Source organism: Sorangium aterium (genome assembly GCF_028368935.1).
In the GTDB taxonomy this organism is placed as follows: domain Bacteria; phylum Myxococcota_A; class Polyangia; order Polyangiales; family Polyangiaceae; genus Sorangium; species Sorangium atrum.
The window spans coordinates 980,416-1,036,399 of the sequence record NZ_JAQNDK010000001.1; the positions used below are offsets into that span (position 1 = coordinate 980,416).

Genomic DNA, 55,984 nt, shown 5'->3' on the forward strand with positions numbered 1-55,984 from the left:
GCCGCGCGGGCCGAGCTCGCGCGCGAGCGACTGCGCGAGGGCGCGCAGGCCGGCTTTGCCGACGGCGAGGGCCGCGAAGCGGGCTCCGCCGCGGAGCGAGGCGGTGGCGCCCGTGAAGAGGATCGTCCCTCGGCCGCGCTGGAGCATGCCGGGCAGCGCCGCCTGCGCGCTCAGGAAGCCGCCGAGGCAGTTGATCTTCCAGTCGTCCTCGAGCTCTCGCGGCGTGAGCTCCAGCGCGCCGGCCACGCGGAACACGCTGGCGTTGTAGATCAGCACCTCGACCGGCCCGAGCGACTCCTCCACGCGCGCGAAGGCCGCCGCGACGGAGGCCGCGTCGGTGGCGTCCCCCGGGACGCTCAAGGCGCGCCCTCCGGCGCCCTCGATCTCCCGCTGCACCGCCTCACACGCGGCGGCCGTCCGGGCCATGAGGCCGACGGAGAACCCCTCGCGCGCGAAGCGCCTCGACACCGCGGCCCCGAGTCCTGGGCCGACGCCGACGACGACCGTTGCCTTGTTCGAGCTCATGAACGCACACCTCCCGCCGGCCCTCGCGCCGGCGAACCGCGGCAGCGTAGCCCGTCCTGGCCCGCGCGAACGACACGAGCCGACCGAGCCCGTCCCCGGCTCGTTCTGCGGTCAGCCCCCCGGAGAGCTGCGGGGCCCCGGCGCATCCCTCCACTGCCGCACGAAGAACGGCCACGCGTCGTGGAGGTACAGGCCGAAGGGGATCCACCAGACGAGATCGTTCGTCAAGCAGAGCACGGCGGACCGAGGCGGCCACTGCCCGGTGGCGAGCAGCGCCGCGAGGCCGATCGGCCCGAGCACCTTGCCGAGCAGACCGACGCCCGCAAGGAGGAAGCCGCGCTCGGGCGCGCGAGCGACCTCCGCGTAAAGGAGGGCGTACACCCCGACGACCATCCCCAGACAGGCGAAGATCGGCGGGTGATTGAGGGGTTCCATCCCCGCGAAGCGGAAGAGCCATTGCGGGTCAACGGCGGCGTAGAGCCCCCAGCAAGCGTTGTAGAGGGCAGCCAGCGCGAAGACGGCGCGGTGCAGGCGGCGGCGGGGGATCATCGCGGGGCGACCTCGGCGGACGCCCGGCGCTCATACACCGCGCGGGCGCCGGGGACGAGCCGGATCTCGCCCGCGCCGAGCGCGCCGGGACGACGCGCTCGGACCTCTCAGATGCCGCCGCCGTCCTCGAAGACGTCGCTCCGCACCTGGGCCTGGCTGATACGGCTGTTCGCCGGGACGCTGCGCGTGAGCCACACGTTGCCGCCGATGCTCGATCCTCGGCCGATGGTGATGCGCCCGAGGATCGTCGCGCCGGCATACACCACCACGTGGTCCTCGACGATGGGGTGGCGGTCGATCCCCTTGATGGGGTTCCCGCTCGCGTCGCGCGGGAAGCTCTTCGCGCCGAGGGTGACGCCCTGGTACAGGCGCACGCGCTCGCCGATACGGGACGTCTCCCCGATGACGACGCCCGTCCCGTGATCGATGAAGAAGCTCGCCCCGATCTCGGCGCCGGGGTGGATGTCGATGCCGGTGTCGGCGTGCGCGATCTCCGCGAGGATCCGCGGGATGAGCGGCACGCCGAGCGTGTAGAGCAGGTGCGCGATCCGGTGGTGCATGATCGCGGTGATGCCCGGATAGCAGAACACCGCCTCGTCGATGCTCGTCGCCGCCGGATCCCCCTCGAACGCCGCGCGCACGTCGGTCTCGAGCAGCTCCTGCACCGCGGGGAGGCCCGCGGCGAAGTCGCGCACGATCTCGGCCGCGCGGCCCTCGCGGCGCGCGGCCTCGCGGGCGTCGAGCTCCCTCGGGAAGCCAAGGCCCCTCCGGACCTGCTCGTGGAGCGCGAGCAGCGCCGCGTCGAGCGTGTGCCCGACGAAGTAGTCCGTCCCCTCCTCGGTGAGATCGGCGGGCCCGAAGTGCGCCGGGAAGAACACCGCGCGCAGATCGCGCGCGATGCCGACGAGCACCTCGCGCGACGGCAGCGCCTGCCGCCCGAGCTTCTGGCGCGCGCCGTCGATCCCCCGGCCGGCGGCGCGCAGCTCCGCGACCACCGAGCCGAGCGCCCAGGACGCGCCGGACACGGCGGGCGCGGCGGGCGCGCGGAAAACCCCGTGATCGGCCTCGCTCATGTCGCGAGCCCCTTCTCGTCGAAGAGCCCCTCGAAGAGGGCCGTGCTCAGGTAGCGCTCACCCGAGTCGGGGAGGATGACCACGATCGTCTTGCCCTCATTCTCCTTGCGCTTCGCGATCCGCGCCGCGACCGCCACCGCCGCGCCGGACGAGATCCCCGAGAGGATGCCCTCCTCGCGCGTCAGCCGCCGCGCGTAGGCGATCGCCTCCTCGTTGGTCACCTGCTCGATCTGATCGACGATCGACAGATCGAGCACGTCGGGCACGAAGCCCGCGCCGATCCCCTGGATCTTGTGCGGCCCCGGCTTGAGCGGCTCCCCGGCGCGCGTCTGCGTGAGCACCGGGCTGTGCGTGGGCTCGACCGCGACGGACGTGATCGCCTTGCCCTTCTGGTGCTTGATGAAGCGCGAAACGCCGGTGATCGTGCCCCCGGTCCCGACGCCGGACACGAGGATGTCGACCTTCCCGGCCGTGTCGTCCCAGATCTCCGGGCCCGTCGTCCGCTCGTGGATCGCGGCGTTCGCCGGGTTCTTGAACTGCTGCAGGAGCACGTACCGGCTCGGGTTCGACGCGACGATCTCCTCCGCCTTCGCGATGGCGCCGCTCATCCCCCGGGGCCCCTCGGTGAGCACCAGCTTCGCGCCATAACCCACGAGGAGCTTGCGGCGCTCGATGCTCATCGTCTCGGGCATGGTCAGCGTGAGCGGATAGCCGCGCGCCGCCGCGACGAAGGCCAGCGCGATGCCCGTGTTGCCGCTCGTCGGCTCGACGATCTCCTTGCCCGGACCGAGGAGCCCCCGCTTCTCGGCGTCCCACACGAGCGCCGCGCCGAGGCGGCACTTCACGGAATACGCCGGATTGCGCCCCTCGATCTTCGCGAGCACGAGCGCGCCCGCGCCCTCGACGACGCGACGGAGGCGCACGAGCGGCGTGCGGCCGATGGATTCTGCGTTGTCTTCGAACCAGCCGCGTGTGACGTTCGACATGGGCCCTCTGGGGTGCGACGGCATGCCTCCGCGTCCTCGAGGTCGGAGGACGTCGAGCGGGAAGCGAACGCCGCGCTTGATTACCAGCGGATGTTCATCTAACATAACGGACAAAAGCCGCCAAGCACTTTGTGCCCCGCCGCCGCGGTCTCCGCTCAGTGATCGTGGCGCGTCGTGACGCGCCGTGACGCGTCGATGGCACGGGACCGGCGCTCCATCACCTCACTCCTTATCTCTTCATGTCTGACGGTGTCGCAACGACGCCGTAACGTCGCCGCAACGCCCTTGCGCCTTGACTTCGAACGATGTCCGCCGGTGTCAGCCTCCACCACGGCACGCGCGGTTGCGCTCCACCATCGTGGAAGGAAAATCCGCTTTATAGGAGTCCGACATGGTGGAAATTACATCTGCTTTACAGGAGGAAAGCGTCCAGGGCGTCACCAGCGCCATTGCGGCAGCCTGGGAAGAAGTTGTAGTACTGGCTCAGCTTTGGCGAAGACACCCTCCCAACTCGTCAAAGTTCGAGGAAAAGCCCTGCCATGACGAACCACGAAAGCCATTTGCTTGGCGAGCGCGCCGCAAGGCAACACGCCAACACGAGCAAGACTCCGCCCCAGTGGGCCGGTGCCACCCCGCGTTGGCTCGTGCAGCTGCTCCCCTGGACGCCCGTCGAAGCAGGCGTGTACCGCCTCAACCGGGTCACCGATACCGATTTCGCGGTCGATTGCAGCCCGGAGGACGCCGCCGAGCTGCCCACGGCGCGCATCCACTATGAAGAGCAGCCGCGCGAGTTCGTGCTCAACACGGTGACCACGACGATCCAGGTGCACACCCGGATCTCCGACCTGTTCCGCAGCCCCATGGATCAGGTGAAGGAGCAGCTCACCGTCCTCGTCGAGAAGCTCAAGGAGAAGCAAGAGGACGAGCTGATCAACAACGGCAATTACGGCCTGCTCAACAGCGTGCATGAGAGCATGCGGGTCAAGCCGCGCGGCGCTGGCCCCACGCCGGACGATCTCGACGAGCTGATCGCGCGCGTGTGGAAGGAGCCCGCCTTTTTCCTGGCGCACCCGCGCGCCATCGCGGCGTTCGGTCGCGAATGCACGAAGCGCGGCGTTCCGCCGCCCACCGTGACCCTGTTTGGCTCGCCGTTCCTCACGTGGCGCGGCCTGCCGCTCATCCCCACCGACAAGCTGCACCTCGCGGGCAACAAGACCGATATCCTGCTGGTCCGCACCGGCGAGAAGAAGCGCGGTGTCGTGGGCCTGTTCCAGCCGGGGATCCAGGGCGAGGTGAGCCCGAGCCTGTCGATTCGCTTCATGGGCATCAACCAGCTCGGGGCTGCCTCGTACCTCGCGTCCCTCTACTGCTCGGCGGCGGTTCTGACCGAAGATGCGCTCGGCGTGCTCGAGGGCGTTCAGGTGGACAGCTACTATGAGTACAAGTGAGATCCAGACAGCGGATCTCCAGGGTGCTCTGCCGCAGGTGACTCGCGTCGTGGGGAGCTCTGGGATCGCGCCGTTGAACGTGCCGCTCTCGGCGCCGGGCGTCGCGCCCGCGTCGGCACCGGAGATCCCTGGCTTCGACCCCGCCTCCCTGGCCGCGGTGATCGCGCAGCTCGCCAACGAGATGCTCGGCGCGCCGTTCAAGCAGGGGGCGGCGGCGGCGCCAGCGGCTCCGCCGGCGCCGACGGCGGCGCCGCTGCCCGGCGCGGCGCCGTCGCAGTCACCCGTCCCGCACCTGGCGGCGGCTGGCGCGACGCCGTCACCTGTTCCGGGGCCGTCCGCGGCGGCGGCCCCCGTATATCCCGGGTCGGCCCCCGCCTATTCCAGCTCGGTCCCCGCCTACTCCGGCTCGGCCCCCGCCTACTCCGGCTCGGCGCTGCCGGCTGCCGGCTCGGTCCTCGCTGCTTCCGGCGCCGCGCCCGCCTCCCCCGGCGAGGTGTCGCTGCCCGGTGTCTCGCCGTCGCTGTCGCCCGCCCCGCCCGTGCAGGCGCCTGGCGCGACGCCGTCGGGCGTCTCTCCGTCGCTGTCGCCCGCCCCGCCCGTGCAGGCGTCTGGCGCGACGCCGTCGGCTGCCGCTGGACCCTCCGCGGCGGCGGCCCCGGTCTATCCCGGGTCAGCCCCCGCCGCTCCCGGCGCGGCGCCGCCCGCTCCCGGCTCGGTCCCCGCTTATTCCGGCGCGACGCCCGCCTTCCCCGGCGAGGTGTCGCTGCCGGACTCGGCGGTGCGCGCCGGGTTCGTCCGCGTCCCGCTCGTGGGCTCCGATCCGCTGAGCCTGGGAGCGGCCGACGAGGTGCTCCGCATCCCGGTGCTGGGCGATCTCGCGGGCCGCGACGCCGACGCCTACTTCGTGCCCGGCGCGCCCGCGCTGGGCATCGAGTCGCCCGTCGGCCCTCCCCAGGTCGAAGCCCACGAGATCCGCGCCGTGGATCCCGCGCTGGTCCGCGACCTCAGCCGCTCCGCCGGCATCCTGGACCCCCACGCGATCCGCCGCGACTTCCCCATCCTCGACGAGCGGGTCCACAACAAGCGGCTCGTCTGGCTCGACAACGCGGCGACGACCCAGAAGCCCCGGGCCGTCATCGATCGGCTCTCGTACTTCTACGAGCACGAGAACTCGAACATCCACCGCGCGGCGCACGCGCTCGCGGCCCGCGCGACGGACGCGTACGAGGCGGCGCGCGAGGCGACGCGCCGCTTCATCAACGCCCCGTCCACGCGCGAGATCGTGTTCGTGCGCGGCACCACCGAGGGGATCAACCTGATCGCCCAGAGCTGGGGCCGGAGGAACGTGGGCCCGGGCGACGAGATCGTCATCACGTGGCTCGAGCACCACGCCAACATCGTGCCGTGGCAGCAGCTCTGCTCCGAGAAGGGCGCCAGGCTCCGTGTCGCTCCCGTGGACGACAGGGGCCAGGTGATCCTCGAGGAGTACGAGAAGCTGCTCGGCCCGCGGACGCGCATCGTCTCGATCACGCAGGTGTCGAACGCGCTCGGCACCATCACGCCCGCGCGCGAGATGGTGGCGATGGCGCACCGGCACGGCGCGCGCGTGATCGTGGACGGCGCGCAAGCGGTGTCCCACATGCGCGCGGACGTGCAGCTCCTCGACTGCGACTTCTACGTGTTCTCGGGACACAAGGTGTTCGGTCCCACGGGCATCGGCGCTGTCTTCGGCAAGAGCGAGGTGCTCGACGCGATGCCGCCCTGGCAGGGAGGCGGCAACATGATCGCGGACGTCACCTTCGAGCGGACGATCTACCACCCGCCGCCCGCGCGCTTCGAGGCCGGCACCGGCAACATAGCGGACGCGGTCGGCCTCGGCGCCGCGCTCGACTACGTGACGCGGATCGGGATCGAGAACATCGGCCGCTACGAGCACGAGCTGCTCCACTACGCGACGCACGCCCTCGCGAGCGTCCCCGGGCTGCGGCTCATCGGCACCGCGGCCGACAAGGCGGGCGTGCTCTCCTTCGTCCTCGATGGGCAGCGCACCGAGGACGTGGGCGGGGCGCTCGACCGGGAGGGCATCGCGGTGCGCTCGGGCCACCACTGCGCCCAGCCCATCCTGCGCCGCTTCGGCCTGGAGAGCACCGTGCGCGCGTCGCTCGCCCCCTACAACACCTGCGAGGACATCGACGCGCTGGTTGACGCGTTGCATCGGATCCAGATCGGCAGGTCTCGCTGACGTGACGCCCGGCGGCTGTCCGCTGAGACGGACACCGCCGGGCTCCCTGCCGACCGATTTCGCCGCCCAACCCTCCGGTTGGATCTCCAAATTAGGCTGAACCCCCGGGATTTCGAAGGATTTCGTCTCGACGGCGAACTTGTGTCCCCCGGGTTGCCACTGTCGTACGCGTCCGTTATAATGGACGCATGATCCAGACGATATCGCCCAGGGACGCGGACGAGCTGATCAAGAGCGGGGAGGTTGACGTTGTGGATGTGCGTGAGCCACGCGAGTGGTCGGTCGGACACGTGCCGCACGCGCGGCTGGTGCCCCTCGATCAACTGAGAGCGGATCCGCAGCGGGCCCTGCCGCGCGATCGGGTGGTGTTCGTGTGCGCGAAGGGCGCCCGCAGCCTGACGGCGGCGAAGCTCGCCGAGCGGCTCGGGTTCAACCAGCTCTACAACCTGGATGGCGGGACGAGCGGTTGGGTCAAGGCGGGGCTTCCGCTCGAGCACAGCTGAGCTGCTCGATAGAGAACATCCAGGAGTCGCGCGAGGCGCTTGTGTGGTGCCGCCGATCGCGGCGCGCGCCTCGGTTTGCGCCGCGCTGCGGTTGGCGCGCGGCGCCGCCGTCACAAGGTGTGCGGCATGGACCTGCGCGCGCTCCGCACCTTCCTCCTCATTCCCCTGTTCGGCGCTGCATGCGCCCGCGGCGCCCCGCCTCCCGCGGCCGGGCCGGCTCCCCTGCCCTCGCCGGCGCCATCGGCGGCCGCGAGCACGGCGCCCGCCGCGCGCTCGACACCTGCAGCGGCCCGGCGGCTCCCGGCCTGGGTCGAGCGCAGCAACGAGCACGCGAAGGTCCTCCTCGACGTGCTCGTCCGGTTCTCGCCGGAGCGCGCCGGCTACCTCGGGGTCGAGCGCGCCGACCGGGAGATCTCGGATCTCTCGCCCGGGGTCGAGGCGCAGAAGCGCGCGGCCTACCGCGCGGCCATCGTGGAGCTCCAGAAACGACGAGAGACCGAGAAGGACCCGGCGGTCGCCGAGGATCTGCAGATCCTGCTGGACGCCGCGGACCGGGCCGTTCGCAGCTCGGAGCTCGAGGAGAAGCACAGCGTCACCTACGTGAACGTCACGGGGCTCGTGTTCGAGGGCATCTCGAACCTGCTGGACGACCGGGTGCCGCCGGCGCGGCGGGCCGCGGCCCGCACGCGCCTCCGGCGCTATGCCGGCATGGAGGCGGGCTACGTGCCGATCGCCGAGCAGGCCATGTCCAGGCTCCTCCAGGACCTCGAGAAGCCCGGATTGCTCGCCCCGCCCAGGATGGAGATCGAGCGGCACCTCGCCACGAACGCCCGCGTCCGCGAGGGCATCGGCGAGCTCTTCAGGAAATACGGCATCAGCGGCCATGACGAGCCGCTCGCGGCGCTGGATCGCCAGCTCGAGGCGTACGACGCGGCGCTGCGCGACGACGTGCTCCCCCGGGCGCGGACCGACTTCGCGCTGCCGCGGCCGCTCTATGCGTTCGCGCTCGAGTCGCACGGCGTCGATCTGCCGCCCGCCGAGCTCACGCCCCTGGCCCACGCCGCCTTCGAGGATCTGACGGCGCAGATGCAGGAGCTCTCGGTGTCGGTCGCCAGGGCGCGCAAGCTGCCAGGCTCGGACTACCGCGACGTGCTCCGCGCCCTGAAGAAAGAGCAGCTGGTGGGCGAGGCCATCTTGCCGCACTACGAGGCGCGGCTCGCCCAGATAGAGGACATCATCAGGAAAGAGCGCCTCGTCACGCTGCCCGAGCGGCCTGCGCGCATCCGGCTGGGCACCGCCGCCGAGAGCGCGGAGTCGCCAGCGCCCCACATGCGGCCGCCGCGGCTGATCGGCAACCAGGGGGAAGAGGGGGAGTTCGTGTTGCCGCTCAGCCTCCCGGGCCCCCCCGGCGCCGGGGACGAGCTGCAGAAGGTCGACGACTTCACCCATGCAGCGGCGTCGTGGACGCTCACCGCCCACGAGGCGCGCCCCGGACACGAGCTCCAGTTCGCGTCGCTCGTCGAGCGCGGCGTCTCGATCGCCCGGGCGGTCTTCGCGATGAACAGCGCCAACGTCGAGGGGTGGGGGGTGTACTCCGAGGCCCTCGTGTTCCCGTTCATGCCGCCCGACGGCCAGCTCGTCTCGCTGCAATACCGCCTGCTGCGGGCCGCGCGCGCCTTCCTGGACCCGGAGCTCCAGGCCGGCAAGATCACGCCTGCGGCCGCGCGCGCCTTCCTGGAGCAGGAAGTGGTGCTGTCGGCGCCGTTCGCTCAGTCCGAGGTGGAGCGCTACACGTTCCGCGCGCCGGGACAGGCGACGTCGTATTTCTACGGGTTTACCCGGCTGATGGAGCTCAGGGCAGAGGTCGAGTCCATGATGGGTCCTCGCTTCGATGCGCAGCGATTTCACGATTTCGTGCTCGCCCAGGGGATCCTGCCGCCGAAGCTGCTGCGCAAGGCCGTGTTCGAGCGATTCGTCGAGGCTCAGCCGGAGCGCTGAGCGAGGAGAGCGAGCGAAGGCGGCCTCGATCCAGCGCGGTGTCCCCTTGCGGCACGCCTCGCCGGCTCCACCTGTCGTGTCGGGCAACGGAGCGCCGGAGGATGTGACGCATGGGAACGAGCGAGGAGAAGGCGACGGAGCGACAGCCGGAAGCACCTGAAGGCCCCGAGACCGGACCCGAGGCGACGAGGGCGAAGATGCGCAAGGAGCGGAGCCCGCAGACGCCGCTCGATCGCGGCGGGGCGCTCTCGCAGCGCGAGGCGTGGGAGCCGGTGGACGAGGCGTCGGACGAGTCGTTCCCGGCGAGCGACCCGCCGGCCTGGACGCCGATCCACCCGGGCTGAGCCTGGATCCCGCTGTGCTGTAGCTCATTGCGGCTGAGCCAGCGCCCGCCCCTGAGCTGGCACGGGCGGAGCTCGGCCTGGCTCATCGCCAGATCACCGGGCCCATGGCCGGCTGCGGCCCGTCACGGCTCGGGAACGCCCTCTTCGAGCCACGTCCGCGCGCTCTCGGCGGTGAGCTTGAAGTCCGGGGGCACCCTCGACCGCCTCACGGTCTCTCCTGCCGCGTCTCGCCCCGTGAGGATGGCGTGCGGATCGTCCTCGTCGGGCACGATGTCGAGGTCCACCCGCATCCGGGCGCCGCCCTCGACCACCGTCGTCACGCTCCGGTGCAGCTGCGCCCGGCGTTGCTGGGCGTGCCGCGAAAGGACCTCGTTCGCCGTCTTCACCAGGGTGGCGAAGGCGCTCGCGTCGAGGGGCTTCGGGTTCTTCTTGTCACGCCCCATCGTCCACGGCCCCACAAGGGCAGGCTCGCTCTGGCCGTCGCACGTCATCTCGACCGCCCACCCGTCGTCGTCCTCGTTCTTGATGACCCGCGCCGTCCACCCGTTCCCCTTCCACAGCTTGGGGTCCTGATCTTCAGGGCGGATCGAGCGCGTCTGCCCGACCTCATCGTCCGTCGCGTCCGTCGCGTCGTGCGTCGTGTCCATGGGCGCCTCGGTGTACTCGCTGCGCGCCCGGCGCGTCCACCCCGCCGCGCACGCCTCGGGCATTTCCTGTCAGCACCTGGGCGCCCTGGACCTCCTCCGCGGCGACCATCGAGTCCCCTCCGGCAGGCCCAGAGGCGGCGCTCCCCCCGCGCCGCCGTCGCTCGACGCGCCTCGCCAGGCGCGCCCGTCACAGCGTCTTCAGGTACTCGACCAGATCCCAGCGCTCCTGCTCGGTCAGCGCGGGCCCGATGACGCCGTTTCCGCGCGGCCCGTCGCGGTATTCGTGCCCGGCGTTCGAGTTGCCGGGGATCTCCGTCACGAGCTCGAACCCTCCCCGAAAGGGCTTCACCTGGAGGCCGACGTGCTTCGGGTCGAACTCCGTGCTGCCGAGATAAAACCTCTTCGAACGCTGGTCCGCCGGCAGGAGCAGCTCGTACAGGCTCGGGACGGAGCCATTGTGCAGGTACGGCGCCGTCGCCCAGATCCCGTTGAGCTCGCGCGCCTTGTACGCGCGCGGCGCGCGCCACCGGTTCGGGCGATACCCGTCCCACGCGAGCCGCTGCTCCGCCGACAGGCCGTACTCGTCGTACTTCAACTCGCGGATCGCCGACGTTCCGAGCTCCAGCGCCTGCGCCATCCCCATCTTCCCGAACCCGAGCGCCCCGAGATCCGCCGTGCGCTCGTTGAAATTCACGGCGTGGGTCGGATCGGTGCCGATCAGATCGAGCGGGGACATCGTCGCTACCCGGAAGCGCTTGCCGTGCTCGTCCGGGGGAGTCAGCCCCGGGTCGTGGCAGCTCGCGCAGTGCGCGCGGTAAAGACGCTCGCCGCGCGCCGCCCGCTCGCGGTCGATGCTGCCGAGCAGGTGCTCCGGCCAGCGCGGCGAGCGGAGCTTCTCGACCTGCTGCTCGATCAGGTGCAGGTTGTCCACCCGGATGCTCGACTGGAGGTGCATCCCCGCCCCTTGTGGCGCGGGGTCGAGCCGCGTGTGCGTGCCCACCCCCAGGGCCTCCCCGATGTTGCGCCCCATCGGCTGCGAGATGGAGCCGTTCCACTGGACCCAGTCGTAGCTCGGCGCATCCCAGAGGTGGGGATAGTCGACGGGCGCGTCGACCGCGCGGAGGTTCTCCGGATTGAGCAGACCGAACAGCAGGTTGCCGGCGCGCCCGAGCGCGTCCAGCCTGCCAAACCCTGCAACGGCGGCATGGGGCCCCGCCGCGCCCCCGGTGAACGCTTGCAGCCGGGCCACCTCCAGCATCTTCTCCATCTGTGCTCGCAAGGCGCGCGTGGAGTCCTCACCGTAACGGTCCTTGAGGACCGCCCTGGCGAAGCGATCCAGCTTCTCCGGCGTCTTCAGCGTACGGTCGAGCGCGCCGAAGAGCGCGTCGGTGAAGGCGACAACGTCGATCGCCGCAGGGCCGCCGTCGATCCGGATCCTCGCGCCACGATAGGAGATCTGGCGGGTGTGGCAGGTCCCGCACGTGAACCCGACGTACACCTCGCCCGTCGCGGGATCGACGTCCCTGGCGAACCCCACCGGGAGGCGCTCCGGGTTGTTCTTCGCGTCCCGATCTTCGATGAAACGATAGCGCGCCACATAGTCGCTCGCGGCGAACCGCTCGGCGCCGTCTTCCCGCTCGAGCGCAAGGAACCACCCGAGCGGGACTAACCTGGCGCCCTGGGAGGCACGGTAGAAGATCCGGCGCTCCGCTTCGCCCCATCCCTGGTCGAGGTACACGACATCGCCCGCGCCCCGGCCGCCCTTCGCGTGCGCGCAGCCGACCGCCGCGACCGCCGCGAGCGCGATCGCCCCCATCTGGATCCACATGACCGTCCCCCCTTCGACAAGCCCCGGCGGCGACGCCCGCGGTCGCCAACACCGCATATCAGAATATGTCGATAGCTCGTTTTCCCTGCTCGGCTCTGTCGAGCACGATGCGGATCCATCCGCGCGCCGCCGCGGTCCATCCATCCAGAACAGCGCGCAGCGGCGCGACGCCGTCGCAGGGAGCCTACGACCGTACAAAGCCGAGTCAAGCCGCGGGCAGCGAAGGGGGCGACTCCGGTGCTTCGGTGTTTTGGACGTGCGTTGAAAGAGCGGCTTCCCAGGAACTCTGGGGCTCGATGACCTGACGTCAGATCCCGAAAGACCACCGCCCGCGCAGCGCCGCTCCCGGACGCCGCTCGTAGACGCCGCGGGCCGCGACGGGGAGCGCGAGCGCGGGCTGGCTGACGGCCGCCGAGCTGCGACACTCCGCGCATGGTCCTCCACCGGCGCCCGTTCCTGGCCCTCTGCGCCGCAGCGCTCGCCCCGCGCGCCGCCCTCGCCGACCGCGCCGGCGCCGCGCCGCCCTCGCCGCCCCCCGCCGCTTCCCCGCCCGCCTTCGACGTCCGCGACCTCCAGGTCCCCGGCGAGCGCGCCCTCGGCCGGCGGTTCACGCTGCTCGTCCCGAAGCACCTCGCCCCGGGCGAGCGCGTGCCGCTGCTCGTGCTCCTCCACGGCCTCGGCGAGACCGGCGACGAGCGCCTCGGCGCCTTCGCGTGGCTCTCGCGGTACGGCCTCGGGTCGGCCTACGAGCGGCTGCGCCGCCCGCCGCTCGAGCGCACCTCGCGCCGCATGGACTGGACCGACGCGCGGCTCGCCGAGGTGAACGCCGCGCTCGCGGCGCGGCCGTTCCGCGGCCTGGCCATCGCGTGCCCCTTCACGCCCAACGTCCACAAGGCCCCGAACCCCTCCGCGGCGCTCGACGGCTACGCGCGCTGGCTCGCCGAGGTGGTCCTCCCCCGCGCCCGCGCCGAGGCGCCGGCGCTCGACGACGCGGCCCGCACCTCGCTCGACGGCTGCTCCCTCGGCGGCTACGTCGGCGTCGAGGTGTTCCTCCGCAGGCCCGAGCTCTTCGGCGCCCTCGGCGGCGTGCAGTCCGCCATCAGCGCCCACCGCGCCGCTTCCTATGCCGACCGGCTCGCCAGGGCCGTCGCCGCGGCCGGGCCGCGCGATCTCCACCTGCTCACCAGCGAGGGAGATCCGTTCCGCGACGCGAACACCGCCCTCGCCTCGCAGCTCGCGAAGCGGTCCATCCCCCACACCCTCCGCGTCCTGCCGGGCCCGCACGACCAGCCCTGGCTCCGCGAGTCCGGCACCATCGAGATGCTCCTCTTCCACGACCGGCGCCCGCGCTGAGCCGGCGCCGCGCGCCCTCGCAACGCCCGCGAGGCGGACGAAGCGGTTCGGCCGGCCTCCGGGCGCTTCTTCACGGTCGTCATCGGCGCAGCCGGCGCGTATAGGTTGGGCCCGGCCCATCCCCATGAAGACCAACGCCGCGCGCATCCTCGACAGCCTCGGCATCCCGTACGAGCTGCGCACCTACGAGGTCGACCCGAGCGACCTGACCGCGGGCACCGTGGCCAGGAAAATCGGCCTGCCGCCGGAGCAGGTGTGGAAGACGCTGGTGGCGCGCGGCGATCGCCACGGCGTCTGCTTCGCGGTGGTGCCCGGCAACGCCCAGCTCGATCTCAAGGCGATGGCCAGGCTCACCGGCGACCGGAAGGTCGACACGGTGCCGCTGAAGGAGGTCCAGCCGCTCACCGGTTACGTGCGCGGCGGGGTCACGGCGCTCGGCGCGAAGAAGGCCTATCCCGTCTATGCGGACGAGACGCTCGAGCTCTTCGAGGTCGTCTCCATCTCGGCCGGCGTGCGCGGCACACAGATCCTCGTCGCTCCCGGCGATTATCTGCGCGCGACCAGGGCGAAGGTCGGCGCCATCGCGTCGCCAGGCGGCGACGCGGACTGAACGCGTCGCCAGGCGGCGACGCGGACTGAACGCGTCGCCAGGCGGCGACGCGGACTGAACGCGTCGCCGGGCGGCGACGCGGATTGGACGCTCGCGCCGCCGGATCCGCGGTATGCTGGCAGAGCTCGCCTCCGGTCCGGCGCCGGGCGGCGACGAGGGATATGACCAGAGCGGCCTGCGACGTGCGCGACCCGAGCGAGCTGAGCACCTCCGAGCTGCGGCAGCGGTGCCGGGGCTGCAAGCCGTGGGAGCTCGGGCTCGGCGCGGTCCAGCTGGCCGCCTCGGCGGCGGCCGGAGGCGCGGTGCTCGCGGCGGCCGGCGCCTGCATTCCGGGGCTGGTCCAGTGCATCAGCGTGGGCCCGGCGCTCGCGGCGGGGCTCGCGGTCTGGGAGTCGATCGGGGTGGCCAGGGGGTGGCTGCCGGGCGCGGCGTACCGCGATGAGCTCGCGTTCCGCGCGTGGCACGCGGGGCTCTCGCCGTGGGTCGGGCCGGCAGCGCAGCGTCGCTGGGCCAGGCGCGCGCTGGCGCGCCGGCCCGCGGCCCCCGACTGGCTGCTCGTCCTCGAGGGCATCGCGCCGGCCGGCGGAGGGCGCCGCTGGGTCAAGGTCGAGCTCTCGCTGTCCCCCTCCTCGGACGGCCCGTTCCGCTCGCAGGCCAGCGCGCACGCGCTGCTGCGCGCGGACGGCGACGGCGCAGGAGCGCCGCACGAGAGGCGCCTCACGCCCGAGGAGCTCGACGACCTGAGGCGGGCCGTCGCAGAGCTCCCGGAGGGGCTCTCGCTGGACACCCCCGCTTCGCCCCAGGACCCCGCGGTGTTCAGCGGCCGCTGCGAGCTGCTCATCGCCAGGAGAACGCCGTTCGCCGTGGTCCAGCTGACGAGCGCGTTTCCGTCGCTCGAGGCGGGCCCTCACGCGCCCTCGCTGTCGCTGCTGCACCGCCTGGTCCAGCTCGCCTGGCGCGACGAGTCAGGTCCGAGCCGGCGCGGCCACTGACGGGCGCGCCTCGCGCGTCAGGCGCCGGCCGCCCAGCACGAGCAGGACGCCGGACGTGAGGAAGGCCAGGTCCCAGCCGAGCTGCCCCGGACCTGGACGGACATGGTGGATCTGCAGGAGGTGATGGTCGATCACCCCCTCGACCAGGTTGAACAGCCCCCAGCCCATGGCGGCGGCGCCCGGGAGCATCCGTCCGGGGAGCTCGGCTCCACCCGCGCGCAGCGCGCTCCAGAGCTTGATGACACCTGCCACGGTGAGGCTCAATGCGACAACGCCGAACAGGCCGTCGGCGAAGATGTTCCGCCTCACATCGTCGATGGTCGCGCCTGGATGGCAGCTGAAGCAGATCAGATGATGCCACTGCAGGATCTGATGGAACAGGATGCCGTCGATCAGGCCTCCTGCGCCCATACCGAAGATCACCCCCGCCGTCTTCACGGCGCGTGATGTCCTCGTGGCGGCGGTGATCTCGAACGGGCGGGCTGTGCTCATGAAATCCTCCTGAGCGCGCCCCCATGCGAGCGGCAAACCACAGCCGTCGGGCGGCGCAGGACGGATCGCTCGGGCCGGCGGAGCGACCGGTTCGCCACGCCGGAGCGCGGCGCTTTGGCCGGCCGCGAACCGACGGCGCCCCGACTCGATGGACTGGCCAGCTCGGACCTGGCACGGAGTTGGCACATGCCGAGGAGAGGAGCCCACGTATCCGCAGAAATCGCTGAAAGGTGCCAGATGGACAATCGAATGAACCCGGAACACGCCGCCGGAACGGCCGAGCCGGAACACCAGGGTCCCAGGCCGGTCCCCTACACGTACCATGACGGCCGAGAGGATTACCTCCACGTCGGCCGCCAGGAGGGCGCGGAGCTGGATCAGCCCGAGGCGCTGGTCCCGGCTGCCGAAGGGGTGACTTCACCTGTCCAGGCGACGTCCCTGCCGCCCGAAGCCGCGTCGATGGCCGCCGCGCCGATCGCCTCGCCGCCCGAGGCGACGGCGCTGCCGCCCGAGGCGACGGCGCTGCCGCCCGCGGCGATGCCCCGGTCTCCCTGGGCGACGCCTCGCGCAGCGGCGCAGCGCCCTCAGCAGGCGAGCCGGACGAGCGAGATCGTCACGCGTGGGCTGCGGACCGGCGCCGTGCTGACGGCAGCGACGATGTGCACGATGATGGCAGCGTCCACCCTCAAGCGCGGATCGCCCTGGGCCGCCATGAACGCCATGGCAGCGGCGGTCGGCCTCGGGGGTCGCCGCCCGAAGCGCCAGTTCGACCCGGTCGCCACGCCCGCAGGGATCGCGGCGCTCGCCGGCGGCCTGCTCGTGTGGGGCATCGGCTACGAGAAGGCGCTCGACGCGGCGGGGCAGCGCGGCGGCGCGCTCACGGGCGCGCTGTCGGCGCTCGGCGGCTTCCTGCTCGACGACCTGGTCTTGCCCGGCCGGCTGATGAAGGGCTTCCGAGACACGATGGGCGTGGCCGGCACCGTCGGCAAATACGTCGCCCTCGGCGTGGCGAGCGCCGTCGCCCCGCGGTGAGCGCGCGGGGCGGCGCTATCGCCGCTGGCGCGGCGAGACACCTCGCGCCGGCGCGAGCGCCGCCGTGGCACAGCGCCCCGCTATCCCTGCCCGGCGGCCTTCCGGTCCTTCGCGCTCGGCTCCTCGTGCTGGGGCAGCGCGCCTCTCGGCTGCGCCGGTTCGGTCGCGCCGCTCTCTGGCGGCGGCTCGTCCTCGGACGGGGCCGCCGCGCCTGCGCCCGTGGCCTCGGCGCTGGTCTCCCGCAGCTCGAGCGAGCCCGCGGGACCGCCGCGGCCCGATTCATCGTACGGCCCGCCGCCGAGCGAGCCCGGCGCGCGGAGCTCGGCGTCCTTGGGGTGCGGCCCGTCGAGCCGGAAGATCCCCTTCGATTGATCGACCTCGTCGATACGCCCGTTCTCCTGCGCCTGCGCCCCGGACCGCTGCTTGGCCTTTTGCCCCATGATCCCCTCCCTCGCCCGGCGCGCAGTGCGTCCACCGCACACACGCCCGCCTCGACCCGCCGCGTGCATGCGAGGTGCCGGAGCGCGCCGGCCCCGCCCGCTCACGCCGGCCGCGCCGCGCCCTGCTCTTCCGACGCGGCTTCCACCGCGACCGGCTGGGTGAGCTGCTCCGGCGGCGTCCCGGCGGCCATCTGCTGGGCGATGATGAGCTCGCGCGCCTGCTGCCGCAGCTTGGGGAGCCTCGCGGCGAACACCGCCGCCGCGACGACGCAGCACGCGCCGCCCGAGGCGACGGTCGCTGGCGCGCCGATCTTGCCCGCGAGCCAGCCGGCGAGCAGCGCGCCGAGCGGGGCCATCCCCATGAACATCATCGCGTAGACCGCCATGACGCGCCCGCGGAGCGCGTCCGGCACCATCGCCTGCACGAGCGTGTTCGACCCCGCCATCTGCACCATCATCGAGAAGCCGACGGGCACGAGCAGGAGCGTCGAGAGCCAGAACGACCGCGAGAGCGCGAACAGCCCGAGCGCCACCCCGAACCCCGCGCAGGCAGCGGCGACCCAGCGGCCGAGGCCCCGGAGCCGCCTCCGGCTGGCGAGGACGAGCGCGCCGAGCAGCGCCCCGATGCCCGACGCGCCCATCAGGATGCCGAGCCCCTGCGCCCCACCGCGCAGGATCCGATCGGCGAAGATCGGCATCAGCACCGCGTACGGCATCGCTGTGACGCTCACGACCCCGAGCAGGAGCAGGAGCGCGCGGATGGCCCTCGTGCGCGCGACGAACCGGAAGCCCTCGACCGTGTGGGAGAACGCGGAGCCTCGTCCCGCGGCGGCCGGGCGGGGCGGGACGCGCATCGCCAGGAGGCTCGCGAGCACGGCGAGGAAGCTCACCCCGTTCGCGACGAAGCACCACGCCTCGCCGATCGCGCCGACCAGGATGCCCGCCACCGCCGGGCCGATGATCCGCGCGCCGTTGAACATTGAGGAGTTGAGCGCGATGGCGTTGGCGAGGTCCTCCCGGCCGACCATCTCGACGACGAACGCCTGCCGCGTCGGGATGTCGAACGCGTTCACGACGCCGAGGAGCACGCTGAACCCGAGGATGTGCGGGACCTGGATGTGCCCGCTCAGCGTGAGCGCGCCGAGCCCGAAGGCGAGCGCCATCGCGGCGGACTGCGTGGCGAGCAGGATGCGGTGGCGGCTCCGCCGGTCGGCCACGGTGCCGCCGATCGGGGCGAGCAGGAAGACGGGGATCTGCGTCGCGAACCCGACGGTGCCGAGTAGCAGCGACGAGCCCGTCAGCCGGTACACGAGCCACGACTGGGCGACCGACTGCATCCAGGTGCCGACCAGCGAGACGAGCTGGCCGGCGAAGAAGAGCTGGTAGTTCCGGTGGCGCAGCGCGCGCAAGAGCGACGCGCCGGAGCCCGCCGGGCGCTCACCACGACCCGCCGCGGGGAGCGGCTCCGCTTCAGGCTGACCCATGGTCGCAGTATGGGGACGCCGGAGGCTCGGGAACCTGGGATCCGAAGGATCCGAGCGCAGCGGGGTCAGCCGCGCGGCCTCCGGCCGGGCTCCGCCGCGGCGCGCGGCTCAGCCCCCGCCCGCGTAGTTGGCGGGCCACGCCGCCGAGAGGAGGCCGCCGTCGACGGCGACCTCCTGGCCGGTGATGAACGAGGCCTTGTCGCTGAAGAGGAAGGCGACGAGCGCGGCTACCTCGTGGGGCCCGCCGACGCGGTTCATGGCGTGGAGCGACGCGGCGAAGGCGCGGCCCTGGGGATCGTCGAGGCGCCAGCCGGCCGTCGCCATCTCCGACTCGACGACGCCGGGGCTCACCGCGTTGATGCGGATACCCTTCTGCGCGTACTCGACCGCGGCGGTGCGCGTGAGCGCGACGAGGCCGGCCTTGGAGGCGGCGTAGATCGAGAGCCCGGGGAAGAAGCGCGACGTGGCCACCGACGCACAGTTGACGATCGAGCCCCCGCCGCTCGCGAGCATGGCTTTGATCTGGTACTTCATGCACCAGAAGACGCCGCGGAGGTTCGTGTCCATGACCAGGTCGTAGTCGGCGTTGGACAGGTCGGCGAGCGGCACCAAGAAGCCGGCTCCGGCGTTGTTGAAGCTGCAGTCGAGGCGACCATAGGTGGAGACCGCGGCCTTCACGAGCGCCTCGACGTCGCCCTCGACCCGCATGTCGGCGGTGACCCAGGTGATCTCCCCGCCGCGATCCTTGACGGCCGCGACGAGCTCGCGCCCCTGCGCCTCGCGCCGCGCGCTCGCGACGACCTTGGCGCCCTCGGCGGCCAGCGCGACCGCCGTCGCTCTGCCGATGCCCGAGCTCGCGCCCGTGACGATGACGACCTTGTCTTTCAGAGCTCCCATGCTTCACATCCCTCCCGAAGGTGGCCGGCGCCTCCATGACAGGCGCCGGTGCTCGTGAAACGCCGAGTAAGGAACAACCGTCTTCGACCGTCTGGAACGCAAACGGAGCGCGCAGAGCGGGCCCAAGACGATGCCAAGGGCGAGTACGAAAGGGAAGGGATTCCGGCGCTCTCCGCGCGGTAACGCGACGCGCACGAGACGCGCAACAGGGCTCCTTGTGCCGAGGTGTCGCGCGTGCGTCGCCCTGGTTGCGCCGGGCTGCGTGGATGTGGGTCGCGTCACCCTCGACCGAGGCGGCGTCGGCGCGCAGCGCGCGCGGCCGGGGCGGAGTTGGGCTATAGGCCGGCGTCCATGAACCGACCGTACCTCATCGCCGGGGCGCTCCTCCTGGCCGGCCAGCTCTTCGCGCTCGGCTGCAGCGCCCCCAAGCCGGAGCCCGAGATCGCGTCCTCGGCCTCGCAGAGCGGCTATGCGGGGCGCTACCCGGCCGAGCTGCAGGCGACGGCCACGTCGTTCGGCGAGCGCGAGGACCTCTCGAAGCGCGCCACGGAGCAGTTCGCGTCCTATCCCGACCAGCTCAAGAAGCCGGACTGGAAGCAGGTCCTCGACGTCATCGAGCAAGCGGACGCGGCGGGCCGGAGCTACGACTACGTGGAGCGCGTGCGCGCCGTCGACGGCGCTGTGGCGTTCTTCAACGACAACAAGGAGGACCTCACCCGCAAGGTGAGCGGCGCCGCGCAGTACGTCGTCAAGCAGAAGGGGTGCGACGTCGACGTCACCGGCGCCACGGCGCACGCGCTCGAGGAGGGCGTCGAGCGCCAGCTCGAGAAGTACGTCCGCGAGCGCAGCGAGGCGCACCGCCGCATCGAGCGCTACCGCGCCTCGCTCGGCAAGGAGAACGCCGCGACGCTCGAGAAGCAGGCCGACGCCGTGAGCTTCGTGAGCTACGTCGTCCACATCGACATGGTCGAGCACAAGCTCCGGCTCCGCCGGATGCTCGAGGAGATCGAGACCATCAAGAAGTCGATCGACGAGGCGGTCGAGGCGGAGCGAGCATTCCAGTCCTCGGGCAAACGCACGGACGAGGAGAAGAAGGCGTCGGAGGCGCGCATCGAGGAGCTCGGGCGCAGCAAGGCGATGCTCGACTCGGCCGCGACCCAGGCGAAGCAGATCGACGAGACGATGGAGGAGCGCATCGCCGCGGCCCAGAAGACCTACCGCGAGGCGATGGACCGCCTGATCGCCACCCTCCGCAAGAACGCCGGCCTGCCGGCCGAGCCGCGCGACGGCTGATCCTCCCGTCCCCGTAGGCGTCAACCAAGCTTCGCGCCGCGTTCTCCTACATCCGAACGTTTACGTGGTCGTGGTCGTGGTCGTGGTCGTGGTCGTCAACGATAGGCCGTGAACGACCACGACCACGACCACGACCACGACCACGATGACGACTACGTAAACGTTTACGTTGGTGACTGATGGTGAGGAGGAGGCCTTGTGGCCGAACGAGCTTGCTTCACGCCGAGGGCCCTCCCCACCTCGCCGCCATCTCCAGCGTCCGCTGGTTCTCCGGTATCGTGAGGAACCGCTCCCTCCACACCGGATCGCTGATCTTCCCCGCCCTCTCCATCAACCGCTCCCTCGCCGCCGCGATCGCCGCCGCGCAGTCCGCCTCCATCCCGTTCGCCGCCAGCGCCTCCGCGTAGACGTTCCTCACCGCGGACTCCCCCTCCTCGATCGCCCCGATCGCGTTCAGCATCGAGAACGCCTCCCCCGCCGCCGACAGCGCCTCGTCGAACCTCCCCAGCCCGAGCAGCGCCCTCGCCCTCGCCGCGACCGCCGCCGCGCGCAGCGGCGGCGCGCTCTGCAGGATCTCCGCCGCCGCCCTCGCCTCCTGCTCCGCCCCCTCGAAGTCCCGCGCCAGCAGCGCGATCCGCGCGAGGTACGTCCGCGCGCTCCCCTCCGTGCGCGGATCCCCGAGCCGCTGCGACAGCGCGATCGCCTCGCGCTCGGTCCGCTCCGCCTCCTCGATCCGCCCCCGGTAGCCGAGGACGTGCCCCAGGTTGCTGAGCGTCGCCACCGCGAGATCGTGCAGCCCCATCCGCTCCGCGCCCGAGAGCGCGCTGCGCAGCACCTCCTCCGCGCCCGCGAAATCCCCGAGCTCCGCGTGCATGTACCCGACGTTCATGCGGAACGCGCAGGCGTTGCCGCGGTCGCCCGCGCGCTCGAACGCCGCGAGCGCCGCGGACAGCCCCGCGAGGCACGCGCTGGGATCGCCGTTCCCGAGCGCCCGGGCCGACCGCGCCGCGTGCAGCCGCGCCACCACCTCGACCTCCCGCTCCGCGAGGTCCGTCCCGTCGCCCTCGATCGCCTCGATCAGCGCGTCCGCGAACGCGTAGCGCCCCCCGAACACGAGCAGCAGCGCGCCCTCGCCGAGGCACATGTGCTTCGCCACGAGCGCGCCCTCCGCGTCCGCCGCGGCGGCCTGCGCCGCGCTCATCCAGCGCTCCACCCGCTCGAAGCCGCCCAGCTTGCCCGCGGCCATGGCGACCTGCTTGATCGCCGAGAACCACGCCGCGGAGCCGGCGGGCAGCCGGTCCACGGCCTCGGTCCCGCGCTGCTCCGCGAGCGCGAGCTCCCCGCGCCAGACGTGCGCCTCGGCCTCCACGAGGCGCAGCGCGCCGAGCGCCTGCGCGTTCGGGCCGCACGCGACGCCGCGCTCGGCGCGCTCGATCGCGGCGGCGAGGTCCTGCGCCCGCAGCGCCTGCTCCGCCGCGCGGCAGTACGCGGCGGCGGCGCGCGAGAGCTCGCCGCCGCGCTCGAAGTGCTCGCCGAGCGCCATCGCGTCGACCGCGCCCGCGCCCGCGCGCGACAGCCACTCGCCGGCGAGCCGGTGCCCGAGCCGCCGATCGCCCTCCGTCAGCATCCCGTAGGCCGCCTCCCGCACGATCGCGTGCTGGAAGCTGTACTCCACCTCGCCGGGCAAGCTGCCCTCGCCGCGCCGGGAGATCACCTCGCGCTGCTCCAGCTCGACCAGCTTCGGCGCGACCTGCGCCCCGCCCACGAGCGCCGACACCCCGCCCTGCCAGAACGTCTGCCCGAAGACGCTCGCCGCCCGCAGCGCGCGCCGCGCCTCGATGTCGAGCGCCTCGATGCGCGCCTGCACCATCGCCACCACCGTCTCGGGCAGGTCGGCGCCCTTGCCGTCGGCCACCGCGCGGAGCTGCTCCTCCAGGTAGAACGCGTTGCCGTCGGCGCGGTCGACGATCATCGCGAGGAGCTCCGGCGCGACGTCCTCGCCGAGCACCTGGCGCACCAGCCGCTCGCTCGCGCGCCGCGGCAGCCCCGACAGCTGCACCTCGTGGACGCCGCGCCCCGCCCAGAGCTTCGGGAAGAGCTCCCGCACCTCCGGCCGGCCCAGCGCGAGCACCATCAGCCGCTGATCGCCGAGGTTGCGGAGCGCCGAGTCGACGAGCAGCACGCTCGGGAGATCGCCCCAGTGCAGGTCCTCCAGCACGAGGAGCACGGGCCTCGCCGAGCACTCCGCCCTGAGGAGCTCCTCCCAGGCGACGCGGATCTGGTCGCTCATCAGCACGGGGCTGCGCCGCGCCGCCATCAGCTGCACGCTGTCGCCGTCGGGGAACGGCACGCCGATGAGCTCCCCGAGGAACGCCGCGGTGCGCGCCGATTCGGCGTGGCCGTACCGCGCGACGCGCGCGCGGAGCTTGCGCTGCCGCGCCTCGATGGGCTCGCCCTCGAAGAGGCCGATCGCGCGCCGCAGCGCCGGGGCGAGCAGCGCGAAGGCCGAGCCGGCGCTCATCGGGTCGCCGCGCCCGATCCACACCTCCAGGTCCTCGCCGCGGTCGCGGAGCCGCCGGATCAGCTCGGAGCGCAGGCGGGATTTGCCTGCGCCCGCGGGCGCGGTCACGAGCACGGCGCTCGGCGTCGACTCCTCGACGCAGTGCGAGAACGCCGCCTCCAGGAGCGCGAGCTCGCGGTCGCGCCCGACGCACGGCGTCGGCTTGCCGAGCAGGGGCGGCGTGGAGGCGAGCTCCTCGCGCTCGCCGTACAGGCGGAGGGCGCCCGCCTCGCGGGTCACGTCGAACCGCGCGCCGAGCAGCCCCGCGGTCACCTCGTCCATGCGGACGGCGTCCGCGCCGGCCGGCGCGTGCGCGGGCGGCAGCAGGTGGACCGCGCGGTCGATGAGCTCGCCGACCGGCAGCCGCGCGGACATCTCGGCGCGGCCCGTGACGAGCGCGACCGGCACGCTGCCGAGCAGCGCGTTCAGCGCGAGCGCGCAGCGGGCGGACTGCGCCGCGAGGTCGGTCGGGGCGCCGCCGGCGGTGAGCACGATGAGCGGCGAGCGGGACTCCAGGATCTCGAGCTCGCCCTGGTAGCGCTCGGCGACGGCGATGAGCGCCTTGCTGCGCTCCAGGTCCTCCTCCTGGGAGCGCGTCGCCTCGGCGTCGCCGCTCGCGTCGCGCGCGAGCACGAGGCACATCATCTTGCGCTCGTTCGTGGTGATCTCGCCGCCGCGCAGCGTGTTCGACGGGCGGCTGCTCGCGGCGCCGACGCCCGCGTCGTCGAGCGCGAGGAGCTCCGCCGCCACCGCGTCGCCGTCGCGGGGCCGGTCCTTCGGCGGCTTCGCGAGCATGCGCGCGACGAGGTCGTCGAGCGCCTCGGGCACGTCCCCGCGCAGCTCCCGGAGCCGCGGCGGATCCTCGAGGATGACCTTGATGAGCACCGAGAGCCCGTCCGCGCCCTGGAACGCCGAGCGCCCGGTGAGGCACTTGAAGAGCACGCAGCCGAGCGAGAAGACGTCGGCGCGGGGGTCGATGTTCGGCTCGCTGCGGGCCTGCTCAGGCGCCATGTAGCCCGGGGTGCCGAGCATCGTGCCGGGCATGGTGAGGTGCCGGTCCATGGCGCCGAGGCGCACCACGCCGAAGTCGATGAGCGTGACCCCCTCGATCGCGCCGCCCACGAGGAGCAGGTTGCTCGGCTTGAGGTCGCGGTGGACGATGCCGGCGCGGTGCACGACGCCGAGCGTCGACGCGATGCGCGACGCGAGCGCGACGCTCTCGGCGATCGTGAGCGACCTGCGGTTGAGCCGCTCGGTCAGCGTCTCGCCGGCGAGCCACTCCATCGCGAGGTAGGGCTGCCCAGCGTCGGTCGCGCCGTGCGCGATGTACCGCACGATGCCCGGGTGCCGCAGCGCGGTGAGCGCCTCGAGCGCCTCGACCTCGCGCGCGAACCGGATCGCCTCCTGGAGCCCTCGCCGCTGCAGGACCTTCAGCGCCACCGGCTCGTTCGTGACCAGATCGCAGGCGCGGTAGACGTCCCCCATCCCGCCCGAGCTGGCGAGGCGCTCGATCAGGAAGCGACGGTCGATGACGTCTCCCACGCGCATCTCGTCCCCGCCTTACCTGAGACCTCGCATGAGCCTGCTTACAACGGAGTAAACGAACTCGGCCCCGATCGCCAGCGACTCCGCCCGCAGCGGCCGGGCGCGGCGGTTCGCCGGCGGCTGCGAGCCCGTCCAGGCTGTGAGCTACCCAACATCACTCATCGTGGCGCGGGCGGCGTACCCCTGTATGCCCCGCGCGGAGGGCAGCCGTGATGCCACGCCGGCGCAGCGGAAGCGCCGTCCAGCGTCGGGTAGCGTGGGAAACAGAGAGACCTGATCTACCTGGATGGGGGCTCGCGCCCCGAGCGCGCTTGCGCGCCTGAGCGCCGGTGTGGGAGGCGCATTTCACCCCACCGAGGCAAAACGTCCTGTCCTGTCTCCGGGGCGCGAGCCACGGGGGCGCGTTGCGCTCGTCACCGCGTCTCGGCTCGGACGCCATGGCACGACCCCTGCTGGGCTGATGGGATCATGAAGATGAAGCTCTCCAAGAAGCAAAAGAGGAAGCTCAGCAAGCTCGGCCGGAGGGCCCTCCGGCCGGTGGCCGCGGCGACGAGCGTCGCAGCGGTGTTCGCGGCCGGCCTGTACAGCGGTGAAGCGAGAAACTATCTGAGCAGCGCGAGGACCGCCGTGAGCCGGAAGGTGAGGGCGTGGGCGAGCGCGCTGGGCGGCTTGAAGCTGGCCAATGGCGTATCGGGGAGAGCTCACCCTGACGTGGAGCTCGCGCAGCCGTCATGAAGCCGATGAAGAAGAAGACCCGCCGTGCCCTCCGGAAGGCGGTCGAGGCGGTGTCGGCGGCGGCCGCGATGATCGCGGTCGAGACGATCGGCTCCGCCGCGGGCAGCCTGCTGAAGGACGCGCTGAAGAAGCGGCGGCGCGACCGCTGAGGCGCGGCGCCGCGGGCCTGCACGAGCACCTCGCGCCTCGGGCGGTCCTGGGGTAGGTTCGGCCGCCGATGGACACCCGAACTTATTTCCAGGGCAAGAGCGTTCTCATCACCGGCGGTTCGAGCGGCATCGGGCTGTCGTTCGCGAGGCTCGTCGCGGGCTACGGCGCCGCGGTGACGCTGGTGGCGCGCCGCCGGGCCCTCCTCGACGAGGCCGCGGTGGGCATCCGGCGCGAGCACCCGTCCGCGCGGGTCGACGTCCTGGAGCTGGACGTCAGCCGGCCGGACGATGTCGCGCGGGCGATGGAGTCGCGGCTCGCCGAGCGGCCGATCGATCACCTCGTGAACAACGCGGGCGTGGTGATGCCGGGGCGCTTCCTCGAGCTGCCGGTGGACCAGTTCCGGAGCATGATGGACGTGAACTTCTTTGGCGCCGTTCACCTGTGCAAGGCGGTGCTCCCGGCGATGGCGGCGCGCGGCAGCGGCCATGTGCTCAACGTCTCTTCGCTCGCCGGCGTGATCGGCATCTACGGTTACACGCCGTACGCGGCGAGCAAGTTCGCGCTGATCGGCTTCTCGCAGGCGCTGCGCGCGGAGATGTGGCCGCACGGCGTGCGGGTGAGCGTGTGCATGCCGCCCGACACCGACACACCGCAGCTGGCGTTCGAGAACCAGTACAAGCCGGCGGAGACGAAGGCCATCGCGGGCAACGTGAAGACGCTCGAGCCGGACGCCGTGGCGCGCAGCATGGCCGACGGCATGGCGCGCGGGCGGTTCGAGATCTACCCCGACGTGGGCTCGCGGGTGAGCGCGATCGCGCAGGGGGTCATTCCCGGGGTGGTCCGGTGGGTCTGCGACAGCGCGCAGCGGAAGGCCGGGCCGGCGGTGGGGTGAACGCGGGAGCGATGGAAGGGCGGTAGTTAGGGATACCCGGCGTCTGCCAGATCCGCATGACGTTTCCAGCGGCCCGGCATGCGCTTGACGCGATCGGGACGGCGTGGCCGCCTCGGCGCCGTGAGGGCTGCGATGGCGCCGGTTCCGAGACGCATTCTCGGGATGTTGATTCCTCTCTTAACAGCCTCCATGACAAATCCGAGGAGAACCGCACCCGTGCCAAGGAACACACGCCGCGTCGCCGCGCTCCCGCTGTGCATCGCCCTGCTGGCCGGCGCGGCGGAGGGTCGCGCCGAGGCCCCGCCGGAGGCGGTCGCCCGGCTCATGGCGCAGGCGAACGCGGCCGCTCGCGAGGATCGGCTCGCCGACTCGCGCGACCTGTGGATGGCGGTCTGGCGGCTGGAGCGCGTCCAGGTCGCCGCGTGCAACATCGGGGCGCTGTCGCTCCGGCTCGGCGACGCGCCGGCCGCTGTGCGCTGGCTGTCGCTCTGCCAGGAGATCATGCGCGCGCCAAGAACGCCCGCGGAGCGCGCGCTCGTCGCGTCGCGGCTCAGCGACCTGGCCCGCGCGCGGCAGCTCGCCGGCGAGCTCCACGTGGTCGCCCCCGCGGGCTCGAAGATCACGATCGACGGCGCGCCCGCCGAGATCGAGGACGGCAAGCCCGTCCCCGTCGCCCCCGGCCACCACGTGGTGCGCGCCATGCTGGACGGCGACGTCGCGACGGCCGAGATCGACGTGCCGCGCGGCGAGGCGCGGGAAGTCGTGCTCACCTTCGCTGCCCGGCCCGCCGGCGCCCCTGCGCCGCTCCCGGGCCTGCCGGCCGCGCCCGCAGGCGCGACAGCGCCGCCTGCCGGCCCCCGCGCCTCCCCGCCCGCCCCCCCGCCCCCCCGGCCCGGGCCGCGGCCGGAGCTCGTCGCCGGCGGCTTCGGGCTCTCCGCCACGCTGGCGGCGATCGGCGGCGTGATGCTCGTCGGCGCGGGGAAGAAGGACGAGGCGGGCGACACCGCCGCGCTCTCCGCAGGGCCAAACCGTTGCTTCCGGCTGACCCAGCCGATCTGCCAGCAGTCGGCTTCGGCCTACGACGACGCGATCACCTACCGGGGCGTGGGCATCGCCGGCCTCATCGCGGGAGGCGCCATCCTGGCCACCACGCTCGGCTACACGTTCTATCCGCGCGGACCGGCAGAGATCACGGTGTCGGCCAAGGGCCTTGCGTTGACGAGCACGTTTTGATGTGCAATTCGACCTTGCGCCTGCTCTGATCGAAGGCCGCTTCGCACGCTGCGCGATCTTGCGAAAACTTGCGTGACGGCGGCCGCCTGACCGCGGCATACTGCGCCCCAAGACGACCTGGCAGACGACACCCCGGCGGATTGGGGCCACCTGGGTGCCGGCGCCACAGCCTCGTGCCGGAGGACTGGACGCATGGGTAAACCCATCGCGCGTTGTGCTGCTGCTCTCCTCTTTCTGATCATCTCGGCGACCTTCTTTGCGTGCGGCGATGGGCCCTACGTGGGTGGAAGGTGCGCGACCACGGACCACTGCCAGTCGGACCAGCAGAATGTGCCGGGCACGATCTGCATCGATGAGCACTGCGAGTGTGGCGAGCCGGGGAAGGTCATCTGCTGCGCGCGTGGTGACGACACGCCGAACTGCTTCGAGGAGTGCCGGACCTGCGACGAGTGCGCCGAGGGCACGGAGGCGTGCTCGGGGGTGTCGGCTCCGCCCGGGGGCTGCGAGGGCGACGCGGAGTGCCCCGGCCCGCCGGACCCGCGGTGCGGCGTCGGGAGGTGCGTGGACGGCGCCTGCGTCGTCGAGATCGAACGAGGGCCGATCGCCTCGCAGATCCGCGGCGACTGCAAGGTCGAGGAGTGCACGGCCGACGGCCGCGTGGTGAGCGTGGCGGCCGTCGACGCCTACGACGACGGCAACCAGTGCACCCTCGACGTCTGCGAGCTCGACGGGCCGCGACATCTCATCTTGGATGGCGTCGTATGTCCCGCCTCGGGCTCCGGCCGATGCCATGAAGGCGTCTGCGTGCAGTGTGTATCCGAAGACCCAACGCTGCAGTGCCCTGCGGGGCTCGTGTGCTACGGCGTGTGGTGCGTACCATCGCACTGCGAGAACGGCGTGAGCGACCCTGGGCTCGGAGAGACCGGATTCGATTGCGGCGGCCCGTGCCGCCCCTGCCCCTCGAGCGAGCGCTGCAAGGACGACACGGACTGCGAGAGCGGCGTGTGCACGAACGGGAGCTGCATGATCCCGACGTGCAGCGATGGGATAAAGAACGGCCTCGAGGCCGGCGTCGACTGCGGCAAGCTATGGTGCCCGCGCTGCCCGGTGGGCGGGGGCTGCGAGACCGGCGCGGACTGCCTCAGCAGCGTGTGCTGGAGCGGCACCTGCCAGGCGCCCACCTGCACCGACGGCGTGAAGAACGGCGACGAGGCCGGCGTCGACTGCGGCGGCGAGGGGTGCGCCGCGGCGTGCCCCGAGTGATCGCACGGCGGGCAGGACGCCGTTGACAGCCATGAGCTTCGAGGAGAGCACGACATGAGCAAGCTGCGTTTCGAGATCTCGATATCGCTCGACGGCTTTGTCGCCGGCCCCGACCAGAGCGCCCAGGACCCGCTCCGGATCGGCGGCGGACGCCTCCGTGAGTGGGCCTTCGAGCTCGCGGTGTTCCGCGAGATGCATGGCAAGGCGACGCGCCTCGGGTTCGCGAGGCGATAAGCGCCGTCGTCGGCGGTGGTGCGGTCACCATCGCCCGCAGTCCACGACATCCGCCGCGCGTCTCCCACCGGGACCTGTCAGGGCCCGACGCCGGTCAACCCCCCACCAACGCGCTGCCGTCGATCAGGGCGCTCCCGCTTGCCTCGCGCGGCCACGGCGCCGCATGGACACGGCCAGCGCCGGCGCAAGCACCTCGTGCAGGTGCTGACGGCGCTCGTGTGGAAACACGGAATCAGCGAAGCATCAGGGGAGGACAGGGCCCAAACATGACGAGCAAGATCATCTTCAAGAATGCCGCGCTGTGGACATGCGTCGCTCTTGGCGCGCGATGGCTCGCCGGTTGTGTCGTCGACAGCTCACCTTACAACGAGACACCGCAAGACGGCGATCCGTCAGAGACTACGCCGGCCCAGAGCGCCCTCAGCCACGCGCCCCTCGAGGGCCTCGCCAGGCCAGTGTCCTGGTCTGAGGCTCCTCACGTCTGCGACTTCGGCTTCCTCGGGGGCGCGGCGTGCGACCAGTACTGCAAGAGTCAAAGGCACGCGTTGTGCGGCTATTGCGAATGGAATGACACCGAGCGTAGAAATCAGTGCCAATGCAAATCGGATCCCCAGCTCTGCTCGCAATAGCCGTTGCTCCGCAACGAGATCGTGAAGATCCTGCGAAACGGCGGGAAGATACCCGTCTTCGTCGGCATGTTCGCCGTCGACGACGCGACACAGCGCCTTGAGGGCATCCAGGACGTGGTCACCGCCCACGACATCCAGATCGTGGACAAGCGCGAGGACAACGCCGATCGCGCCGAGGCGCGCGCGAACGTCGAGGACATCATCAACGCCCGCCCGGACCTCAACGCCGCGACCGGCCTCTGGTCGTGCAACGCCATCGAGGCGCCGCCCGCCGGGGCGGAGTAGCCGCCGCGCGGTCAGCCGCGCTTCGCCGCGCGGCGGCGCACCTTCGAGAGCGCATAGCGGAAGCCGCTCGCCAGGTTGGCGTGCGTCGCCGTCGAGCCGACGTCCAGGCCTTGCCGGACCATCATCTGCGCGGCCTCCGGCCGGATGCCGACGAGCACCGCCTCGGCGCCGAGCAGCGCGGCCGCCTGCGCCGCCTCGACGAGCCGGGACGCCGCCGTCGCGTCGACGAACGCCATGCCGGTGACGTCGATCAGCACGACGCGCGCGCGCTTCGCGTCGATCTCGCGGAGCATCGACGCGATGAAGTCGCCTGAGCGCTGGGCATCCATGACGCCCACGACGGGCATCACGAGGATGCCGTCCGCGATGGGCACCACGGGGCTCGAGAGCTCGCGGATGGTCTGGAGCATCGCCGCTTGCTGCAGGTTGGCGCGCTCGAGCTCCTCGCTCCGCGCGGAGATGCGGCGGAGCAGCCGGGCGTTCTCGACGCCGATCGCCACCGTGCCGGCGACGCGGACGAGGAACGCCACGTCGCCCGCGCCGCACGCCTCCCTGCGAGCGCTGCTCAGGACGAGGGCGCCGAGGACGTTGCCGCGGCCTTGCAGCGGCACGGCGATGGCCGTGCGCGCGCCGTCGTGCGCGGCGGGCAGGGCGGCGTCCGCTCCCCCCTCGGCGGGGTCGATCACGACCGAGCGGCCCGACTCGATCGCGCGGCGCACGAGCGAGCGCGTCGGGATCGAGACCTGGTCCTCGACGACGGAGCTCGACGGGGACGAGAGCCCGATCATCATGACCTCGATCGCAGGGGCGACGGGCGCGATCCGCCCGCCGCTCCCGGCCGCGGCCCGGCGGGCGGCCTCGAGAGAGAGGTAATCGCTCAGCGCCGTGGACCAAGGCGTCTGCTCGAGGGTGACGCAATCGACGCGGGTGTGGAGGACCCGGGAAGGCGGCAGCTCGGCGAGGGTCGGCCCGACGCCGCGCGTGATCATCCGGTGGATCGTCTCGACGGCGCGGAAGCCCATGTCGTCCTCGCGCTGGACGATCGTCGCGTGGATCGCCCCCTGCCGGAGCAGGGCGACCGTGCGGGCGACGAGATCGAAGCCGACGATCTTGAGATCCCCGGCCCGGCCGAGGGCTCGCGCCGCTCGGCCCCAGGACGGCCCGTTGTCCGCGGCGGCGCCGAAGGCGCCCGCGACGTCGGACCGCCCCTCGAGCGCCACCGTGGCGAGCCTCGTCCCGGCCTCCTGATCCCAGTCGCACGGGATCGTCGGCAGCACCGTGAGGTTCGACCCGAGCGCCGCCTCCCAGAAGCCATCGACGCGCTCGCGGACGTTCAGCGCGAGCCCCACGGCGCCGAGGGACGCGACGACGCCGCCGCCCGGGAGCAGCCGCTTCATCACCTCGGCCGCCAACCTGCCCGACGCCACGTTGTCCGTGCCGATGTAGAGCGGCGCCCGGCTGCCCGGCAACGGAGGCGTGTCGATCACGACGACCGGGATGTCCATCTCGGCCGCCTGCCGGAACACCTCCTCCGCGCTCTCGGGGTTGCTGGGCGCGATGATGATGCCGGACATGCGGCGGCGGATCGCCTCGTCGAGCAGGGCGCGCTGAGAGCCCTCGCCGTCGCCGCCGTGGCCGGACCGCCAGTCGATGGAAACGCCGAGGGGCCGCGCGGCGCTGTCCGCGCCGGCGCGGATGTTCTGGAAGTAGGTCGTCGGCTCCGACGCCGGAGCCCGGTAGACACGGGCGCAGAGGTCGCCTCGCGCGAGCCCAGGGCCGTCCCCGACGCGGTCCTCCTCGAGCAGCCAGATCTCCACCGTGTTCCAGCTCGGGTCGAGCTGCACGCTCTTGATGCCGTGAGCGATGGTCTCGATGAGGTCGTGCAGCGCGGGCGTCGTGCCCACCTCGTGGAGAAGCCGCTCGAACAGGCGGATCTCCTGCGCAGCGCTCGCCTTGTCGTCATAGAGCCTGTGCCGCTCCAGCGCGTCTCCGGCCGTGCCCGCCAGGACGTCGATCGTGGCGCAGCGCTCCTCGCCCGGAGACGCCATGGTGGCCTGCTCGACGGCGAGATAGCCGGCCGGCTCGCCGCAGAGCTGGATGGGCGCGACCAGGAGCCCGGCGCCTTCGGGGACGCCGCTGCCCGCCTCGATCGCGAAAGGCAGGTACATCCGGTACCAGGCCCGCGCATCGACGATGCGGCTCGCGTGCGCGGCGTCAAGAGGCGCCGCAGCGCCGAGCGCGGCCCCCCCGTCGGCGAGCTCTGCGCCGACCGGGACGCGCGAGGAAAACCCAGGTGGCGAGTCGAACCCGACCAGCGCTCTGGCCACGAAGCGGTCGCCCTCGCGGATCAGCAGGCTGCCGCGCGGCGCGTACGGGAGAACGGCCATGGCCCGCCGCACGATCTGCTGGAGGACGGCGAGGAGGTCGGGTACCGGACGCATGCGGGTCGCTCGACGATCTCGCCTGGATCCAGGCGGCCTTCAACAAATTCACGCGCAATGGGTCGATCGCGGGTCGGAAAAAACCGCGCTGCCGAGCGCAGGCGCGGCGCGCGCCGCTACGGCGATACAGCGGACCCGAACCGCTCGTTGCTCATGCCTCCCGCCCCAGCGAGAGATGCCTGCGAGCGGTCGCCGAGGTCGCCGCCGAGGTACACGAGGACTTCCTTGCCGCCTCCGAACGCGATGACGAGATCCCCGAGCCCGTCGCGGTTGAAGTCGCCGGCGCGCGAGATCTTCGTCTCGCGCGTGCCGCTGCGCTGTCCGCTCATCGAGGCGTCGGGCTCCCCGTCGAGGCCCGCGCCGCCGCGGTATACGTACGCCTTGCCGTTGAGGCCGGCCTCCGGCGCGCCCACCACCATCTCCACGAAGCCATCCCCGTCGAGGTCACCGCTCGATGACACGGTCTGACCGAAGCGATCGGCCGGCGCCTCGCCGTGGAGCTCCAGATCGGCGGTCGTGTCGAACTCCCCGCCTGGCCCGCCGAGGTACAGGAAGGCCATGTTCTTCCCCGGATCTCCCACGAGCAAGTCCGCGAACCCGTCTCCGTTGACGTCGCCCGCGCCCACCGCTCGTCCGAGCTCGCCCTCGCCCTCGCCCTCGCCGATCAGCAGGCCGTCAGGCGTTGTGTCGAGCGCGCCGGCCGAGCCGAAATAGACGTAGACGCGCTGGCTGCCGGGCGCCCCGACGGCGATGTCCGAGAAGCCATCGCCGTTGAAGTCCGCCGATGCGACCGAGGTGCCGAACTTGCTGCCGCTCTGCACCCCCGAGAACATCGTGTCGGCGACCGTATCGAACGCCTCTGGCCCGCCCCGATAGACGTAGGCGTTACCCGGCTCGTCGAAGTTGGGGCCGCCTCCCGGCGCGCCGACCACGAGGTCGGCGTAGCCGTCTGCGTCGATGTCCCCGGAGGCCAGCGCGCTGCCGAACCTGCGCTCATCGCCAGCGAGGTTCCCCGAGAAATCCGCGCTCGCGGCCCACGTCCCGGGCTCCTTCGAGCTCCCCTGGAGCACGCGGACCATGCCCTTGAGGTCCGCGAAGGTCGTGCCCGCGACCACCGCCTCGGCGAAGCCGTCGCCGTTCAGGTCCGCGGTCGCCACGTTGCCCCCGTAGCCGGCCCCCTCGATGGCGCCGCCGGTGCGGTTGTTGATCCCGACGAGGGTCCCATCCGGCGCCGGGTCGAAGCCGTCGCCCGCGCCGCCCAGGAAGACGTAGGCGGCTCCGCAAGGGATGTACTCCGGGATCTGATACTCGAGCGCCCCCACGAGGATGTCGTCGAAGGCGTCGCCGTTGAGATCGTGGTGCCCCCGTCCCACGTTGATCCACCGGACCGCAGAGGGAGCGGAGCAGGCGCCCCCCGAGCACGCGCGGACCCGCCAGTAGACGCGGGCGCCCACGGGAGGAGCCGCGGAGCCCTCGAGATCCGCGGCCGGCCGCCAGCGCGTCGCCGTCGTCGTCTCGGAGGTGATCACAGCGGCAAACGTCGGGTCCTGACCGAGCTCGACCGTGTATTCGATCGGGTCGCCTGCGGGCGACACCGACGGCTCCCAGACGAAGGTGGGCCGCCGCGTGTCGGGCACGAGCATCGAGCCGACCGGGCTGTCCTGGATCGGCAGCCTCGGGACCGGTGTCGTGGGAGCATGCGGCTCTCCGCCGCCGCCGCTGCCGGCGCTCCCGCCGCCGCCGCCGCTGCCGGCGCTCTCGCCGCCGCCGCTGCCGGCGCTCGCGCCACCGTCACCGCCACCGCCCGATGCCGGGTCGCGGGTCACGTCCCTGATCCCGAGGAGATCGGCGCACCCGAGGAAGAGGGTTGCGAGCGCAATACCCCAGGAAAAAGAGCTCCGCATCGCGCGGAGGGTACTGGAGGCGCGATACGCCCACAAGGCGAGCAGCCACGCGCCGACACCGCGCGTCGAGGAGCGCGAGCGTGGCGCGTCGCGACGGCTTCGCCGCCCGCGAGGAACGGCTCACGAGATCGACTCATGACGACGCGATCATGAGCCGGGCGCTCGTGGCACAGACAGGCAGCGACAACACGTCCGCGGGCCCCCTACCAGCGACCACGCCGGAGCACGCGCCGACGCCGAGGAGCGCGCCGGCCCGCGTCACCCCGGCAGCCGAAGGTCCGCCCCGCCGGCACCGCCCCCGAGCCCCGGCAGCCCAGGGCGAGGAACAGCGCCAGGCCCCGCGCCGCGCCGCGCCGGGCGCTCCCCCCAGCAGCGCTGCCGCAGGCGCGCACGTTGCAGGGAAAGCACAAAGATCTCGTGGACCAGAGATGAATTCCGCTTGCGGACGCGGGTGAAATTTGTGTCATTATTGCGTGGCTACCGTAACAATTTCGCGACGCGCGGCAGCGCGGCGCTCTTGCCCTTGACGACCGAGGAGGCGAGAGTCCTGGACGTCATCGAACGATACGAGTTCAAGTACCTGGTGCCGGAGCGCCTCGTCCCGGATATCCGGGCCACGGCCTGCTCGGTCGGCCGGATTGACCGGTACGCCGGCCCGGACGGCGTGTACCGCATCCGGTCGCTCTACCTCGACACACGCGGGTTCGACCTCTACTGGGCCAACGCCCGCGAGCAGCGCGACCGCTTCAAGCTGCGGGTGCGCAACTATCCTGGGAAGACCAGCCCGGCCTTCCTGGAGGTGAAGCGGCGCGTCCAGGATGTGATCATCAAGTCGCGCGCGGCGGTGCCGGCGAGCGATTGGCGCGATCTGCTCGCGCCCGGCCGCCCCCCCTCGCTCGATCGGCTCTCGCCGGGCGCGCGGAAGGCCGCGGAGAAGTTCATCGGCGCGTTCCACCGCCACGACCTCAGGCCGGCGCTCCTCGTCGACTACGAGCGCGAGGCGTACGAGAGCACCATCGACACCTACGCGCGCCTGACGTTCGACCGGAAGATCGTCTGTCAGCGCAGGGAAACGATGGATCTCGACGCCTCCGAAGGGGGGTGGCGCCCGGTGGACCACCCCGTCCAGACGCAGACGCCCGAGCCCGTCTGCGTGCTCGAGCTCAAGTTCGAGCGCAGGCCGCCGCCGTGGATGGTGGCGCTCGTGCGACGCCTCGACCTCGTCCGGCACTCGTTCTCCAAGTACTGCTACGGCGTCACCGCGCAGCTGACGCTGCCGGAGGCGCGGTCGGCCCGGGTCGCAGGGTGGCAATGATGGACTGGCTCGCGGCGCTCTCGCACGGCGGGGCCGTCGAGTGGCGCGAGGCGCTCATCTCCCTGCTCGTCGCCTTCGGGCTCACGCAGGGCATCGCCGGCGTCTACATGCTCACGTTCCGCGGCCTCTCGTACTCCCGGACGGTCGTCCAGAGCATGGCGCTCGGCAGCATCATCACGTGCACGCTCATGCTCGCCGTCGGCAACAACATCGCGGCCGGCATCGGGATCGCGGGGGGCGTCTCCGCGATCCGGTTCCGCACCACGCTGCGCGATCCGCGCGACGTCGTGTTCGTCTTCGCGTCGCTCACCATCGGCATGGCGAGCGGCGCGCGGGCCTACGGCGCGGCGATCGCGGGGGCGGCGATGTTCGGCGTCGCGACGCTCTTGCTCCACGTCACCGGCTACGGGTCGCGCCGGCAGCCGGACGGGCTGCTCCGGTTCGTGGCGCCGGCCGGCCAGGCCGGCACGGAGATCGCCGGCGCGATCGCGGGCATCCTCCGCGAGCACTGCGGCACCTTCTCGCTCGTCACCCTGCGCGAGGCGGCGCAGGGCACCGTCATGGAGCACGCCTACCAGATCCGCGTTCGCCACCCCGACCTGCGGGCCGGCCTCGTGACGAGCCTGCAGGCGTTGCCCGGCGTGGCGGACGTGAGCCTGATGCTCCAGGAGCCGACGCTGGACCTCTGACCACGGCGACGCACCCTATCCGCTGATGCGCAGGCAGCAATCTCACTCACCCGGGCGCATCACGTCGCGGCCACACCGTGGGAGCCGTGGTAACAGAGCGCATGCACAAGAGTCGCCTGGCTGGGTTCATCATCGACTGCCGAACCGACGATCTCGATAGCGCCGCGCGTTTCTGGAGCGCGGCGCTCGGGATGCGATCGCGCGGCCGGGACGGCGAGGCGTACGTCCGCCTGGACGCGTCTACGCGCGATCTTTCGGTCGAGGTGCAGAGCGTGAAGCACGGGAGCCGCGTTCACCTCGACATCGAGACCGACGACGTCGAAGCCGAGGTGCGCCGCCTCGAGCGGCTCGGCGCCAAGCGGATCACGCAGGCCTCGACGTGGTGGGTGCTCGAGGCGCCGACCGGCCAGCGCTTCTGCGTGGTGAGGACCGCTCACCCGGACGCGCCCGGCTTCTCCACGTGGGACGACGAGGGGAACCCCGCGTAGAAGCGGCGGCCCTGGCCCCGACGCCCGCCGTCGGGCAATTCGACGGTGAGCGTCGCGCATCCGCCCGCCGCGCTCCGCATGCCGCCATGCGCTGCGACGGAGCGTCGTGCGATGAACAGGCCAAGACCCCACCTCCGGAGCTCCACACGGACGTCGCGCATTCGAGGCGATCGGAGGGGCGATCCCGACGAGCTCTCCGGGCCGCTCCAGCGGGTGATTCGAGAACTCCATGAGCTCGAAACACGATGTCCTTGATCTCGCGGAGCCCCCTCGCCCCGCGCCCCTCAAGCTCGTTGGCCACCAGGAGGCCGGCGCCAGCGCTCGCGCGGTGCACACCGCGGCTTCCAGACCTGCAAGTAGCCATGCAGTTCCGCGGATACTGGACGCGCGCTGACCTCCTGACGTGGCCCGCCTGTGGCCTCGGCGTGCCGGCGCGACAGAGGGGAGAGGCCCAGATCTCCGCCTGAGCCCTCCGGTCGACGCGACGTGACGGCGCGCGACGCCCTCGCCCGACGGCGCGGCCGCCAGCCAGGACAGCTCGGCCGGCACGCGCGCAAAGGCCGGCGGCCAGCCAGCCACCCGCGCAAGAAGCAGAGGCAGGGCGCGCATATCGCGCGCGGGCCGGTGTGCCGGGGTGGCCGCGCTGGCCGGCCATCCTGGACCACCGGGCGGCCACGCCACGGGACAAAGCAACGGCCAACAGCCCTGTAACCCGGCTTTTCCGGGGTAAGGCAGCAGGCCGAGATTTTGCAATGCCTCCCGATGGCTCCCGACGCTCGCGGAGAAATCGAGGCGAGCCCGGGTCAGCATCAATTTTGGCCCACGTCTGTAGGCTGATGTAGCCAAACGTGGGAAGAGGTTAACGTGCGTATCCTGGGCTTCACGGTACTGACACTGCTTGGCGTTGCGACCTTGAGCTGCACCGGTCCCTCGTACGGCGACGGGAGTGGGGGCGGAGGTGGAGGCGACGCCCGGCACGCCGAGATTCCCGAGAAGTCGGCGGAGATGTCCGACCCGCTGCCGGTCGAGACGCCCGCGACGAAGGCGGAGATGACCGACCCGCTGCCGGTCGAGATGCCGGCGGCAGAGGTGGAGAACTCGGACCCGCTGCCGGTCGAGCCTCCAGCCGCAGAGAACGACGAGCCGCCGGGCCAGCCGACGATGATCGAGGTGCCGATCGCGCTGCCCGGCTCGACCCAGGGCTGCCCCGACGGGATGGTGCGGGTGGAGGGCGAGTATTGCAGCGCCGTGGTGCAGGAATGCCTCGAGTACCATCCCGAATGGACAAAGCGCCACGGCGAGCCGGGGGTCGCCGCCCGATGCTTGCGATTCCGCGAGCCGTCGCGGTGCGTCGCCGGGAAGACCGAGCATCTCTCGTTCTGCATGGACCGGTACGAGTACCCGAACGTCCCGGGCGCGCTGCCGCGCACGCTGACCTCGTGGGAGCAAGCCGCCGGGCTCTGCGCGGAGCAGGGCAAGCGGCTCTGCACCGAGGCCGAGTTCAATTTCGCCTGCGAAGGTCCCGAGTCGCTGCCTTACGTCTACGGCTACGAGCGGAATGCCGAGACGTGCAATCAGGACCGAGACTACCGCTTTCCCGACCACTCCCAGCGGCTGCTCCACTACGAAGCGTGCAAGCAGAACGCGCGATGCGCCGCCGAGCTCGCGCGCCTGGACGGTCGCGAGCCGGCCGGCGGGCGCGCGGAGTGCGCCTCGTGGGCGGGCGTCTTCGACCTGAACGGCAACGTCAACGAGTGGGTGGTGCGCACCGATCAGAAGGCCCCTTGCCGCAGCGGACTCAAGGGCGGATGGTGGGGTCCGATCCGGAGCGCATGTCGCCCGATGACGACCTTTCACAAGGAAGACGACTACGGCTACGAGGTCGGCTTCCGCTGCTGCGCGGACGCCGAGACACACCCCGCGGGGTGAGCGCGGCCCGCGGGCCACGCATCCACCCGGGCTTCTGACTTCGCGCCCGCGCGCCGCGGGAGCAGCGGTATCCCCCCGAGCGCACGGCTCGGCCATCGAACCACCGTTACAGTTGCAGTTGCAGAGCGGCGGACGGAGCGCACGTCGTTCCGTCGCGGGCCAGTGAATGCAACGGGACTGTATCAGGGAGCCGATCGCGCGAAGCGCTTGACATCGGATCCCATGTGCATGCTTAAGTCAGATGTCATGCTCGGCCTCGTCTCGCGCCGGGCATGGCGTGTGTAGATCTTTCTTCGACAGTCACGGTGTGATCGTGCAACGGCCATTGTCGATTGCATATCGCTCTGGCCACAATCTTACAAATTCGACCCGATGGGCGGCAGGGCTCGCAGACGCAACTCTGTATTATTTATTCGCCTTGAACGCAATCTTGCGGCTCCGCCGGCCGGATCATGGAGGACCTTATGCGGTTCGATCGCTTATTTGGCCCTGTTTCCTTTTCGTTCGCGTGCTGCCTGGTCGCCTGCGTCATGGAGCCTGCTGACCTCGAAGACAGCGACGCCCTCGAGTCGGGGTTGAGCAGCCCGGACAACACGATGAAGGCCGAGCTCTCGTTCCAGTCGCAATGGACCGGCGGGTACTGCGCGAACGTGACAGTGACGAACACGAGCAACGGCCCGGCCACGTCGTGGGGCCTGGTGGTCGGGCTCAACGGCGCCACGCTGGCCAACCTGTGGAACGCGCGCTCCACGACGTCGGGTGGGCAGCTGAACGTCACCAACGAGAGCTACAATGGCTCGCTGGCCGCGGGCCGCTCGACATCATGGGGGTTCTGCGCGAACGGCACCGGGAGCCCCACGATCGTCTCGGTCAAGGGCAATGGCGGCTCGAGCACCAGCACGAGCACTTCCTCATCGAGCAGCAGCAGCTCGAGCTCCTCATCGAGCAGCAGCAGCAGCAGCTCGAGCTCGTCCTCAAGCTCCTCGGCGAGCAGCGGCGCGGGCGGCGCGGGCGGCGCCGGCGGCGGGGGCGGTGCGGGTGGCTCCGGCGGCTCGGGCGGCTCGGGTGGCGGCACCCCGACCGGCGCGAAGTTCGTGGGCAACATCACGACGAATGGCGCCGTGCGCACCGGCTTCGCGAACTACTGGAACCAGATCACGCCCGAGAACGAGGGCAAGTGGGGCTCCGTCGAGAGGAGCCGCGGCCAGAAGGACTGGAGCAAGCTCGACGCGATCTACAAGTACGCGAAGGACAACGGCATCGTGTTCAAACAGCACACGTTCGTCTGGGGCGCCCAGCAGCCCGACTGGCTCGCGGGGCTCTCCGGGTCGGAGCAGCAGGCGGCCGTGAGGGACTGGATGCGGTCGTTCTGCACGCGCTACCCGGATACGAAGTACATCGACGTCGTCAACGAGCCGCCGCCCCACACGACGCCCTCTTACAAGAACGGCATCGGCGGCGACGGCGCCAGCGGCTATGACTGGATCGTCAACTCCTTCAAGTGGGCTCGCGAGTTCTGCCCGAACGCGAAGCTGATCCTCAACGACTACAACAACATCGAGTACGAGAGCGAGCACCAGAACTTCATGCGGATCGCGAGGGCGGTGATCAACGCAGGCGCCCCTGTCGACGCGCTCGGCGCGCAGGCCCACGACGCATACAAGCTCAACACCAACACGGTGAAGGGGTACATCGACAAGCTCGCGTCGCTGGGCAAGCCCGTGTACATCACCGAGTACGATATCGGCATCGCGAGCGACGAGGAGCAGCGCCGGGTGATGCAGGAACAGTTCACGATGTTCTGGAACCACCCTTCCGTCCCTGGCATCACGCTGTGGGGTTACATCGTCGGCTCCACCTGGAGGGCCAACACGGGCCTCCAGCAGCCGAACGGCACCATGCGGCCGGCCATGACCTGGCTGATGGACTTCCTCGACCGCTGACGACCGGAAGCGCGCACGGCGCGCGTCGAGCCGTGCTATGCGAGCCGGATGTCCAGAGACGTCGAGCTCCAGTGTCGCTGCGGAAAGGTCCACGGATGGCTGCGCGGTGCATCGCCGGACGCGGTGAACCGCGCAGTCTGCTACTGCGACGATTGTCAGGCGTTCGCGCACCATCTCGGCCGCGCCGACCTGCTCGATGAGCACGGCGGCACGGACATCGTGCAGGTGGCTCCTTCGGCGGTCTCGTTCGACCGCGGCAGCGAGCTCGTCGTCGCGGCGCGCCTGACGCCCAAGGGCCTCTATCGCTGGTACGCGAGCTGCTGCAAGACGCCGCTGGGCAACACGTTGACGCCGCGGCTGCCGTTCGTCGGCATCGTCACCGAGCTGTTCCAGCAAGCCCCGAGCGCGCTCCCGTGCGACGAGGTCTTCGGCGCGCCGCGCGGCGCCATCATGGGCAAGTTTGCGATCGGCGAGCCGCCGCCCGGGTCGGTGAGGCCGAGCGTGCGCTTTCTCGCGCACGCGGCCCGGAAGCTGCTTGGCTGGACGCTCCGCGGCAAGGCGTGGCCGCATCCGTTCTTCGATCGCGCGACCAGGGATCCGAAGTACCCCATCACGGTGCTGTCCGCGGCCGAGCGCGAGGCGCTGCGCCCGCTGTGCGGCCCGCGTCCGGCGCGCGCATGACGGGTCGGCTCGAGCTTCCCCCGCTCATTCTCGCGGCGACGCGGCGCTAGCGCTCCCCACGCCCTTCGCGCGGGGTGCCGCTCCAGCGCAGGTCGGCGACGATGGGGAGGTGATCCGAGCCGAGATCCGGGCCGACCCACGCGCGCTCGGTCGTCCAGCCAGGCCCGGCGAGCACGTGGTCGATGCGGACGCCAAACCAGCGCGTGCGCTTCGTCGCGCCGAACCCCAGGCCGGCGCGCGAGAACGCGTTCTCGAAGCCCGCCCAGAAGCGCCGGTAGATGGCGCTGTCGACCGGCATGTTGAAGTCGCCGACGACGACGACCGGATAGGGCGCCTCGTCGACCCACTGCCGCGCGAGCTCGGACTCCCAGACACGCAATGCGATGACGCGGTCGTGCTCCTCCGCCTGCTTCCACAGGCCGTGCATCAGCGCCTCGATCGCATCGCGGGGCGTCTCCAGGTGCAGGTTGAGCAGGCTGAAGGTGCGCATACCGGGCGGCTCATGGGCGCCCGGCCGTGACGCGTCCGGCAGCGCGATCGCGTAGCGGAGGATCGCGCCGTGGCCGCCTTTATCCCAGACGTCGCGGCGATCCCTGGACTCGACCTCGAGGAGAGGGTGCCGGCTCACAAGGCACATCCCGTGGTCTACGTGGACGGACCACCCCGGGAATGCAGCGCTCAGCTCCTGCTCCGGCGCCGAGCACTCCTGCAGCGCGAGCACGTCGGGCCGCGTCTCGGCCACGAAGCCCTTGAGTCGATCGATGTTCATGGCGCGGCTCCCCGTGTTGAAGGAGGCGACGCGCAGATCGGCGCTGTCGGCGTCTCCGGAAAGGGCCCGGAGCGAGAACGTGAAGCCGAGGATCGGCCCGGCCACGATCGCCGAGGCCAGCGCCGCCGGGACGAGAGCGCGGCGCTGCACGAGGAGCGCGGCGGGCACGATCACGAGGAGAGGGAGGGCGACGATCTGGCGCGGGCCGAAGAGAAAGAGCGTCCCTGGCCACCACCGGTCGCCCACGATGGGCAGGGCGAGCCAGATCGACGCGACCGCGAGGAGGTAGAGCACGGCGACGGCGAGCACGAAGAACCGCAGCCGGCGCCAGCGTGGTGGGGACGAAGGACGCCTGGCGGTATGCGGTTGCGGCTCGGACGGCGCATCCCTGGATGGCTCGCGGTGGCGCATCGATGTTCCTCCGTCGGCGTGTAGAGTCCGTCTCGACGCGCGGCGGCGGCCAGAACGCACTCAACCTGACCGGCCGGGCGCGCTGGCGGCCTCCGCTGGCGCCGCCTCGTTCACAAGCGTTACGGGCTTCGCCGGCTCTCCTTCTCCGCCGCCTTCTTGGCGAGAGCCGCTCTGTCCGCCGTCTTCTGAGCGGGAGCCCCCTTCTTCGCCGTTACCTTCTTGGCGGGAGATCCCTTCGTCGCCGTCACCTTCTTCTCCGGAGTCCCCTTCCCCGATACCACCTTCTTGGTCGGAGACCCCTTCGTCGCCGCCGCCTTCTTCCCCGGAGTCCCCTTCTCCGCCGCGGCCTTCCCCGCTGCAACAGCCGTCGTCCGCACCTCTCGCCGGCTCACCGCCGCACGGTCTCCAGGAGCCCTTTTCGTCCCAGACTCCCTCGGCGCCGCCCCCTCCAGCGACTGCAAAGCCCGCTTCGGCGCCACCGCGCGATAGCTCTCCTCGATCCACTCGAGCATCATCGCCTCGGGCACGCGATCCTTCGGCCCGAAGCGCGCCGTCACCCAGCCGCTCTTGCCGAGGTTGTACCCCGTCGGCTCCGCGAAAGGCAGCATGAGCGCGGCCTCGCCGGACTGCGGGAGCTTGGCCGTGACATGCAGCTTCCCTTCGTGGGTGTTGAGGAAGACGAAGATCTTCCCGCGCACCTTGGCGACACGGTCGCCCCAGGGGAACTCCTCCACGGCCTCGGGATAGGCCAGCGCGGCGTCGCGCAGCCTCGCGAGGATGGGCGTGAACCTCGCGTCGTCCTGGCGCATCGTCATCCGGCGAGCGTAAAGCGCTCGCACGACCTCGTAAAGCCGGAACGGCGCCTGCTCACAGCCCGATCGAGAGCTGATTTCCCGGGTGCCATGAGGTAGGGTGGCGCCTTGCAGGAGCACGTTATCCCCATGTTTTCGCTCGAGAACCGTGTTCAGGAGTACGCCTGGGGCTCCCGGGACGCCATCGCGACGCTGCTCGGACAGCGCCCCTCCGACAAACCGCAGGCCGAGCTCTGGATGGGAGCGCATCCGGCGGCCTCCTCGTGCATCGAGCTCGACGGGGGCCGCGAGCGCCTGATCGACGCCATCTCCAGGCACGCAGACGCATTCCTCGGCGGACCCGCGCGCGATCGCTTCGGCGCTCGGCTCCCCTTTCTCCTCAAGGTGCTCGCGGCCGACCAGCCGCTGTCGCTCCAGGCACACCCGGACGAGGCGCAGGCGCGGCGCGGGTTCGACGCGGAGAACGCCGCCGGCGTCCCGATCGACGCCCCGGAGCGCACCTACCGCGACCCGCACCACAAACCCGAGCTCATCTGTGCGCTCACCCCGTTCGACGCCCTCTGCGGGTTCCGGCCGGCCACGGCCCTGCCGGAGGTCTTCGAGCTCCTCGCCGGAGGCCCAGGAGACGCGCTCGTCCCGCGCAGCGCCGATGCGATCGACGCGGCCGCGGTCGCGCGGCTCGTGCAGGGCCTGCTCGCGCTCGAGCCGGCCGCCCGGCGCGAGCTCGTGTCCTCGGTGGTCGAGGCGTGCCGGGCGCGCGCCCAGGCGGGCGGATGGCTCGCGCGGGCCGCTGCTGGGCGCTCCGCCTGCACGAGCTCTACCCGGGCGACGTCGGCGTCGTGATCGCGCTCCTGCTCAACGACGTGCACCTCGAGCCGGGCGAGGCGCTGTACCTGCCGCCGCGCCGGCTGCACGCCTATGTGCAGGGCGTCGGGATCGAGATCATGGCGAGCTCCGACAACGTGCTGCGCGGCGGGCTCACGCCGAAGAACGTCAACGTCGACGAGCTGATTCGCGTCCTCGACTTCGCGCCGTGGCGCGTCGAGCCCATCGTGCCGCGCCAGGTGGGCGTGGAGTCCTTCTATGACACCCCAGCGCCGGAGTTCCGGCTCTCCCGCATCGAGCTCGACGCCGCGGCCCCCTGGAGGACCGATGACCGCCGAGGCCCCGAGATCGTCCTCTGCACCCGGGGACAGGCCTCGCTGGTCGACGCGCGCGGCGCAGCCCGCGAGCTCCGCCAGGGTGGCTCGATCTTCGTCCCGTTCTCGTCGGGGAGCTACGTCATCGAGGGCCATGGCCAGTTCTTCCGGGCTACCGTCGGCCTCTGAGGCCACCCCGAGAGACGCACCGCGACGCCGGGCAGCGGTCGCATTTCCCCGGCGAGAGTTCCCATGAAGGTGGGAAGATCATTGAGCTGTTCTTCCCACCTTGCCATTCCGATCCGACCCCCCTCCGATTCCGGCCCCCCGGCCTCTGCCCACAACAGAAGAGGAACAGAGGGCCACAGAGCAAGGGACAGGAGCCTAGGACTTCTGTTCTTGGCGAACGGCTCGCTCCGAGGCGGCTCGCTCCCGCACAGCCCGCGGGGGGATGGCGGGATCTCCCTGGGCGACTGCGGGCTCGCCGCGCGGGGTCTCCTGCCCGTCCGCGGGCCCGCGCGCGAGCGACCCGGCGGCGGAGCGCCACGTCGCGAGGACGCGCCGCTTCAGCGCGCGGAGCTCGTGCGCGGCGAGCTCCGCGGCGCGGCGGGCGCTGTCGTTCAGCGAGGGGCGCGCGGCCCGGAGCTCGATGAGCGGCCGCGCCGCTAGCGAGAGGGCCAGTTTGTACTGGCAAGGGCTGTCCAGAAAATCGTATTCGTGCCGCCCCTCCGCGATCGCGGCGCGGATGGCAAAGGCGTGGATCACGGTCCCGGGCCGGAGCCCCTTCGGCAGGTCGACCCTGCGCCCGCACTGGTAGAAGTAGATCTTGTTGTCCCACACAAGGTTATAGAGCGCCGCGATGGGCTCGCCGCGCGCCGAGAGCCACGCGAGATCGAGGGCGCCGCGCTCGAACATCGCGGGCATCACCTCGTCGTGGAACTCGCGAAAGCGCTGCGAGGCGAACACGCCCGCGCTCCCGTCGGCCGACCAGCGTTCGGCGTGCAAGCGGAGCAGGATCTCGCGCGCGCGCTCGAGCTCCGCGCGCGTCTTCGCCCGCTCGAACGTCAGCGTGCCGCCCGCCCACGCCTCGAGATCGCGCGTCGAGCGGCGCACGAGGTAGCGGCGCGACGCGGAGAGCGCGCCCAGGTACTTCTCCCAGCTGGACGGCAGCGGGATGTAGGGCGAGGCGTCCGTGACCTCGATCCGCGCGTCGATGCCGCGCTGCCGGAGCTCGCGCGAGAGGATCACGGCGAGCGCGCCGTCGGGGCGCATGGCCGGCATCACCAGCTCGTCCCAGGCCCCGAGCGCCGCGCCCGCAAGCGCGCCGGCGAGCGCGTGCGCGACGTCGGCCTCGGCGCCCCGCTCGGCGATGACACCGAGGTTGCAAGAGCAGACCTCGTCGGCCTGATCCTCCCCTGAGGCGATGAGCTCCAGCCGGCGGAACTGGATGCCGCTGCGGTGCCGACAGCGGCGCTCCAGCAGCGGGGCGAGGCCGACCAGGCGGGGCCCATCGAAGAAGAGCGCGGCGCGCAGCGAGCGGCCCTGCGCCCCGAACACGCGCCACCAGGCGAGCATCCAGTCCGGCGTGAGCATCGGCTCGTTCATCCCGCTCCGCCCCATCAGTTCTTCCCAAGCCCCACGCATCGCGACGAGCTCGGCGACATCGGTCACCAGGTGAAACCGCAGCATCTCCCCCTCCCTTCCGCACAACCCCGCACGCCGTCCACCGCCGCTCCGCCGGGCCTCGCAGAGGCGCGGCGGCGGCGTCCCTCCCCTCAGCGCTATCGTGGCCGCAGGTGGGCAAGCGCCGCCCGCGCCGCGACGATGCGCTTGTCCAGCCATGTCATTCGATACCCCTCCTCGGCGGCGCGCCGCTCGGCGCGCTCGTGTTCATACGGGACCCGATGAAACGAGAGCTCCTGTCGCGACGAGTCGAAGAGGGCGAACTCGGCGAGCTTCTCGCGCCTCCGGGCCGCGTCGACCGAGCCGGGGTTGATGAAGAAGCATTTGCGCCCGCGGTCGAGCGAGATCCGCTCGCCCGTCGGCCGCGGCGTCGCCACCCCCGCCTCGACCTCGTAGAGCGCCTGGACGTGGGTGTGCCCGAAGAAGCAGATGCGCCCGCTCGGCTCATGCTCCCTGAGGAGCAGCGCGTTCGCCTCGATGTGCGCGGGGCTCACCATGTACTGGCAGGTGTCGGCGACGCCGCCGTGGATGAGGACGATCTCGCCCTCGATGAGGCGCCGCCTGGGCAGCAGGGCGAGGGCCCGCTTGCTGTCCGTGGAGAGCGCGACGCGCGTGCGCCGGAGCGCGAACGCCGCCTTGGTGCCGCAACGCTCGGTGCCGATCTGATCGATCGCGATGAGGTCGTGGTTGCCCGCGATCGCGAGGGTCGGCGGCCGCGCGAGCAGGCGCACGCACACGTCGGAGTCCGCGTTGTACCCGACGATATCCCCGAGGCAGAGCAGGCGCTCCACCCCCCGCTCCGCGAGGAACGCCTGCACGGCCGAGAGGGCCTCGAGGTTACCGTGAATGTCCGCGATGATCCCGTAGAGCATGGCGCGCCACCTTTCGTGTGATGAATGAGCTGGCCCATCTCGCGAACGGCTTCGGATCGTCCCAGGCGAACGCGTCATAGACGGTGCGCGCCCCGGCGACCGTGCCGAGCCAGCCCGCGAGGGACGCGCTGCTGCGCTGCTCCCGGAACGCGCGGTAGACACGGTAGAGGTCGAGCCAGCGGTAGCTCGGGGCGGCGCGCGGCGGCGCAGGCGGGCGCCGGCCCTCGACCAGGTAGTCGTACGCGACGCGCGGCAGATTGACGCCCGCCGCGGCGCCCACGTGGTTCCACAGGGTGTACCGGGCATTGACCTCGAGGGTGTAGAGCGCGCCGCTCCTCGCGTCGCGGACGAGGTCGATCTTGAAGGGCCCCTTGAGCCCAAGCTTCGCGGCGACGTCGCGCCCGGCCGCGGCGACCGCCTCGTCGCCCGTGATCTCGACGACCGCGCTCTCGCCGGCGAAGGCCGGGTAGGTGCGGAGCTTGCGGCCGCAGAACCACGCGAGCAGCTCCCCTTCATCGTCCGCGAACCCGTGGAACGACACGAGATCGACGACGCCGCCCGGGATGTGTTCCTGGACAATCAAGTCCTGCTCGAGGCGCTCGAAATGCGGGTGCGCAAGGAGCTCGGCCCGCGTGTTGAAGAGGCGCGCCTTGCCAGCGCCGCCGAGCAGATCGCGCTGGATCTCGGCCCAGGCCGACTTGCGGCGCGGCTTCACGAGGAGCGGCTCGCGCAAGCTCGCGGGATCGCCGCCGGGCCGCAGCGTGCGCGGCGCGAGGACGCCTCTCGCCTCGCAGAGGCCGTAGAAACCCTCCTTGTCGAGGAGAGACCAGCACACGTCCTCCTCGTTGAGGAGGAACAGGAAGTGCTGCGCCAGCGCTCTCCGGTGGCGGTAGACGAGATCGAGCTGCGGGTCGGTGCCGTAGGCCAGCGGGATCCTGCGTCCGAGGGCGGCGTGGAGCCGCGCCCCGAGGCGCAGCAGGGTCGCTGCAGACGCGGCCCGGCTCGCCTCGTCGAAGCCGGGCACGAGGCACGCGGCGCTCACGTGGCGCGAGCACAGAACCGCGTCGGTCGGGTCCTTGGTCACCACGATGACCGGGATCCCGGCCATCGCGTGGGGCCGGACCAGGGTGATGTCTCCTAGCACGAGCGCCGGGGGGCGCTCGGGGGAGAAGCGGGCAACGTCGATGTCCTGTCCGTCCATGCTCACCACGTTTGACATGAGTCCTCCCCCTTCGAGAACCTTTGACCGCAGCGAAGATCGATGGCGGCAGCGCTCTGGCCTCCGCTCGGCTCGCGAGCGCCGAACGGCGAGCGCGCCGTCCAGGGCATCGCAAAAACGGACCTGGAATGGTCGGAGCCTCGATCCGGCGGATCGACACGAGCGCTGCGACACGCCGCACGACGACATGGCGGACGGCAGGAGCGCGACTCACAATCAGTATACGGTGAATTTGCTGGCTGACAAGAGAATCGCGCAACCAATGGAAAAGCCAAGGCACAGGGCTGTACGACCAGGATATGGACGTGGGCCGCCGCTCCGAACCGAGGTGTTCTGCCCGGTGTCCAGGCGGCTGCGCGCCTCGCGAGCGGCGCTCGCCGGGCGCAGATTGGCCGAGGGCGCCTGTTGAGTCGGCGTGTTCATTCGTCCACGACGTGGATCGGCTTCGGCCAGTCACGAAAGGTGAGCCGTCGGCAGATCGCGCAGGCACTGTAGAGGGCATGCGGTCGCCCGGGTGATGCGCTGGTCTCCAAGCAAGCGTGGGTGGTCGCCGTTCGGCCTTTGATCACCCATAAGGACGGCGCCACGCGGGCGTGAGGCGCTATCCCAGGGCGTCTTCGATCCGGACCCGCACGAGGCGCACGCCGGAGGGGATCCGGAGCAGCGTATCCCACCACTCCGAGCCGGCGAAGCGATAACGGATCTGCACCCCGAGCGCGGTCCCGTCGACGAGCGCGCGGCGGGCGAGGGCGAGCTCGCCGCCCGCGCTGCCGGCCCGCTGGAGATCCCCTGCGCGGGCAGTCGCACCGGCCTTGAGCGACACCGAGACGAGCTCCGCGGCCTCGGCGAGGTCGAAGAAGAGCTGTTCGAGGGTCGCCTCGTCGAGCACCGCTTCCTGCAATGGCGGCATCCGGATCTCAGGCGCGCTCTCCGTCTCATCCACGGTGTGGAGCTTCATGGCCTGTCCGCTCCCATGCTCGGCGGTGGCCACGCGGAGAGGGGCCTGGGCGCGCGCTGATCCAGCTCGGCCGAAGGCGCGTGGCACTGGGTGCAGCTCTGCCGGTAAGGATGGGTCGAGCGCATCCCGAGGGCGCCATGGACACCATGGCAGCTCGCGCACTCCGAGCGCATCAGCGTCGGGTGCGGGATCGTCGGCGGCGCGCCCTCGTAGGCGCGGGCGCCTCGCCGCGGCGACGCCATGCCCGCAAAGGTGTTGTCGGGCGGAGGCGGCGTCTCCGCGAGCGGCCTCGGGTCGGCGCCGACGACATGGCACTGCGTGCAGCTCTCGTAGCGACGGTGGCTCATCCTTGGCGCGGTGAGGTTCGCGACGCGCAGCCCGCGCTCGTGGCACGAAAGGCAGTCCGGGGCGCCGAGCTGCTCGATGCGATGCGGTATCGTGGGCGGCGCGCCATCATAGGCGCGGCGGGAAGCGCGCCGCTCGAGCGCCGCCTCTCGATCGGCCTCCGACTGCTCGACAGGCGCGTAGAGATCGGCGTCCGCCGCCTCGAGCCGGGCGAATGCGCCCTCGTACATGCCGGCGTTCGGGCCGTGCGCGCGCTCGCGCATGTCGGCGTAGCTGCGCGCCTCGACGCTCGCCGAGGGCGGAGCGGGATCGCCGCGCAGCTCAGCGACCCCCCGCTCCGTGCCGCGGACCCCCGAGAAGTAGCCCGCCGCCGCGACAGCGACGATCGCGGCGAGGCCGACGTGCAGGCCGCGGGCGTCCTTCATCGCGCCTCTCCCCGCTTGCCCTGCGGTTTGCGGCGGATCTTGACCGCGCACTTCTTGTAGTCCGGCTGCTTCGAGAGCGGATCGTACGCCTCGAGCGTCGCGCGGTTCACCATCACGGTCTCATCGAAGAACGGCACGAACACCGTGCCGGCCGGCGGCGCGCCCCGGCCCTCGATCCAGACAGGCAGCTCGAGCGCGCCGCGCCGGCTCTCCAGGATCACGACCTCGCCGTCGCCGACACCGAGCCTCCGCGCGTCCTCGCGGTTCATCTCCAGGTACGACTGCGGCATCGCCCGCTGTAGCTGGGGTATCCTCATGGTGAGCGACCCCGTGTGCCAGTGCTCGAGGACGCGGCCCGTGCACAGCCAGAAGGGATACTCCGCGTCGGGCGACTCGGGCGGCGGCTCGTAGGGGTGAAACCAGAGGAGCGCCCGGTCGTCCTTCGTCACCGAGTGATAAAACTGGATCTCGTCCTTCGTGGCATAAGGGTCGTCGAACCGCGCGAAGCGGAACCGCGTCTCCCGCCACGAGCCGTCGGGCTGCTCGACGACGGGCCAGCGCAGGCCGCGCGCCTTGACGTACTCGCGGTACGGCGCCAGGTCCTTGTGCTTGAACCGGCTGAACTCGCGGTACTCCTCGAAGAGCTGCTCGTCGACGTTGACGTCGTGGTAATGCCTGTAGTCCCAGACCGGCACTCCCTTGCCGTCCTTCCGGATGTCGAACAGGAAACGGCCGTCCTTGTCCTTCATCCCGGCGAAGCCCATGTCGTGGAGCTTGCGCGCCACGGCGATGATCTGCCATGCATCGTCCCGCGCCTCGCCGGGCGGCTCGACCATCTTGAACCACTGCTGCGTGCGGCGCTCGGAGTTGCCGAACATCCCGTTCTTCTCGACCCACATGGCCGAGGGCAGGACGAGATCCGCGGCGCGCACCGTGGCCGTCGGGTAGACGTCGGACACGATGAGGAATTTGCCCGGGATCTTGCGGCTCGCGTCGAAGAGCTCGTTGGTGTTCGGCAACGACTGGCCTGGATTGGTCACCATCACCCAGATGGTGTCGATGTCGCCGCCCTGCTCCTTCGGGGTCGAGAAGCGCTTCCAGAGGTCGACCGTGTGGTAGCCGGGCTTCGGGTTGATCCGCCCCGCGGGCAGGTTCCAGAGGTGCTCGGCCTCCTTCCGGTGCTCGGCGTTCGTGACGACGAGGCCGCCGGGGAGCCCGTGGGCGAGCGTGCCGACCTCGCGCACCGTGCCGCAGGCCGACGGCTGGCCCGTCAGGCTGGTCGGGGCGTCGCCGGGCTTGCCGAAGTGGCCGCTGAGCAGGTGCACGCCGTGCACCAGATCGTTGATCGCGGTGCCGCGGGTGTGCTGGTTCATCCCCATGCACCAGAGGCTCGTGATCCGCAGATCGCGGCGCCCGAAGAGATCCGCCAGCATCCGGATGTCCTTCGCGGCGACGCCCGAGATCGCCTCCACCCGCTCCGGCGTGTATTCGGCGAGCGCCGTCTTGTACTCCTCGAAGCTCATCGGCTGCCCCTCGAGGGTCGGGGGCTCGGTCCGCTTCCGGAAGTTGCAGAACCGGTCGACGAACGCCCGGTCGAACGTCCCGCGCTCGACGAGCAGGTGCGCGATGCCGTTCGCGATCGCAAGATCGGTGTTCGGCTTGAAGACCAGCGTGTGCTGGCAGAAGGCCGAGGTGCGCGTGCGCCGCGTCGTGAGATCGATGAGGAGCACCTGCTCGCCCTTCGATCGACGGTCGACGACGCGCGAGAAGAGCACGGGGTGCATCTCGGCCGGGTTGTTCCCCCACATGAGGAGGACATCGCACCTGTCGAGATCCTCGTAGCAGCCGGCCGGCTCGTCCACGCCGTAGGTGGAGAGGAAGCCAGTCACCGCCGACGCCATGCAGAGGCGCGCGTTCGGGTCGATCTGGTTGTTCCCGAGCCCGGCCTTCACGAGCTTGTTCGCCGCGTACCCCTCGGGGATCGTCCACTGGCCGCTGCCGTAGAGCGCGAACCCCGCCGGGCTCTGCATCGCGCGCCGCGCGATGATCGCGATGGCCTCGTCCCAGCCGATGGGCTCGAGCTTGCCGTTCCTGCGGAGCAGCGGCTTCGTGAGTCGGTCTCTGCCGTAGAGGGCGAGGCCGACGTGATACCCCTTCACGCAGAGCAGGCCCTTGTTGACGTCCGCGCTCTGGTCGCCCGCGACCGCGACCACGCGGCCCCCTCTCACGCCCACCTGCACGTGGCAGCCGGTGCCGCAGAACCTGCACGGCGCCTTGTTCCAGACCACATCGGAGGTGATCCCCGCCCCGGGCGCCGCCTGGGCGGCGGCGACGCCGTCCTTGCCCAGCGCGAGCCGACTGGCGGCCACGGTCGCCGCGCCCATCGCGGAGCACCTCAGAAACTCGCGGCGATCCATCATGGCTCCAGATCCGAGAAGTCGACCGAGACCACGTCGACGAAGTCCACGCCGTCGGTGCAGAGCACCCGCTCCACGAGCTCTTCCCCGGCGACCAGGGTCGCTGTCTCGGCGATCGCGGGTAGCCTCGATCCACACGGAGGACCGAGCGAGAGCGCCGCCTCTGCGGCGAGCGAGCGACACGCGCGCGCTCGCGCGCTGGGCTCATCGGAGAGCGTGATGACAAGAGCACTGATGGGCATCGGCACGCCTGGCTGGGGTTGATCGGGTGGATGCGGTCGAGCGGGTCGAGCGTCGCATCGCGACATCGCAACGTCGCAACGTCCGGGCCACACGATCTCCTCGCCGGAACGCCCGCGCATCGCAGCCTGTCCCTTCGCCTCACCGGAGATCCGCGGCGCACGAGGAGCGCTGGGATGCGCAAACGGTGCGTCGGAACGCGCGCCCTGCACCGTGTCGAGCCGCGGGCCTCGGCGCCGCCCCGGACACGCGTGATGGCACGTGGCGTGCGATGTGGTTCGAGCCGTGCACGCCTCTCTTCATCTTCCTGGAGCCGCCGTGATCCTGGGGCTCCTGTGCGTGGCGCACGCGGCAGGCTGCCAGGATCGCGACCAGCCGCCCGGGCTGCGCCCCGCGCTCGACGCGACGCCGATCGCCTCCGCCAGCGTCCACCGCCCTGACAAGCTCTCCGGTGTCTCGACGGACAGGCGGGACTCCCTAGGACGGCCGATCCGCGCGGCGTGCGTGACGTGCCATTCGCTCCGCAGGCCCGATGCGCTGCCGACCTCGACGGCGGAGCTCGACGAGTTCCACGTGGGGCTGAGGTTCGAGCACGGCGGGCTGAGCTGCGCCTCGTGCCATGTGATCGGCGAGCAGGACACGCTGCGCAAGGCCGACGGCACGCTCGTCCCGATGCGCGACGCCATGCAGCTCTGCGCCCAGTGCCACGGCCCCCAGCTCCGCGACTACGCGAACGGGGCGCACGGCGGGATGAACGGCAGTTACGCGGGCGGAGCGCGCGTGCGCAACCACTGCGTCGACTGCCACGATCCACACGTGCCGGCATTCCAGCCGTCGATGCCCGTCCTGCCCCCGCGCGACCGCTTCGTGGCGGCGCCCGGCACAGGAGAAGGAGCCCACCGATGACCCAGACAACGAGGCGCGTCGCGCTCAAGGTGCTCGGAGCCACGCTCGGCGCCTCCGCGTTCGCCCACGCGATGGAGCCGCTCCGCGCGTGGAGCAAGGACCTCTCGCTCGATCAGTTCCTGCAGCGCCACTACAAGGAGCTCACGAGCGAAGAGCTCGCCGAGGGCATCCGCCGCCTCGAGCGGGAGACGCGCGAGGAGTACGGCCGCGAGGTCACGATCCGCGACATCCGCCCTCAGGAAGGGGTGCAGTTCGGCTACGCGCTCAGCCTCAGCGTGTGCATCGGCTGCCGCAAGTGCGCCGAGGCGTGCCACGTCGAGAACAACCACGATCGGCGCACGAACAACTCCTACATCCGCGTGCTCGAGATGGATCAGGGCAGCTTCGACATGGAGAAGGGCGACGCGACGTACGAGCACGCCGTGCCCGCGAAGGGCAAGTACTACATGCCGGTGCAGTGCCAGCAGTGCGACAACGCGCCTTGCGTGAAGGTCTGCCCCGTCCAGGCGACCTGGAAGGAGCCCGACGGCATCGTCGCCGTCGATTACAACTGGTGCATCGGCTGCCGCTACTGCGAGGCCGCCTGCCCCTACCACGCGCGGCGCTTCAACTGGACGAAGCCCGAGGTGCCCGCGGGCGAGATCAACCCGGATCAGGGCTACCTGTCGAACCGCATCCGGCCCCAGGGCGTCGTGGAGAAGTGCACCTTCTGCCTGCATCGGACGCGCGAGGGCCGGATGCCGGCCTGCCTCGAGGCCTGCCCCACGGGCGCGCGCGTCTTCGGCAACCTCCTGGATCCGAAGAGCGAGATCCGCTGGGTGCTCGAGAACAAGCGGATCTTCGTCCTCAAGGAGGAGCTCGGCACGCGGCCGCGCTTCTTCTACTTCTTCGACGTCTGAGCGAGCGGAGCCACGATGGGCAAGGACACGCACGCCATCACCTACCCGCGCTTCCTCCTCCGGGTGATCGGCCAGAGCTTCGAGGGCTCGTGGCGCTTCTATCTCTGGATGACCGTGCTCACGGCGATCGCCCTCGTCGGGGCGAACGCCTGGGCCCACCAGCTCGTCGAGGGCATGCGGGTCACCGGCATGAGCGACCACGTCTCGTGGGGCCTTTACATCGCGAACTTCACCTTCGGCGTGGGGCTCGCGGCGGGCGCCGTGATGATGGTGATCCCGGCGTATCTCTACGACGACCACGAGATGCACGACGTCGTGATCCTCGGCGAGCTGCTCGCGATCGCCGCCATCGTCATGTGCCTCCTGTTCATCGTGGCCGACATGGGGCGCCCGGACAGGTTCTGGCACATCTTGCCCGGGCTCGGGCGGTTCAACTGGCCAATCTCGATGCTGACATGGGACGTCATCGTCCTGAACGGCTACCTGTTCATCAACCTGCACATCTCGGGCTACCTCATCTACACGAGGTACCTGGGCAGGAAGCCGGACAGGAAGTGGTATCTGCCGTTCGTGTTCCTGTCCATCGGGTGGGCGGTGTCGATCCACACGGTGACGGCGTTCCTCTACTCGGGCCTCGGCGGCCGCCCGTTCTGGAACTCGGCGCTGCTCGCCCCCCGCTTCATCGCCTCTGCCTTCATCACGGGTCCGGCCTTCGTGATCCTGCTGCTCCAGCTCGTCGCCCGGCTGACCCGGCTGCGCGTGGGCGACGGGCCGATCCGCACGCTCACCTCCGTGCTCCGCGTGACCGTCCTGCTCAACCTGTTCATGCTGGGCTCGGAGCTCTTCACGTCGCTCTACACGGGCGGCACGCACAGCACCGCCGTGACCTACCTGTTCTTCGGCCTGCACGGCAAGAGCGCGCTCGTGCCTTGGATTTGGTCGGCCGTCGCGCTGAACGTGGCCTCCGCGGCGCTCCTGCACCTCCCGGCGAGCCGCGGGAGCCGGGCCTTCCTCAACGCCGCCTGCGTCGCCGCCTTCGCCGGCGTCTGGATCGAGAAGGGCATGGGCCTCATCATCCCGGGCTTCGTGCCGAGCACCCTGCACGAGCTCGTCGAGTATGTGCCCTCGATGGCCGAGTGGAAGATCACGGCGGGCATCTGGGCCGTGGGGTTCATGGTGCTCACGATTGCCATCAAGGTCGCGCTGACGGTGCTCACCGGCGAGATGGCGGTCGAGC

Annotated in this window: 50 protein-coding genes (2 of these 50 running past the window's edge); 28 read left to right on the top strand and 22 right to left on the bottom strand. The window is 71.3% G+C overall.

The genetic code is table 11. The features are described from left to right. The 4 genes from POL72_RS03435 to cysK form a co-directional block, all read right to left on the bottom strand. On the bottom strand, nucleotides 1–525 hold the 5' portion of the coding sequence (locus POL72_RS03435; RefSeq protein WP_272093553.1) for an SDR family NAD(P)-dependent oxidoreductase. Its footprint begins 192 nt before the window's first position; only the first 525 of its 717 coding nucleotides appear in the window; its start codon is at nucleotides 523–525; the stop codon falls past the left edge of the window. Between the two features lie 111 nt (nucleotides 526–636). Further along, nucleotides 637–1,074, bottom strand: coding sequence for a hypothetical protein (locus POL72_RS03440; protein ID WP_272093554.1), 438 nt, complete (start codon nucleotides 1,072–1,074; stop codon nucleotides 637–639). 107 nt (nucleotides 1,075–1,181) lie between these two features. Continuing rightward, nucleotides 1,182–2,147 carry a serine O-acetyltransferase EpsC gene (epsC, locus tag POL72_RS03445; RefSeq protein WP_272093555.1) on the bottom strand — a complete coding sequence of 322 codons (966 nt, stop codon included), beginning with the start codon at nucleotides 2,145–2,147 and terminating at the stop codon, nucleotides 1,182–1,184. Continuing rightward, complete coding sequence (gene cysK / locus POL72_RS03450) at nucleotides 2,144–3,133, bottom strand: cysteine synthase A (RefSeq protein ID WP_272093556.1); 990 nt, start codon at nucleotides 3,131–3,133, stop codon at nucleotides 2,144–2,146. The genes epsC and cysK overlap by 4 nt, the downstream gene beginning before the upstream one ends. Nucleotides 3,134–3,672: 539 nt before the next feature. Between cysK and POL72_RS03455 the strand changes: the two genes are divergently transcribed. The 5 genes from POL72_RS03455 to POL72_RS03475 all read left to right on the top strand — a co-directional run bounded on the left by POL72_RS03455 (nucleotide 3,673) and on the right by POL72_RS03475 (nucleotide 9,668). Then, the gene (locus tag POL72_RS03455) at nucleotides 3,673–4,581 is read left to right on the top strand and encodes a family 2A encapsulin nanocompartment shell protein (protein WP_272093557.1); all 909 of its coding nucleotides are present in this window, start codon (nucleotides 3,673–3,675) and stop codon (nucleotides 4,579–4,581) included. Further along, nucleotides 4,568–6,823: a family 2A encapsulin nanocompartment cargo protein cysteine desulfurase gene (locus POL72_RS03460; protein ID WP_272093558.1), complete on the top strand. Its 2,256-nt coding sequence runs from the start codon at nucleotides 4,568–4,570 to the stop codon at nucleotides 6,821–6,823. Before POL72_RS03455 ends, POL72_RS03460 begins: the two co-directional genes overlap by 14 nt. Nucleotides 6,824–7,011: 188 nt before the next feature. Continuing rightward, nucleotides 7,012–7,326: a rhodanese-like domain-containing protein gene (locus POL72_RS03465; RefSeq protein ID WP_272093559.1), complete on the top strand. Its 315-nt coding sequence runs from the start codon at nucleotides 7,012–7,014 to the stop codon at nucleotides 7,324–7,326. A 126-nt stretch (nucleotides 7,327–7,452) separates the two neighbouring features. Next, nucleotides 7,453–9,324, top strand: a complete 1,872-nt coding sequence (locus POL72_RS03470) for a DUF885 domain-containing protein (RefSeq protein ID WP_272093560.1) — start codon at nucleotides 7,453–7,455, stop codon at nucleotides 9,322–9,324. A gap of 110 nt (nucleotides 9,325–9,434) precedes the next feature. Further along, on the top strand, nucleotides 9,435–9,668 hold the full coding sequence (locus POL72_RS03475; RefSeq protein ID WP_272093561.1) for a hypothetical protein: 234 nt from the start codon (nucleotides 9,435–9,437) through the stop codon (nucleotides 9,666–9,668). Between the two features lie 122 nt (nucleotides 9,669–9,790). Here the strand turns inward: POL72_RS03475 and POL72_RS03480 are convergent, their stop codons facing one another. After that, a complete protein-coding gene (locus POL72_RS03480) occupies nucleotides 9,791–10,378 on the bottom strand; it encodes a hypothetical protein (protein WP_272093562.1) in 588 nt (195 codons plus the stop codon). Between the two features lie 124 nt (nucleotides 10,379–10,502). After that, entirely contained in the window at nucleotides 10,503–12,143 is a 1,641-nt protein-coding gene (locus POL72_RS03485) for a c-type cytochrome (protein WP_272093563.1), read from the bottom strand. A gap of 432 nt (nucleotides 12,144–12,575) precedes the next feature. Between POL72_RS03485 and POL72_RS03490 the strand changes: the two genes are divergently transcribed. From POL72_RS03490 to POL72_RS03500, 3 genes are all read left to right on the top strand, one after another. Then, nucleotides 12,576–13,496: an alpha/beta hydrolase gene (locus POL72_RS03490; protein WP_272093564.1), complete on the top strand. Its 921-nt coding sequence runs from the start codon at nucleotides 12,576–12,578 to the stop codon at nucleotides 13,494–13,496. Nucleotides 13,497–13,620: 124 nt separating this feature from the next. Then, on the top strand, nucleotides 13,621–14,106 hold the full coding sequence (ybaK, locus tag POL72_RS03495; RefSeq protein WP_272093565.1) for a Cys-tRNA(Pro) deacylase: 486 nt from the start codon (nucleotides 13,621–13,623) through the stop codon (nucleotides 14,104–14,106). Nucleotides 14,107–14,267: 161 nt separating this feature from the next. After that, on the top strand, nucleotides 14,268–15,098 hold the full coding sequence (locus POL72_RS03500; RefSeq protein ID WP_272093566.1) for a hypothetical protein: 831 nt from the start codon (nucleotides 14,268–14,270) through the stop codon (nucleotides 15,096–15,098). Here the strand turns inward: POL72_RS03500 and POL72_RS03505 are convergent. Further along, complete coding sequence (locus POL72_RS03505) at nucleotides 15,072–15,590, bottom strand: DUF2243 domain-containing protein (RefSeq protein ID WP_272093567.1); 519 nt, start codon at nucleotides 15,588–15,590, stop codon at nucleotides 15,072–15,074. The two genes, POL72_RS03500 and POL72_RS03505, sit on opposite strands and share 27 nt — an antisense overlap. Nucleotides 15,591–15,839: 249 nt before the next feature. Between POL72_RS03505 and POL72_RS03510 the strand changes: the two genes are divergently transcribed. Further along, the gene (locus POL72_RS03510) at nucleotides 15,840–16,622 is read left to right on the top strand and encodes a hypothetical protein (protein WP_272093568.1); all 783 of its coding nucleotides are present in this window, start codon (nucleotides 15,840–15,842) and stop codon (nucleotides 16,620–16,622) included. 80 nt (nucleotides 16,623–16,702) lie between these two features. On the opposite strand, the gene POL72_RS03515 is transcribed toward POL72_RS03510, so the two are convergent. From POL72_RS03515 to POL72_RS03525, 3 genes are all read right to left on the bottom strand, one after another. After that, nucleotides 16,703–17,062 carry a hypothetical protein gene (locus POL72_RS03515; RefSeq protein ID WP_272093569.1) on the bottom strand — a complete coding sequence of 120 codons (360 nt, stop codon included), beginning with the start codon at nucleotides 17,060–17,062 and terminating at the stop codon, nucleotides 16,703–16,705. Nucleotides 17,063–17,163: 101 nt separating this feature from the next. Continuing rightward, a complete protein-coding gene (locus POL72_RS03520; RefSeq protein ID WP_272093570.1) occupies nucleotides 17,164–18,546 on the bottom strand; it encodes an MFS transporter in 1,383 nt (460 codons plus the stop codon). Nucleotides 18,547–18,654: 108 nt separating this feature from the next. Further along, complete coding sequence (locus POL72_RS03525) at nucleotides 18,655–19,443, bottom strand: SDR family NAD(P)-dependent oxidoreductase (protein ID WP_272093571.1); 789 nt, start codon at nucleotides 19,441–19,443, stop codon at nucleotides 18,655–18,657. Between the two features lie 351 nt (nucleotides 19,444–19,794). On the opposite strand from POL72_RS03525, the gene POL72_RS03530 reads away from it, so the two are divergent. Then, a complete protein-coding gene (locus tag POL72_RS03530; RefSeq protein ID WP_272093572.1) occupies nucleotides 19,795–20,736 on the top strand; it encodes a hypothetical protein in 942 nt (313 codons plus the stop codon). Nucleotides 20,737–20,953: 217 nt separating this feature from the next. Here the strand turns inward: POL72_RS03530 and POL72_RS03535 are convergent, their stop codons facing one another. Then, the gene (locus tag POL72_RS03535; RefSeq protein ID WP_272093573.1) at nucleotides 20,954–24,844 is read right to left on the bottom strand and encodes a serine/threonine-protein kinase; all 3,891 of its coding nucleotides are present in this window, start codon (nucleotides 24,842–24,844) and stop codon (nucleotides 20,954–20,956) included. A gap of 465 nt (nucleotides 24,845–25,309) precedes the next feature. Between POL72_RS03535 and POL72_RS03540 the strand changes: the two genes are divergently transcribed. The 7 genes from POL72_RS03540 to POL72_RS03570 all read left to right on the top strand — a co-directional run bounded on the left by POL72_RS03540 (nucleotide 25,310) and on the right by POL72_RS03570 (nucleotide 30,262). Continuing rightward, nucleotides 25,310–25,576, top strand: a complete 267-nt coding sequence (locus POL72_RS03540; RefSeq protein WP_272093574.1) for a hypothetical protein — start codon at nucleotides 25,310–25,312, stop codon at nucleotides 25,574–25,576. Further along, on the top strand, nucleotides 25,573–25,725 hold the full coding sequence (locus tag POL72_RS03545) for a hypothetical protein (protein ID WP_272093575.1): 153 nt from the start codon (nucleotides 25,573–25,575) through the stop codon (nucleotides 25,723–25,725). Before POL72_RS03540 ends, POL72_RS03545 begins: the two co-directional genes overlap by 4 nt. 68 nt (nucleotides 25,726–25,793) lie before the next feature. Next, nucleotides 25,794–26,618, top strand: coding sequence for an SDR family oxidoreductase (locus tag POL72_RS03550; RefSeq protein ID WP_272093576.1), 825 nt, complete (start codon nucleotides 25,794–25,796; stop codon nucleotides 26,616–26,618). A gap of 216 nt (nucleotides 26,619–26,834) precedes the next feature. Beyond that, a complete protein-coding gene (locus tag POL72_RS03555) occupies nucleotides 26,835–27,851 on the top strand; it encodes a hypothetical protein (protein ID WP_272093577.1) in 1,017 nt (338 codons plus the stop codon). A 192-nt stretch (nucleotides 27,852–28,043) separates the two neighbouring features. After that, the gene (locus POL72_RS03560) at nucleotides 28,044–29,114 is read left to right on the top strand and encodes a hypothetical protein (RefSeq protein ID WP_272093578.1); all 1,071 of its coding nucleotides are present in this window, start codon (nucleotides 28,044–28,046) and stop codon (nucleotides 29,112–29,114) included. 54 nt (nucleotides 29,115–29,168) lie between these two features. Continuing rightward, nucleotides 29,169–29,348: a hypothetical protein gene (locus POL72_RS03565; protein WP_272093579.1), complete on the top strand. Its 180-nt coding sequence runs from the start codon at nucleotides 29,169–29,171 to the stop codon at nucleotides 29,346–29,348. 650 nt (nucleotides 29,349–29,998) lie between these two features. Continuing rightward, nucleotides 29,999–30,262 carry a type 1 periplasmic-binding domain-containing protein gene (locus tag POL72_RS03570; protein ID WP_272093580.1) on the top strand — a complete coding sequence of 88 codons (264 nt, stop codon included), beginning with the start codon at nucleotides 29,999–30,001 and terminating at the stop codon, nucleotides 30,260–30,262. 11 nt (nucleotides 30,263–30,273) lie between these two features. On the opposite strand, the gene POL72_RS03575 is transcribed toward POL72_RS03570, so the two are convergent. Continuing rightward, entirely contained in the window at nucleotides 30,274–32,703 is a 2,430-nt protein-coding gene (locus tag POL72_RS03575; protein WP_272093581.1) for a substrate-binding domain-containing protein, read from the bottom strand. 116 nt (nucleotides 32,704–32,819) lie between these two features. Beyond that, nucleotides 32,820–34,607 carry an FG-GAP-like repeat-containing protein gene (locus POL72_RS03580; RefSeq protein WP_272093582.1) on the bottom strand — a complete coding sequence of 596 codons (1,788 nt, stop codon included), beginning with the start codon at nucleotides 34,605–34,607 and terminating at the stop codon, nucleotides 32,820–32,822. Between the two features lie 460 nt (nucleotides 34,608–35,067). Here POL72_RS03580 and POL72_RS03585 point away from each other — a divergent pair, with 460 nt between their 5' ends. From POL72_RS03585 to POL72_RS03610, 6 genes are all read left to right on the top strand, one after another. Then, complete coding sequence (locus tag POL72_RS03585) at nucleotides 35,068–35,922, top strand: polyphosphate polymerase domain-containing protein (protein WP_272093583.1); 855 nt, start codon at nucleotides 35,068–35,070, stop codon at nucleotides 35,920–35,922. Next, nucleotides 35,919–36,611, top strand: a complete 693-nt coding sequence (locus POL72_RS03590) for a DUF4956 domain-containing protein (protein WP_272093584.1) — start codon at nucleotides 35,919–35,921, stop codon at nucleotides 36,609–36,611. Before POL72_RS03585 ends, POL72_RS03590 begins: the two co-directional genes overlap by 4 nt. Nucleotides 36,612–36,712: 101 nt before the next feature. Next, the gene (locus tag POL72_RS03595; protein WP_272093585.1) at nucleotides 36,713–37,099 is read left to right on the top strand and encodes a VOC family protein; all 387 of its coding nucleotides are present in this window, start codon (nucleotides 36,713–36,715) and stop codon (nucleotides 37,097–37,099) included. A gap of 1,005 nt (nucleotides 37,100–38,104) precedes the next feature. Further along, on the top strand, nucleotides 38,105–39,028 hold the full coding sequence (locus POL72_RS03600) for an SUMF1/EgtB/PvdO family nonheme iron enzyme (protein WP_272093586.1): 924 nt from the start codon (nucleotides 38,105–38,107) through the stop codon (nucleotides 39,026–39,028). 530 nt (nucleotides 39,029–39,558) lie between these two features. Then, on the top strand, nucleotides 39,559–40,971 hold the full coding sequence (locus POL72_RS03605; RefSeq protein WP_272093587.1) for an endo-1,4-beta-xylanase: 1,413 nt from the start codon (nucleotides 39,559–39,561) through the stop codon (nucleotides 40,969–40,971). Nucleotides 40,972–41,019: 48 nt separating this feature from the next. Continuing rightward, the gene (locus tag POL72_RS03610) at nucleotides 41,020–41,652 is read left to right on the top strand and encodes a DUF6151 family protein (RefSeq protein ID WP_272093588.1); all 633 of its coding nucleotides are present in this window, start codon (nucleotides 41,020–41,022) and stop codon (nucleotides 41,650–41,652) included. 46 nt (nucleotides 41,653–41,698) lie between these two features. Here POL72_RS03610 and POL72_RS03615 read toward each other — a convergent pair whose 3' ends face one another. Continuing rightward, a complete protein-coding gene (locus POL72_RS03615) occupies nucleotides 41,699–42,730 on the bottom strand; it encodes an endonuclease/exonuclease/phosphatase family protein (RefSeq protein WP_272093589.1) in 1,032 nt (343 codons plus the stop codon). 221 nt (nucleotides 42,731–42,951) lie between these two features. Continuing rightward, on the bottom strand, nucleotides 42,952–43,647 hold the full coding sequence (locus POL72_RS03620) for an MmcQ/YjbR family DNA-binding protein (RefSeq protein ID WP_272093590.1): 696 nt from the start codon (nucleotides 43,645–43,647) through the stop codon (nucleotides 42,952–42,954). Nucleotides 43,648–43,773: 126 nt separating this feature from the next. Here POL72_RS03620 and manA point away from each other — a divergent pair, with 126 nt between their 5' ends. Further along, nucleotides 43,774–44,487, top strand: coding sequence for a mannose-6-phosphate isomerase, class I (gene manA / locus POL72_RS03625; RefSeq protein ID WP_272093591.1), 714 nt, complete (start codon nucleotides 43,774–43,776; stop codon nucleotides 44,485–44,487). Further along, nucleotides 44,418–44,972 (top strand): cupin domain-containing protein, encoded by a 555-nt coding sequence (locus POL72_RS03630; protein WP_272093592.1) that lies wholly within the window; start codon nucleotides 44,418–44,420, stop codon nucleotides 44,970–44,972. The genes manA and POL72_RS03630 overlap by 70 nt, the downstream gene beginning before the upstream one ends. A gap of 195 nt (nucleotides 44,973–45,167) precedes the next feature. On the opposite strand, the gene POL72_RS03635 is transcribed toward POL72_RS03630, so the two are convergent. From POL72_RS03635 to POL72_RS03665, 7 genes are all read right to left on the bottom strand, one after another. Next, on the bottom strand, nucleotides 45,168–46,472 hold the full coding sequence (locus POL72_RS03635) for a GNAT family N-acetyltransferase (RefSeq protein ID WP_272093593.1): 1,305 nt from the start codon (nucleotides 46,470–46,472) through the stop codon (nucleotides 45,168–45,170). A 92-nt stretch (nucleotides 46,473–46,564) separates the two neighbouring features. Next, nucleotides 46,565–47,338 (bottom strand): metallophosphoesterase family protein, encoded by a 774-nt coding sequence (locus POL72_RS03640; RefSeq protein WP_272093594.1) that lies wholly within the window; start codon nucleotides 47,336–47,338, stop codon nucleotides 46,565–46,567. Further along, entirely contained in the window at nucleotides 47,304–48,557 is a 1,254-nt protein-coding gene (locus POL72_RS03645) for a carboxylate--amine ligase (RefSeq protein ID WP_272093595.1), read from the bottom strand. The genes POL72_RS03640 and POL72_RS03645 overlap by 35 nt, the downstream gene beginning before the upstream one ends. Nucleotides 48,558–49,158: 601 nt before the next feature. Then, entirely contained in the window at nucleotides 49,159–49,515 is a 357-nt protein-coding gene (locus POL72_RS03650; RefSeq protein ID WP_272093596.1) for a hypothetical protein, read from the bottom strand. Beyond that, the gene (locus POL72_RS03655; RefSeq protein WP_272093597.1) at nucleotides 49,512–50,285 is read right to left on the bottom strand and encodes a nitrate reductase cytochrome c-type subunit; all 774 of its coding nucleotides are present in this window, start codon (nucleotides 50,283–50,285) and stop codon (nucleotides 49,512–49,514) included. The genes POL72_RS03650 and POL72_RS03655 overlap by 4 nt, the downstream gene beginning before the upstream one ends. Beyond that, nucleotides 50,282–52,705, bottom strand: coding sequence for a molybdopterin-dependent oxidoreductase (locus tag POL72_RS03660; RefSeq protein ID WP_272093598.1), 2,424 nt, complete (start codon nucleotides 52,703–52,705; stop codon nucleotides 50,282–50,284). The genes POL72_RS03655 and POL72_RS03660 overlap by 4 nt, the downstream gene beginning before the upstream one ends. Beyond that, nucleotides 52,702–52,944: a hypothetical protein gene (locus POL72_RS03665; protein WP_272093599.1), complete on the bottom strand. Its 243-nt coding sequence runs from the start codon at nucleotides 52,942–52,944 to the stop codon at nucleotides 52,702–52,704. Before POL72_RS03665 ends, POL72_RS03660 begins: the two co-directional genes overlap by 4 nt. Nucleotides 52,945–53,227: 283 nt before the next feature. On the opposite strand from POL72_RS03665, the gene POL72_RS03670 reads away from it, so the two are divergent. The 3 genes in view from POL72_RS03670 to dsrP are tightly spaced (at most 15 nt apart) and all read left to right on the top strand, a layout consistent with a single transcriptional unit that may run on beyond the window. Next, nucleotides 53,228–53,848: a hypothetical protein gene (locus POL72_RS03670; RefSeq protein ID WP_272093600.1), complete on the top strand. Its 621-nt coding sequence runs from the start codon at nucleotides 53,228–53,230 to the stop codon at nucleotides 53,846–53,848. Next, complete coding sequence (locus tag POL72_RS03675; RefSeq protein WP_272093601.1) at nucleotides 53,845–54,747, top strand: 4Fe-4S dicluster domain-containing protein; 903 nt, start codon at nucleotides 53,845–53,847, stop codon at nucleotides 54,745–54,747. Before POL72_RS03670 ends, POL72_RS03675 begins: the two co-directional genes overlap by 4 nt. Nucleotides 54,748–54,762: 15 nt before the next feature. Next, nucleotides 54,763–55,984 carry the 5' portion of a sulfate reduction electron transfer complex DsrMKJOP subunit DsrP gene (dsrP, locus tag POL72_RS03680; RefSeq protein WP_272093602.1) on the top strand. The gene runs 53 nt beyond the window's last position, so the window shows 1,222 of its 1,275 coding nt (coding positions 1–1,222); the start codon lies at nucleotides 54,763–54,765; its stop codon lies off the right edge, out of view.

Excerpts from the sequence above, each read along its gene's own strand:
- POL72_RS03475 (WP_272093561.1), top strand. The coding sequence starts at position 9,435 with ATGGGAACGAGCGAGGAGAAGGCGACGGAGCGACAGCCGGAAGCACCT.
- POL72_RS03635 (WP_272093593.1), bottom strand. The coding sequence starts at position 46,472 with ATGCTGCGGTTTCACCTGGTGACCGATGTCGCCGAGCTCGTCGCGATG.
- POL72_RS03525 (WP_272093571.1), bottom strand. The coding sequence starts at position 19,443 with ATGGGAGCTCTGAAAGACAAGGTCGTCATCGTCACGGGCGCGAGCTCG.
- POL72_RS03610 (WP_272093588.1), top strand. The coding sequence starts at position 41,020 with ATGTCCAGAGACGTCGAGCTCCAGTGTCGCTGCGGAAAGGTCCACGGA.
- POL72_RS03620 (WP_272093590.1), bottom strand. The coding sequence starts at position 43,647 with ATGACGATGCGCCAGGACGACGCGAGGTTCACGCCCATCCTCGCGAGG.
- POL72_RS03590 (WP_272093584.1), top strand. The coding sequence starts at position 35,919 with ATGATGGACTGGCTCGCGGCGCTCTCGCACGGCGGGGCCGTCGAGTGG.
- POL72_RS03675 (WP_272093601.1), top strand. The coding sequence starts at position 53,845 with ATGACCCAGACAACGAGGCGCGTCGCGCTCAAGGTGCTCGGAGCCACG.
- ybaK (WP_272093565.1), top strand. The coding sequence starts at position 13,621 with ATGAAGACCAACGCCGCGCGCATCCTCGACAGCCTCGGCATCCCGTAC.
- manA (WP_272093591.1), top strand. The coding sequence starts at position 43,774 with ATGTTTTCGCTCGAGAACCGTGTTCAGGAGTACGCCTGGGGCTCCCGG.
- POL72_RS03470 (WP_272093560.1), top strand. The coding sequence starts at position 7,453 with ATGGACCTGCGCGCGCTCCGCACCTTCCTCCTCATTCCCCTGTTCGGC.
- POL72_RS03595 (WP_272093585.1), top strand. The coding sequence starts at position 36,713 with ATGCACAAGAGTCGCCTGGCTGGGTTCATCATCGACTGCCGAACCGAC.
- POL72_RS03535 (WP_272093573.1), bottom strand. The coding sequence starts at position 24,844 with ATGCGCGTGGGAGACGTCATCGACCGTCGCTTCCTGATCGAGCGCCTC.
- POL72_RS03540 (WP_272093574.1), top strand. The coding sequence starts at position 25,310 with ATGAAGATGAAGCTCTCCAAGAAGCAAAAGAGGAAGCTCAGCAAGCTC.
- POL72_RS03490 (WP_272093564.1), top strand. The coding sequence starts at position 12,576 with ATGGTCCTCCACCGGCGCCCGTTCCTGGCCCTCTGCGCCGCAGCGCTC.
- POL72_RS03500 (WP_272093566.1), top strand. The coding sequence starts at position 14,268 with ATGACCAGAGCGGCCTGCGACGTGCGCGACCCGAGCGAGCTGAGCACC.
- POL72_RS03520 (WP_272093570.1), bottom strand. The coding sequence starts at position 18,546 with ATGGGTCAGCCTGAAGCGGAGCCGCTCCCCGCGGCGGGTCGTGGTGAG.
- POL72_RS03530 (WP_272093572.1), top strand. The coding sequence starts at position 19,795 with ATGAACCGACCGTACCTCATCGCCGGGGCGCTCCTCCTGGCCGGCCAG.
- POL72_RS03630 (WP_272093592.1), top strand. The coding sequence starts at position 44,418 with ATGGCTCGCGCGGGCCGCTGCTGGGCGCTCCGCCTGCACGAGCTCTAC.
- POL72_RS03480 (WP_272093562.1), bottom strand. The coding sequence starts at position 10,378 with ATGCCCGAGGCGTGCGCGGCGGGGTGGACGCGCCGGGCGCGCAGCGAG.
- POL72_RS03465 (WP_272093559.1), top strand. The coding sequence starts at position 7,012 with ATGATCCAGACGATATCGCCCAGGGACGCGGACGAGCTGATCAAGAGC.
- POL72_RS03455 (WP_272093557.1), top strand. The coding sequence starts at position 3,673 with ATGACGAACCACGAAAGCCATTTGCTTGGCGAGCGCGCCGCAAGGCAA.
- POL72_RS03560 (WP_272093578.1), top strand. The coding sequence starts at position 28,044 with ATGGGTAAACCCATCGCGCGTTGTGCTGCTGCTCTCCTCTTTCTGATC.
- POL72_RS03640 (WP_272093594.1), bottom strand. The coding sequence starts at position 47,338 with ATGCTCTACGGGATCATCGCGGACATTCACGGTAACCTCGAGGCCCTC.
- POL72_RS03645 (WP_272093595.1), bottom strand. The coding sequence starts at position 48,557 with ATGTCAAACGTGGTGAGCATGGACGGACAGGACATCGACGTTGCCCGC.
- POL72_RS03485 (WP_272093563.1), bottom strand. The coding sequence starts at position 12,143 with ATGTGGATCCAGATGGGGGCGATCGCGCTCGCGGCGGTCGCGGCGGTC.
- POL72_RS03665 (WP_272093599.1), bottom strand. The coding sequence starts at position 52,944 with ATGCCCATCAGTGCTCTTGTCATCACGCTCTCCGATGAGCCCAGCGCG.
- POL72_RS03580 (WP_272093582.1), bottom strand. The coding sequence starts at position 34,607 with ATGCGGAGCTCTTTTTCCTGGGGTATTGCGCTCGCAACCCTCTTCCTC.
- POL72_RS03460 (WP_272093558.1), top strand. The coding sequence starts at position 4,568 with ATGAGTACAAGTGAGATCCAGACAGCGGATCTCCAGGGTGCTCTGCCG.
- POL72_RS03605 (WP_272093587.1), top strand. The coding sequence starts at position 39,559 with ATGGAGCCTGCTGACCTCGAAGACAGCGACGCCCTCGAGTCGGGGTTG.
- POL72_RS03565 (WP_272093579.1), top strand. The coding sequence starts at position 29,169 with ATGAGCAAGCTGCGTTTCGAGATCTCGATATCGCTCGACGGCTTTGTC.
- POL72_RS03550 (WP_272093576.1), top strand. The coding sequence starts at position 25,794 with ATGGACACCCGAACTTATTTCCAGGGCAAGAGCGTTCTCATCACCGGC.
- POL72_RS03600 (WP_272093586.1), top strand. The coding sequence starts at position 38,105 with ATGTCCGACCCGCTGCCGGTCGAGACGCCCGCGACGAAGGCGGAGATG.
- POL72_RS03575 (WP_272093581.1), bottom strand. The coding sequence starts at position 32,703 with ATGCGTCCGGTACCCGACCTCCTCGCCGTCCTCCAGCAGATCGTGCGG.
- POL72_RS03510 (WP_272093568.1), top strand. The coding sequence starts at position 15,840 with ATGAACCCGGAACACGCCGCCGGAACGGCCGAGCCGGAACACCAGGGT.
- POL72_RS03505 (WP_272093567.1), bottom strand. The coding sequence starts at position 15,590 with ATGAGCACAGCCCGCCCGTTCGAGATCACCGCCGCCACGAGGACATCA.
- POL72_RS03650 (WP_272093596.1), bottom strand. The coding sequence starts at position 49,515 with ATGAAGCTCCACACCGTGGATGAGACGGAGAGCGCGCCTGAGATCCGG.
- POL72_RS03440 (WP_272093554.1), bottom strand. The coding sequence starts at position 1,074 with ATGATCCCCCGCCGCCGCCTGCACCGCGCCGTCTTCGCGCTGGCTGCC.
- epsC (WP_272093555.1), bottom strand. The coding sequence starts at position 2,147 with ATGAGCGAGGCCGATCACGGGGTTTTCCGCGCGCCCGCCGCGCCCGCC.
- POL72_RS03655 (WP_272093597.1), bottom strand. The coding sequence starts at position 50,285 with ATGAAGGACGCCCGCGGCCTGCACGTCGGCCTCGCCGCGATCGTCGCT.
- POL72_RS03545 (WP_272093575.1), top strand. The coding sequence starts at position 25,573 with ATGAAGCCGATGAAGAAGAAGACCCGCCGTGCCCTCCGGAAGGCGGTC.
- POL72_RS03515 (WP_272093569.1), bottom strand. The coding sequence starts at position 17,062 with ATGGGGCAAAAGGCCAAGCAGCGGTCCGGGGCGCAGGCGCAGGAGAAC.
- cysK (WP_272093556.1), bottom strand. The coding sequence starts at position 3,133 with ATGTCGAACGTCACACGCGGCTGGTTCGAAGACAACGCAGAATCCATC.
- POL72_RS03660 (WP_272093598.1), bottom strand. The coding sequence starts at position 52,705 with ATGATGGATCGCCGCGAGTTTCTGAGGTGCTCCGCGATGGGCGCGGCG.